The following is a 57671-nucleotide window of genomic DNA, read 5'->3' as shown; positions in this document are numbered from 1 at the left end:
GATGGTTTTGCGAATGCAAGCCCATGCTCCTTTTCCTTCATTTTGTATAACGATGCCGCTAATGAACATCGTGTAAGTGGCATGAACCTGTGAATCGGTTCCAACCATTAATTTATAATTTCCACTGGGTTTTAATCTCATGAATTTGAGGATGCGATGGAAGACTTCTTGGAATGTCATGGACTGGGTTTGAAGGTTTTGAAAGGTTATTTGCTTGTGATCGTACACGTAATCACCTCTCGAAAGTATCCATTTATTAATATGATATGGAGAAACGGAATACAAGTGATTGAAAGTCAAATGGACAGCTGATTCACTAACAGTTTATTCGAGAAAAAGATCAGTATGTTAAAAAGTTTTAGTTAAAATGAACCGAGTCCGTTCTGATCCAGAAAATGCTTTCTTTGTCCCAAAGGAATTCAGTTTTCTCCAGTTTGTTGCACTTGAGTTTTTTTGTGGAAATCTCCCTAAATGAACAAAGTTCGATGCATTCCGCTTCAGGAAGTGGATAACCACGGGGAGGAAGTCAATTAACTTCAGCTACACTGTGATATGATTTTGAAACGATAATAAAATTCATGCAGTTTTGGTGATTTTCACTTTTATGAAGACCACTTTTTTTCAAAGAATTGAGGGGGAATTGGAAGGCGAGTCCGAAGAGGGGTTGATTTCGGACAGGGAATTCGGAAAAAGAGGATGGCGAGTCCGAAGTGTGATAGATTTCGGACAGGGAATTCGGAAAAAGAGGATGGCGAGTCCGAAGAGGGCTAGATATCGGACAGGGAAAGCGAAAAAAGAGGATGGCGAGTCCGAAGTGTGATAGATTTCGGACAGGGAATTCGGAAAAAGAGGATGGCGAGTCCGAAGAGGGCTAGATATCGGACTGGAAAAGCGGAAAAAGAGGATGGCGAGTCCGAAGAGGGCTAGATATCGGACAGGGAAAGCGGAAAAAGAGGATGGCGAGTCCGAAGTGTGATAGATTTCGGACAGGGAATTCGGAAAAAGAGGATGGCGAGTCCGAAGTGTGATAGATTTCGGACTGGAAAAGCGAAAAAAGAGGATGGCGAGTCCGAAGAGGGCTAGATATCGGACAGGGAAAGCGAAAAAAGAGGATGGCGAGTCCGAAGTGTGATAGATTTCGGACAGGGAAAGCGAAAAAAGAGGATGGCGAGTCCGAAGTGTGATAGATTTCGGACAGGGAAAGCGGAAAAATTGGTTAGCGAGTCCGAAGAGGGGTTGATTTCGGACAGGGAAAGCGGAAAAAGAGGATGGCGAGTCCGAAGTAGGGTTGCCTTCGCAATGAAAGTTAAATTCAATGGACAGATCATTGGTACTTTTCTTTTACTAAAGATTAGTAGATAATACGAAAAAAGGGGGAGAAGTTCATGACAGTTTCTGAAGGAATGATTGATGTTACAGGGGGAAAGGTGTGGTATCAGCTACATGATGAGGGTATCGTCAATACACCTGTTCTCATTCTTCATGGGGGACCTGGTTCTTCATGCTATTCTATGCAAGGGTTAAAGGAGTTAGCAAAGGAGAGACCTGTTATTTTTTATGATCAATTGGGCTGTGGAAGATCGGAGCGCCCTCAGAATCCGTCTCTTTGGCATATCGATCGATTTGTAGAAGAATTGGCGCAAGTACGAGAAGCATTATCACTAGACGAGGTTCACATTCTTGGTCATTCATGGGGAACGACGCTTGCTGCAGCTTACTTATTAACGAAGCCTGTAAGTGTAAAAAGTGTCATATTCTCAAGTCCTTGTTTAAGTGCACCTATATGGGCGGAGGATCAGAAGCAAAATCGGGAGCTGTTACCGAAGGACGTTCAGCAAACGTTGCTGGAATGCGAACAAGCTGGTCGTACAGACTCTGAAGAATACAAACAGGCGACCATTGAATTTTATAAACGCTTTGTTTGCCGTTTAGATCCATACCCTGAATTTTTACAAAAAGGAGCAGCTTATCGTAATCCTGAGCTTTATAAAATCATGTGGGGCCCATCTGAATTTCATGTCACAGGCAATCTGAAAAGCTTTGATTGCACATCAAGACTTGGGGAGATTCATATTCCAGCTCTATATACTTGTGGTCGCTATGATGAAGCGACGCCTTCATCAACGGAGTACTTTCACTCCTTAACGAAGAATTCTCATTTTCATGTATTTGAAGAAAGTGCTCATATGCCATATGTTGAAGAGCCTGAAGCATACATAAAAGTGGTTCAAACATTTTTTCGAAACGTCGATTTAGGTAAGTAGTTACACTGTAATAGGTTCAGTTTAGGCGAGGGGAATTAAACACTTCTATTTTAGAAGGCATCGCGCAATGCGGTTTGGTCGTTCTTTTTTATTGTTCTTTCAACGTTTATGATCAATATGGAGTGATAAAAGTATTTCATTGAAGACTTCTGCTCACAAATTCAAAAGAGCTTGAATCATTTCCAAGCTCTTTCTTTACAATATATTGGTATCAATTTTTAACTGGTGAAATAATCCCTAAAATAAGGAGAATAAACAACACTAATCCTATTAAGAAAAAAATGATTGAAGAAGTAAATATAGGTCCTCTTCTAAATACGAATGTTTCCCTCTTTTGAATAAATCCAGTTTGAGCACTGACTTGTGAAGAACTATAATCGGAAACAATACCTCCACTGCTTGAAAAGTAAAAGCTAATAGCAGCAAAAGCTATTCCTGTAAAGAACATGACCTCAATAAATCTTACAGAGAATTCTTTTGCAATGAAAAATGTAAGTGCGACTTCAATACTAAAAGTCACAATAAATATGATTATGGCTTTCTTTTGGATGATTTTCTCCTCCTTAAAACGAATCGGACTTTTATCTATATATTAACATAATTTTACAAAAATTAAATACTCGCTTTCTCCAACCGTTTCGAATAAACAAACACTGTCTAGTCTTGAAAGAACACTAATGGCTGCTAGTAGATGAGATGAAGCATGGATGACTATAGTTCATAAAATAACTATATAAAAAGCTTGCATCATTTGATCCAAGCTTCAAAGAGTGTGTTTTTACTAGTTTTTTAGGAATTCGCAGGTTTTTTTCTTTTCCCCATTATTCTGAACTACCTAGATTACTTCCTGGTGCTTTTCCACACTTACCGCTAGTAGACAATGAACAATAAAATGGTTGTAATAATCCCCACCCAAATACCAATTAAGATACAATAGCCCATAATATGACGAATGTGTAAACCAACGACGCTTAGAATAGGCAATGCCCAGAAAGGTTGGATGAGATTCGTCCAAGCATCTCCCCAGCCGACTGCCATTGCCGTAATTGCTGGGTCTACACCTAATTGTAAGCCTGCAGGAACCTGGAGAGGTCCTTGTAATGCCCATTGCCCTCCGCCTGAGGGAGCTAGAATATTAACAATTCCAGCTGACCAATACGTAAATACAGCAAACGTATCTTGATTCGCAATCGACGCCATCCAATTAATAAGCGATTCAGCGAGCCCTGAGCTTCCTAAAACGGCAATGATCCCAGCATAGAATGGGAATTGAAGGATAATGGGGGATATGGCAGAGCCTGCTTGCTTAAATGCATGGGCATAGTTCCCTAATGAGCGATGAAGAACCAGTCCAAGGGAAAGAAAAGATATATTAATGATATTAAGATCAAGTGTTCTTCCATTGAGAAATTCATAAATAACATAAATGATTCCAATAAACCCAATCGCCATTCCTAGTATCGGTGTGTTTTCTAGCTTTGTTGCGGGTGTTTCATTTGTGTTCTTTGGTTCAACCTGTTGAATGGGAGATGTATCTTGATTTGTAAAAGAAATAATATTCTTTCTAGGTGCCATGAGAATGAGAAAAATAGGAATGGTAATTAAAAGGGTTAGAAAGATGATGATCGTCCCAGTATGAAAAATGGTTTGGGAGGTAGGGATCACACCCATCACTTTTTCAAGAAAATGTCCTTCTGTGGCAACCGTTAAACCAATCGAGCTTGACAAACCAGCTGTGTAGAGAACAGTTGGAGCATAAGCGGCAGCAACTAATAGAGGAAAATGGGCTTCCTTGTTGCGTTTTCCAACTTCTCGAGCAATTATGGCACCTACGACGACCGCCAATCCCCAGTTAATATAATATGCAGCTGAAGAAACAAGGAAAGTTAAAATATATGCTTGGTTGGCTGTCTTTGCAAAAGAAGAAAGCGTTTTCAAAAAATGTTGAATCATCGGTACGGATGCTAAAGCCATTCCAGTCATAAGTAATAGAACCATTTGCATAGTAAACGCTAAATAGACCCAAAATCCATCGCCAAATGACTTGAACAGCTCCAAAGGCTCTGTTGGCTTCATAAAAAAACCTAACACAAACACAAAAATGGTCATTAACACAGCAATAACAAATGCATCGGGAAGAAAACGTTCAACTAGCTTTGAGAAACGATTGGCTATTCTGTTAAGCATATTTCCACCTCCTATTTGTTACTTACATAATATGGCTGTATTAAACCGATTATGTTCATGCATAAAAAAGTTTCAAGAGAACTACTTGCATTTTAATAAGGATAGGAATAAATGGGTAAGCTAGGAAAAGATTATTGGAAAATTGATTGTGAAATAAGGGGGAATTCCTTTGTCATTAACACCAGAGGAACATATTGAACTACATGGATTTAATAATTTAACGAAAACACTAAGCTTTAATATGTATGATATTTGCTATACGAAGACGAAAGAAGAACGGGAAGCCTATATAGAATATATTGATGAACAATATAGTGCAGAAAGGCTTACGAAAATATTGAAAAACGTTACGGATATTATTGGTGCTCACATATTAAATGTTGCTCAGCAGGACTATGTTCCTCAAGGAGCGAGTGTGACAATGCTTGTTTCTGAAGGACCTGTTGTAGAAGTGCCAACAGAATCCACATATGATGAATCGCCTGGACCTTTGCCAGATAATGTCGTCATTCAATTGGATAAAAGTCATGTAACTGTTCATACATATCCGGAGTATCATCCGTATGAGGGAATAAGTACATTTCGAGCAGATATTGATGTGTCTACTTGTGGAGAAATATCCCCACTAAAGGCACTGAACTACTTAATTCATTCATTTGATACAGATATTATGACCATTGATTATCGTGTGCGTGGATTTACACGAGATATAAATGGGAATAAGCTGTTTATTGATCATGATATCAATTCCATTCAAAACTATATTCCGGATGATGTGAAAGAGCAGTTTAATATGTTTGACGTTAACATCTACCAAGAAAATATTTTTCACACCAAATGTAAAATCAGAGACTTCGATTTAAACAACTATTTGTTTGGATATACAAAGGAATCACTTAGCAAGGAAGAGCAGCAAGAAATAACGGAGAGTCTACAGCAAGAAATGGATGAAATCTTTTATGCGAAGAATATAATATAAATTAATTCCTCCTATCTGAAGATGTTCATCTGATCTATGTACCTTCTAAAAAAGTGCCATTTCTATAGATTTAAATTAGCATGAGCAGCTCCATTCGTACGTGAATAGGGCTGCTTTTATTTTTTCTATAATAGGCCAAGCAGTCTGTTGGTGAAAGACAACTAATCTTTCTTCGCTAGAACAGAACCAAAGAAATTGTCATTGGCATTTGGGAGGATCATACACTCAGTTGAGGACTAATCGAATAGGTAATACCTCTTGAAAAGCTTAATGGTGAGTGGTACATCCATATCAAATCATACAAAAAAAAGCTGCCCAATTGGACAGCGTATTTAACCTTATTTTCACTAGTTGTTATTTCTGAGAACCTTTAAAATCAATACAATTCCTCCAATGATGAATGATATAAGAAAGAATAAAATGAAACCGGGTACCCCTATATTTGACAACATCTCCTAGCACCACCCATCGACTGTACATTAGTTAAATTATCCCATTTTATTAAACTAGATGAGACGACATACTTGAATATTCTGTGACTGTGTAACGATGCAAACTTTTCGTTTTATACGATGAAGCGCTCTGCCAGATGCATTTTTTTGGAAGTGACTCTTAAAGAGTATGAACCTTCGTTTAGGAAAGACTATTGATAACCCAAATGTTTAGGTGATGGAAGATGAAGAAAATGCTATGTATTGATGGCGGAGGAATTCGCGGCGTTTTGCCGATTGCGATCCTACAAGCAATGGAAGAAGACCTTCAAGAGCCGGTAGGTAGGTTATTTGATTTGATAGCTGGAACTAGCACTGGATCCATTATTGCCGCCTCCGCTTCCCTTGATAAAGATATGAAAGGCCTGCTGAAGAACTATAAGCTATATGGGGAAAAAATATTTATTCGCCAAGCAAAAGTCGGACTGTTCAAAAGTGTCTACAACGATCGCTATTTGCGTAGGTTGTTGAAAAAAGCTTTTGGAGACTTATCGTTAATGAACATGGAAAAGCCGCTAATTATTCCGGCTGTTGATCTTACCCATGGAAATCCGTTCATCCATCGTTCGAATTATGGAAGCTTCAAGGATCAGGATTTATCGATTAGGTTATGGGATGCCGTTTTATCTTCTTGTTCGGCTCCTATATATTTTCCGCCAAATAATATCGAAAATCAGTACCTATCGATTGATGGAGGCCTATGGGCTAACAATCCTTCATTGGTATGTATTTCCGAAGCAGTGCATTATTTTAATGAATCTTTAAAGGATATCCAGATCTTGTCATTAGGTACGGGGAAGCAAAAGATTGATTTTGATATGAAGTCTGATAAGCAATGGGGTCTTAAACAATGGATGCCATTTCAATTGCCGTCCTTAAAGGTAACTCCTAAGCTTCTAGATCTGGCACTAAATTTATCATCAGAGAGTGTCACCTATCACTGTGAATTGTTATTACAAGAAAATTATTTACGGATAAATGAAGAGTTAGGAGAAGAAATCCCCTTTGACGATGTGACATATATGGAGGAGCTCATTCAATTAGGATATCAGGTATACTACGACCGTCGCGACGAAATTTTATCTTTTATCCATAAATAAAGGGTATGCCGATAATCTAGCTGAATAGGTGGTGAATGTCAATGAATGAACACAACAGCAGTTTAGGAGAATGCGCTGCATCTGGAAAAGGGAGTGAGCAAGAGGAAGGAAGCTTAAAGTGGTGGCAGCTTTCTCTTATAGGTGTTGGCTGTACCATTGGAACTGGGTATTTTCTTGGATCTAGTATCGGTATTAAAGTTACCGGTCCATCGATTGTTTTATCATTTATCTTAGCTGCTATTGGTACATATATTGTCTTCAGGTTACTTGCCAAAATGACCGCAGAGGATCCACAAGATGGGTCATTTTGCTATTATGCAAAGCAGGCGTATGGCCGCTGGGCGGGGTTTAGCTGTGGCTGGAACTACTGGAGCTCGAACATTCTTATAATGGGGAGTCAATTAACGGCATTGTCGATTCTCTCCCAGTTTTGGTTTGAGAATATTCCGCTGTGGGTGTTTGCGTCTGGATATGGCTTATTATCTATCTGTGTAGTCCTATTAGGTACAAAAGGATTTGATAAGGCAGAGGATTTGTTTGCCATTATCAAAACAGCTGCAATCATTATGTTTATCATTATTGCAGCCGCCGCTGTATTTGGCTGGATCGAAGGAGATATGAAGCATCCAGGTATACCAAAGTCCATGGGCGCGTTTTTTCCAGAGGGGTTTAGAGGGTTTTGGGCATCCCTTATTTATGCTTTCTATGCCTATGGAGGGATTGAGGTCATTGGGTTAATGGCGGTACGATTGAAAAACAAAGAAGATGCACCAAAATCCGGGAGCATTATGCTCATCCTGCTTATGATCGTGTATGTCCTTTCATTAGGCTTCGCAGTTACGATGGTTGGATATGAAGTATTTAGTGAACAAGAAAGTCCCTTTGTCACCGCATTAGCCAAGTATGATCTCGCATTTTTTCCACATGTTTTTAATGGGGCAATCATTATTGCTGGCTTTTCGGCGATGACTGCTGCCTTATTTGGTGTGACCACTCTACTAGTGACAATTGCGGAAGAGGGGGATGCGCCAAAGCTATTTGCAAAAAAAATCAAAAAGCATCGAGATCTGCCTCTTGCATCTTTAGGCTTAGCTACAGTTGGTTTAATTGCTTCGATTATAACGGCTTTACTGCTTCCAGGAAAAATATACGAATATGTTACAACCGCAGCAGGAATTTTATTATTGTGTAACTGGCTATTTATAATTCTTTCAGCATTAAAGATCCTTGAGACGAGCTTTCTCGAAAAGCTTTCCTCTGCACTTGGGCTTATCCTAATAGTGGCTGCAGTCAGTGGAACGTTAGTTGAGAAAAGCATTCGAAACGGATTTTTCGTCAGTCTTTCTTTTATTGCGGTCATTGCGGTGGTCTGCTTATGGATGAAAAAGAGGTGGCGAAAGGAAGAGAGTCAAGGAGGCTAGTGGAAGAAATTCCACCAGCCTGAAAGAAGAGGAAGTGGAATTCCCCTACACTAGAGCCATTTTTTCTCAATAATTACCTTTAAACCTAAGTAGATTAGGAATAAAGCAAATACAATAATGGCTATAACCCCGATTACTGATAAGAAAGTGGTTACACCTGCTGTAATAAATGACACAGCCGGTAAATTAGCAAGTGCAAATCCAGCTAATATACAAGCTAGAAATAACGCAGCAATTTGAAACATATACACCCCTCCTTTACTACTAGAGTATGTAAGGAGCGACTGCCTGGAATAGTCAACTACACAGGGAGAGAAAAAAATCATTCAATTGTTCTAGAGAGGAGATATATAGAAGGAATAGAGAACTAGTGCAATTCGAAGAACGAAAATCATTTAACTCCTACTAGTTTTCAAGTAAACTCGTATTATCGAACTCGTTAAAGGATGTTATCCATGTTAAGTCTACAAAACTATCTCATTCAGCTTTTTTCTACATATGAATCCTTTGCTTTTTTATTAAGTATTTTCCTCAATATCATCCTAAGTATTATTGGGTTTTTACCCAGTGTGTTCTTGACTGCTGCTAATATAGCCGTGTTCGGATTTGAACAAGGTCTCATCCTATCCTTTTTTGGAGAAGCATGTGGAGCGATTGTCTCCTTTCTCTTATACAGAAAGGGGTTGCGGAAGCTGGGAGCTGCTAAACTTATGCAGCACGGGACACTTAAGAAGCTGTTCCATGCACAAGGCTATGAAGCGTTTCTATTAATTTTAGCGTTACGGCTGCTGCCGTTTATGCCTTCAGCGGCTGTAACAGTCATAGCTGCATTAGGGAAGACATCTCTCCTCATTTTTGTTATGGCAAGTACGTTAGGCAAAATTCCTGCCATCGTGATTGAAGCCTACTCCGTTCACCAAATGATGAATTGGACAACACAAGGGAGGTTTCTGATTACTTCCATAGCCGTCTTCTTGCTCTGGATCGGCTGGAAAAAAATAAAAGCGAATTGAGTTGGAGGATCGCTTCTAATTCTATATAATGGAATTTGCTACTATTTGAATTTGGTAAGGGGCAAAATGATGAAACAAACAACAACGATCTATGAAAAAGGTAAGCTACTTCTCGTTATGCTTTTCCCAATCTTAATTACTCAACTGGGAATGTTTTCGATGATGTTTTTTAATACAATTATGTCGGGAAAATATCATTCTACTGATCTTGCCGGTGTTGCAATTGGGTCCTCCATCTGGGGTCCAATTTTCACGGGAATTAGCAGTATTCTTCTTGCTGTTTCTCCAATTGCGGCTCAGCGTTTAGGGCAAAAACAAGAGAAAGAGGTTTCTTCTGTTTTAACACATGGAATCTACTTAGCTCTGATTATATCTGTATTTGTCATTCTATTTGGTGTCTTTTTTCTTCAGGCGATTTTAGATTTGATGAATCTACATCCGAACGTTGAGAAAACAGCCTATCATTATTTAGTTGGACTTAGCCTAGGGATTATTCCTTTATTTCTCTACAATGTTCTCCGTTCATTCATTTATGCATTAGGCAAAACAAGAATCGTAATGGTTATTTTACTCACTGTTTTGCCAATTAACCTTGTGTTGAACTATGCACTTATCTTTGGTAAGTGGGGTTTACCAGAGCTTGGTGGTGCTGGTGGTGGATATGCGACAAGCTTTACCTATTGGATCATCCTAATGCTTACCTTTCTTGTGATAAAAACGCAGCATCCATTTACTAGATATGTTTCATTAGCTAGGTTCTCGCTTCAAGAATGCAAGGAAATCTTAAAGATTGGTGTTCCCATGGGGCTTTCTACTTTTTTTGAAACGAGTATGTTTGCCGTTGTCACAATCTTAATAAGCAAATTTACTGTATCAACGATTGCGGCGTACCAGGCTGCACTAAATATTGTTTCTTTCTTGTATATGATTCCAATGAGTATTTCTATTGCCTTAACGGTAGTCGTTGGTTTTGAAGTAGGGGCTAAGCGTTACCGTGATGCAAAAGTATACAGCTGGCTCGGGGTTGGATTATCGATCTTCATTGCAACCATTACAGGTTTGTTGGTAGTGATATTCCGGTATGAAGTAGCAGGATTTTATTCAAATGAAGCAGATGTAATCCACTTGACCGCTACGTTCTTAATATATGCATTGTTCTTTCAAGTATCTGATGCGATTCAAGCAACGGCTCAAGCTGCCCTCCGTGGGTATAAAGATGTAAATGTTTCCTTTGTCTTAACATTAATTGCCTATTGGCTTATTTGCCTTCCTGTAGGCTATAGCTTAGCTCATTTTACTAACCTAGGAGTGAAGGGCTATTGGATTGGGTTAACCATTGGGCTTCTCATTGCAGGAATTGGATTATCCTATCGTTTATGGAGAATTCAATCAACAAAATATGTTCACATAGAAGAAACGAACGAATTATCTGAAACTTTTTAATCTTTTCCTTCGTATAGTATTCAAAGGTGTTTGAATACATGATGATGGGGAGTGTCCTTTATGACATCTGAGCCAAAATGTATTGTTTGTGGTTGTAGCCATTTTGTTCAAGGGAAGATTGGATATATAGAGGATGGCTATGCGAATGTCATTCATACGGAGAACATGCTCGTGAGCTGTCCGCTTATACTCACCTTCTGCGGGGAGTGCGGAGAGGTTGTATCAATGAAAGTGACTGCTCCGAAAAAGTTCACCTAATATATGGTTAAAAGACTATCTTCGGGTAGTCTTTTTTCAATTGATTTACTAACAACAGTTGCTATTTTAGAGACATTCCGTCAATATGAATACGGGAAGGAAACAACTATTCCGTTTTAGTAAGTTATGAAGCCACTCTCTTTTCGAAAAAGAAGAATATAAGTAGGATCTAAAACGACAATTAATAGAAACAAGCATATAGAAAGTAGGGATGATTTTGCCTAATTTTACAGCTTTAGGTGTTTCAAATCACATGGTAGAAAAATTGCGGGAGAATGGAATTTCGGTTGCTACCCCAATTCAGGAACAAGCGATACCAAAAATAGTAGAAGGCAAGGATTTAATCGGACAAGCTCAGACGGGTACAGGGAAAACACTAGCGTTTGTCTTACCGATTCTAGCAAAGCTGAACCCAAACGAAGAACATATTCAAGCACTAATCGTTACCCCGACAAGAGAACTTGCCATTCAAATTACTGCCGAAATTAACACGTTATTATCAGCCGATAGGGGGATAGATGTATTAGCAGTGTACGGCGGGCAAGATGTAGAAAAACAGCTAAAGGGACTTAAGAAAAAAAAGCAAATCGTAGTAGGGACTCCTGGAAGGCTATTAGATCATCTAAGGAGAAAAACGATTAATTTAAGTAAACTGTCACATCTCGTTTTAGATGAAGCGGATCAAATGCTTCATATCGGTTTTTTAAGCGAAGTAGAGGACATTATTCATAAGACCCCAAAGAGTAGACAAACTCTACTATTTTCAGCTACCATGCCGGCAGAGATTCGTCAGTTAGCAACTAAGCATATGAAGCATCCTGAATACCTTCAAGTAGAAAAAGTGCAAGGCCCAGCAGATACGGTCCAGCAAATGGCTATCCATACAACTGATCGCGGAAAGCAGGGAACGTTGGTTCAATTAGTAGAAATGCATCGTCCATTTTTATCGGTTATTTTTTGCCGAACGAAACGAAGAGTTACTAAGTTGCATGGTGTCTTAAAGAATCATGGCTTCACATGTGATGAACTCCATGGGGACCTCTCACAAGCAAAAAGGGAACAAGTTATGAAGCGATTCCGCGACGCAGATATCCAACTGTTAATTGCTACGGATGTTGCCGCAAGAGGTCTGGACGTAGAAGGGGTTACACATGTATATAATTACGATATCCCACTAGACGGTGAAAGCTATATCCACCGTATCGGTCGAACAGGAAGAGCTGGGACAAAAGGAATGGCGATTACATTATATACTTCTGAGGACCGTGCAACCCTTGATTTAATTGAAAAGGAAATAAATATTCGGATCGATAAGAAAAACATCGGAAATATGAATACATCAGAGGGACAAAAATCAGCACCTGTAGCTTCAACCGAAAAGAATAAGAAACCTAGAAAAAAGCCTGTTGCAGGTGAAAAGAAAAAGAAAGCACCACGCCGTGAAGAAGGCAGAGGTCAAGTGAAAAAAGAAAAGAGCTTTACTAAAGATAAAGGCTCAACTTCCAAACCATCGCAAAAGAAACGAACTTCTTCCTCAAGAAGCGTACCGAAATCCGCTTCGGGAGCTAGAGGAAAGCGTAAATAATCGGTATTAGCAATAAAGGGGTAAGGGGAAACTGATTAACAATGAAATGTATTTCTTGGAATGTAAATGGACTACGAGCGTGTGTAAAAAAAGGGTTTTTAGATTATTTCCAACAAATGGATGCGGACTTTTTCTGTATTCAAGAAACAAAGCTGCAGGCTGGTCAAATCGAATTAGATTTGCCTGGCTATTATCAATACTGGAATTACGCTGAGAAAAAAGGGTACTCGGGAACGGCTATTTTTACAAAAAGGAAGCCACTAACAGTTAGCTACGGACTTGGTGACCAGGATAGCCAATATGAAGGACGAATCATTACGTTAGAATATGAAAGGTTTTACATGGTAAATGTGTATACACCGAATGCCAAAAGGGACCTCTCCCGCTTAGACTACAGGTTAGATTGGGAGGATGAGCTTCGAGCATATTTAGTAAACCTAAATAAGGATAAACAGGTAATCTTTTGTGGCGATTTAAACGTAGCACACGAAGAAATTGACTTGAAAAATGCAAAGACCAATAGAGGAAATTCTGGGTTTACCGAACAAGAACGAGGAAAGATGACAGAATTACTCCATCATGGATTTGTTGACTCCTTCCGTTACCTTTATCCTGACAAGAAGGATGTGTACTCATGGTGGTCATATATGAGTAAGGTTCGCGAGCGAAATATCGGGTGGCGTATAGATTATTTTATCGTTTCAAATGAGCTTTCCCACCGAATTACAGAAGCTGGTATACATATGGAGGTTCTTGGAAGTGACCATTGCCCCGTTATGCTAAGCTTGGATGAATCTGATTTATAAGGAGGATAATCGATGTTACATGATCGAATGAAGAAGTTAGTAGAAAAAGTAGCTGCTGATGAGTCAGCTGAACTTTTTCATGAAGAAGTTACCTATGCCAAGAAGCATGAATTGTTAAAAGAAGATCACACAATCCTAGTAAAGGATTCGAAAGAGCGTTTCCGAGATGCATATGTAGAAAAAGGTCTAAAAGAGACAGAGGAATCTTTTGAAGCGGATGTGTCATTGCTAGAACAACCTCTTTCCTACTTACTTACTCATAAAGATACATTTCTATACGTAGAATCGAAATGGTTTGAGGTAATAGGTGTAGATGCGATTTCCATCGAAGTAGATGATGTATTCGGCACGTATGACCTAATGCTAGGATTAAAGCTTCAAAAAAAATTCCAATCCTCCTTAAAAGCCAAATTAGAGAAAAACCTGTCAGGCGATGAGACAAAGTTTGACCTTATGTTTGATGCGCAGGAAGGGCTATGGAATATAAATATCGCGCTAAATGGAATCCCTGGATATAACGAAGGGATGAAAATAAGCGAAGCATACGATATTACCTATGCCTTCCTCTTTCATTTAGTTGAAACACTAGAAGACAATCAATAAATAAGCCAGCGAACTCCGCTGGTTCAGGCTGTAGCTAAACTCAAAGGAAGATGAGATTAGCTATAGCTGTTTTTTTGGAATAGACCTCATTTTCATTGTTCAATTTCGGTAAATAAAGGATATAGAAAAATGGACGCTTTACACAAAACAAAAGGACCGAGATATGATATCTCGATCCATTTTCAACCACCTAAATTCACAGGCTACATCCGCATTATTTATTCTTCAAATCGTTTTTCGTAATTTCACTTCTGATGTTCACTTCTTTTGAAAACTCTGCATCCTGCTTATTTTTGGGATACTTGTTTTTGGTTTCTCGATTGTCATTACGGTTTGTCAAGTGGACCACTCCTTTCCTATGTAATCCACTTTATTTTTCCCAATTTAATAAAGAATATGTTAGCTGTTCATCTTCTTCATTTCTTCCGTAACAACAAATGCCAAGTCTTCATTTCCAAAGAGAGAGAGGACACCTAACACTGTTTCATTTGGTACATCTCCTGCTTCTTCCTTTGGTACGGTTAGCTGTATGGCATCTGTTAAAGCCTGATTATTGATCTGGTCTGGATAGGCTTTGGTATATAGCTCCACAGGGTTTAGATCATGGTTTACACACCACTGTGCAAAGACGAGAATCATCATCCTCTCATCCTTCTGAAAGTTCTCAATGATTTGTTCTTCGAGTTGTTTTTTCATGCATTATTCTCCTTACCCATTAGTGGTTACATTATATCGAAGGTTTTAATCTTTTCCTATTTTTAAAACGAATTTTCTCATGTTCCTCCATATTATGGAGACAATAAGTCGTGAAAAGTACGAAAGAGAAGGCTTTTACCGCAACGATTATAGCATATTTTTCCACCTTATATGACATTTATCATGTTATGCTCTATGACACCTATGACTACTCCTAATAGTTAGTATCAGTTATGATGAATTCAATACATTGTAGAAGGGACCAATGCAATGAACCAAGATCAAACGAAATTACTCAGAAAACAAATGAACCCCTTTGAAAAGGCGAATACAAAAAGTAGTGTCATCCAAATACTGAATACGATTGTTCCATTTTTTCTTATATGGTATTTAGCTTATGAAAGCTTATCGATTTCCTATTTATTAACACTTGCCCTTTGCGTAGTAAATGCTGGATTATTGGTGCGAATTTTCATCATCTTTCATGATTGCTGTCACTATTCTTTTTTCAAAAACAGAACAGCAAACAAAATTCTCGGAACCATTACAGGAGTTCTAACGATTTTCCCATTTGGTAAATGGGGACATGAACACTCCGTTCATCACGCAACAAGTAGCAATCTAGACAAACGTGGAACTGGTGACATTTGGATGCTTACCGTTGAGGAATACAAAGCTGCATCTCCAGCAATGAAGCTTGGATATCGTCTGTACCGTAATCCATTCGTCATGTTCGTCCTAGGACCTATTTATGTGTTCTTATTTAAGAATCGGTTTAACCGTAAAGGTGCACGTAGAAACGAACGCATCAATACGTATATTACAAACCTTTTAATTGTTGGATTATACAGCTTTATGTGTTGGTTAATTGGCTGGGAAGCCTTCCTAATGATTCAGGGACCGATCTTCTTCCTTTCTGGTGCAGCAGGTGTATGGTTGTTTTATGTTCAACATACATTTGAAGATTCTTATTTTGAAGAAGATAAAGAGTGGGAGTATGTAAAAGCAGCTGTTGAAGGAAGTTCCTTTTATAAGCTTCCAAAGCTATTACAATGGATCACAGGCAACATAGGTTATCACCATGTACACCATTTAAGCCCAAGAGTACCAAACTATTTGCTTGAAGAAGCACATAATCAAACAGAATCGTTACAAAATGTACCTACCATTACCCTATCAACAAGCATAGAATCCCTTAAATTTAGATTATGGGATGAAGAAAATGACAAATTTGTAGGGTACAAAGAAGCAAAGCAGATCCTACGAACGAGAGAAAAAAATCAAGTGAAGGTGCCTGTTCAAGTCAAACCATAAGCGGTTGGAGGAAGCATGGTTACGTATTCGAACATCATCGTGTTCATACGTAATCATGCTTTTTTGTTTATAAATGTTCTTCGTTTGAATTGAAGCTTATGATAAAATTAGGAAAAAACTAGAGGTTATCTAATGAGATTAAAGCAATGGATTGCACAAAAAGGCTCGGGGATTGCTCCCTATATATGGGTATTATTTAGCATCTTACCTTTCTATTTTATTTTCCAATCTTCTTCTACCGTTGAAATTATCGTTGGTATTGTGCTAACAGGATTGTTCTTCTTAAATCTCAGGTTTGCTTTTATTTCACAAGGCTGGCCTGTTTATTTATGGACGATAATTTTAATCGCAATTTCAACGACGATGACTATCTTATTTCAGTTTATTTACTTCGCTTTTTACATTGCTTATTATAACGGCAACATAAAGAATAAAATTGCATTTTTAACCGTATATATCGTACATCTCATCGCTGTTACTTTTTCTATTAATTATAATGTGATACTAGGGGATGAGCTTTTTCTAACGCAGATTCCTTTTATCGTTATTATCTTCATAAGTGCGATCCTTCTTCCTTTTAATATCTATAATAAAAAAAAGCAAGGATTATTAGAAGCGGAGCTTGAATATGCCAATAAGCGAATTGCGGAACTTGTAAAGCAAGAAGAACGGCAACGAATTGCTAGAGACCTCCATGATACGCTCGGTCAAAAGCTCTCACTGATCGGGTTAAAATCAGACTTAGCAAGAAAGCTGATTTATTCAGATCCCGAAAAGGCGCGGGAAGAACTTAAGGATGTCCAGCAAACCGCAAGAACCGCCCTTAATGAAGTAAGGAAAATGGTATCCCAAATGCGAGGAATTCGTTTAAAAGAAGAGATGATTCGCGTTAAGCAAATTCTTAAAGCCGCTGAGATTACGTATATTGGTGAAGAAGAATTGAATGTTAAGAATCTATCGCTTTTCATTGAAAATATTTTGAGTATGTGTTTAAAGGAAGCAGTCACAAATGTAGTGAAGCACAGTCAAGCAACCGCTTGCCAAATATCGTTTGAGCAGACGCCAACAGAGATTAGAATCATGATCCATGACAATGGGGTGGGAATCGACCAGGATAAGGACGTTGGCAAAGGAAGCGGCCTCTTAGGAATAAAAGAGCGACTTGAATTTGTAAACGGAAGATTAGAGATTGAAAATAGGAATGGGACAATGATTAGGTTAAGAATTCCGAAAGTAGAAAAACCGGTGACGAAGGAGGAAAGAAGATGATTCGAATTGTAATAGCTGAAGACCAACGGATGTTATTAGGTGCTTTAGGTTCTCTACTGAATTTGGAAGAGGATATGGAGGTCGTTGGGAAGGCAGCGAATGGGCAAGAAGCAATTGCATTAGTTCAAGAGCTGCAGCCAGATGTTTGTATTATGGATATTGAAATGCCAGAAAAGACCGGTCTCGAGGCAGCAGAAGAGTTAAAAAACATAGATTCCAAAGTCATCATACTAACAACCTTCGCCAGAACCGGTTATTTTCAACGTGCTTTACGAGCAGGTGTCAATGGCTACTTGTTAAAAGATAGCCCAAGTGAGGAATTAGCAAGTTCCATTCGGTTAATTATGGACGGGCGAAGAATATATGCTCCCGAATTAATGGATGATCTATACAGTGAAGAAAACCCTCTGACTGAACGAGAACGAGAAGTGCTAGAACTTGTAGCAGATGGAAAAAACACCAAAGAAATCGCCCAAGAGCTAAGCATCAAAACAGGAACGGTCCGAAACTATATCTCAACGATCCTCGATAAATTACAAGTAACCAACCGGATAGAAGCAATCACCCATTCAAAAGAAAAAGGGTGGTTTAAATAACTGAAGGACAATAATTCGCGGTCAACTTTAAGAAATCTGTTTTTTTACCTCTATTTATCCATACCTTTAGTAGTTGTTGGTATCGAATAGTAAAATAAATGGAATAATATACTAGAGACGAACATCGAGGTGATAAAAGGTGACTGTAGAAGCTGGAATGAAGTTCGAAATTTCAAATGCTGTAAAAGGGTATTTTAACTCTGCTGAAACGATGGTCATTATTAGAGAGAAGGGTTCGATTGTCCAATTTTCGTTAGCGGACGGAAAAGGACACGGATCCATGCCGGTTCAGCATTTTCAATACTTATTAAGAAAAGAAAATCTAATCCCGATTAAAAATAATCGGATGATGCTCACACGTGAAACAGAAGAAAACATTGGATAAATAGACGTCACTTTATTAAGAGGCCACTGAAATACTACCGATTATGTAGGATCTCTCAAAAGTCCAAACGAAAAGAACCGATTTTTTGGAAAAGAATCGGTTCTTTTCCTGTTTATTTCTTTTTGTTACAAATATTTTATATGATCAAAATATAACTCAGATTGTAGACAAATTCGAGATTTTTGAGCCTGCTTACAGTCTTTTTCAATTTTAACGTACTTCCGAAAGAAGTCTCCCTCTTCAAGCGTGTGAAGGGCGTAGTCCAACGGTAAGGGGGAGATGAATTTCGGTTGGGCGATAGCCCAAAGGTTCTTTCTTTTGTCATTTTCCTCCATATGTTATAATCAGTATTATAAAGCGTAAGTATTGATATAATAATGAAATTAGACAGTAATAACCATTCAGTAATCTTGATGTCTTACCACCTCTTACTAGTTGTGAAGTTTCGAAGGAAAGTGATAGATGATACGATTTCCGACTATGCCAAAGATAAATTTGTGTCTTTGAGTCAAAAATATAATATTACATTAGTCGAATGGAACCACGATATTGACCACGTTCATATCTTGTTCAAAGCACAGCCTAACAGTGAAATATCAAAATTCATCAATGCCTATAAAAGTGCCAGTTCAAGACTAATCAAGAAGCTTCTGTTTGTTGACCACTGGTGGTTCACCTATGGAAGTGGTGAAAAAATATATAGAAAATCAAGGGGTAAAGTGAGGTGATTTGATATGACTAAACAAAATAAAGCGTACAAGTTCAGGTTGTATCCAACAGATGAACAAGCTTTTATTATACGAAAAACCTTTGGGTGTGTTCGCTTCGTCTACAATAAAATGTTAGCTGAACGAATAGAAACGTATGAAAGCCTAAAAGAAGATAAAGAAGCATTGAAAAAGATAAAGCACCCAACTCCTGCTAAGTATAAAAAAGAGTATGAATGGCTAAAAGAAGTAGACTCTTTAGCATTAGCGAACGCACAACTAAACTTAGATAAGGCATATAAAGCCTTCTTCAAAGGGAATGTCAAGTTTCCAACGTTCAAAAGGAAACGACACAAACAAAGCTACACAACAAATGTTGTCAATGGAAATATTCAGTTGTTGGATGGTCATATCAAATTACCTAAGTTGAAATTGGTCAAAATTAAACAACATCGAAAGATACCTTCAGAATACAAAATCAAATCCTGCACATTATCTATGACCGCATCAGGAAAATATTATATTTCTATTTTGGCAGAGTACGAGGTGGAAATTGAAAGGAAGGAAGTTAAAAAAGTCGTTGGGTTAGATTTTGCGATGGATGGATTGTTTGTGGATAGCGAGGGTGAGAAAGCCAATTACCCTAAGTTTTATCGACAAAAACTTGAAAAATTAGCAAAAGAACAACGTAAACTGTCTCGTAAGAAGAAAGGTTCTTCCAATTGGAATAAACAACGTATTCGAGTAGCTAACATTCAAGAGAAAGTCGCCAATCAACGGAAGAACTTTCTTCACCATCAATCAAAAAAATTAGTAGCGAACTATGATGCTGTTGTGATTGAAGATTTAGATATGAAAGGAATGTCACAAGCACTTAAATTCGGTAAAAGTGTAGCTGATAATGGATGGGGAATGTTCACTTCTTTCTTACAGTACAAACTAAAAGAACAAGGGAAACAACTGATCAAAATAGACAAATGGTTCCCCTCTACCCAAACCTGTTCGCATTGTGGAAATACCCAACTAATGCCAATGAACATCAGAATATATGTTTGTTCGTGCGGACTAAACCTCGATAGAGATTACAATTCAGCACTCAATATCAAAAAAGAAGGCATTCGCTTATTAGCAAGTGCCTAAAGAAATAAGAGATATAAACTCTTGGAACAAGAGGGTTAGCTTGGTCAATTTCGTCAGCTACCAAAAGTGGCGATTACCCAAGAAGCCCCCACTTCAAGCAACCCGCAAGGGTGGTAAGTGGTGGGAGTAGTTCACAGAATTATATTCTAGGAAACCGTTGATGTGCGCTACTGCGTACGCATTTCGCGGGCAGGCCGAGCCTCCTTTCCAGCAGGAGTCTTCCTTCTACGAGAAGTCGTGTTTTTTTTAGGTATTTTCACATCTTATGGGTGAAGAGCATTCACCTTCATTAGGTATTAAGTTATAATTAATAGGACATAGAATCTGATTTGGGGAAGAGATACATGCGCTTAATTACCATTGACCGTTGTGAGGCTGGACTAGAATTAGGTAAATCGATATACAATGATAAAGGACATATTCTCTTATCAAAAGGGACAAAGCTTACCGATCCATTGATTAAAAGCTTAAAAAAACATCAGGTGTTTACTATCTATATAGAAGATAAAGACTCGGAAGGGATCGATATTATTGAATCGATCCCAGAAGAGCTTCGAATGGAGTCTCTACATATCGTAACAGAGGGTCTAATAAAGATTAGTGAACTATCTCCAAATGCAAGGAAAATCGATGGAATGTTTAAAACAGGAAGAGCCATTCGGAGTTTTCAGAAAGTCTTCAGAGACCTATTGGGTTGTTTAAAAGAAAATCCCACCGCACTAAATTTACTTGCGACAACAAAGGTTCACGATCATTATATTTATAATCACAGCTTAAACGTTGCCATCTATGCATGTCAGCTAGCACTTGAAAACGGACTTCCATTAAACAAAATTGAAGAGATTGGGCTAGGAGCTATTTTACATGATGTTGGTTTTGCATTTATTTCACAAGAAACGCTAAATCAACCAAGAAAATTAACAGTTGAAGAATATAATTATGTAAAGACACATACCGAGCTAGGATTTGATTTGTTAAGAAAAATTCATGAAATTCCATTGCCAGTAGCTCATTGTGCACTTCAGCATCATGAAAGGATCGATGGCACTGGCTATCCAAGAGGGTTAAAAGAACAGGAAATCCATCCATACGCTAAAATATTAAGTGTAGCTGATGTTTTCGATGCGGTTACAAATCATCGCGTATATCGTGAAGGGATTCTCCCCCATAAAGGGATTCAGATTTTAATAGAAGGAAGCGGAACGCAATTTGATCCAAAGCAGGTCAATCACTTTAAAAAATGTGTGGCCATTTATCCAGAGGGCTTGTCTGTAACATTAAATAACGGGCTGTCTGGAATTGTATCAACATACAATTTTGATTCAGCAGGTCGTCCTACAATCAGAATTTTGAAGGACGAAGAGGGGCATAGGGTGACTCCATATGAAATAGATTTATCACTTTCAATGCATGAGGATGTTGAAATTGTGGAAGCAGAAGGATTGTTAACGTAATTTCTAGTGGATGTCGAATAATTTTACATATTCTTTGTTATTTTGCTATAGAAATTCACCCCCATGTTATGGGAAGATAGACTTGTAGGAATCTAGATGCCGATTTGTAGCCTTATTCCTCGCATGAAATTTCGAGATGTTGGGAAAATAATCAAGTACTTTCAATTTAAAGGGCTGTTTATTGTATGTGCATAAAAGGAAAGTTATGCTACAATCATTCAATCACAGCCTTTAGAAAAGAGGAGACGGAGCTATGGAAAAAATCGAAGTAGGCGAAATCTTTACTATCACAGATGAAAATGATCAAGAACTAGAGGTAGAAGTATTAGCTGCACTCACAATTGAAGGAACTGATTACGTAGCTGTAGGTTTTGTAGAAGATCTTGAAGAAGATATTGAAGAGGACTTAGATATTTTCTTCCTTAAGGTAGATGCAGAAGGAGATTTGTCTTCTATTGAAACAGATGAAGAATTCGATAAGGTTTCAGCAGCCTTTGATGAAATAATGGACGAAGAAGAATAATAGTCATAAAAAGACTGTAAACTGATGATAAGTTTACAGTCTTTTTACATTCATAATTTTTTAATAATATCCAAATCCGGGGCGGCCATAACCGTACCCAAAGCCTGGTCTGCCATAACCGAAGCCAGGTCTCCCGTATCCGTACCCAAATCCAGGACGTCCATAGCCATACCCAGGTCTACCGTACCAATATCCGTACCCATATCGGGGGCGAGCAAATGCTGCACCTGTAGCTCCTAATAATAAAAATGGTAGAAAACGTTCATCATTTTGTTGTGGAATTGCATTATACATTGACATATCCTCCTTTTTCTTTAGTCTTCCTATTGTATGGGTGACACGCCTCATTTGCCTTTGTAAAAACCTCTAAAAACATAAAATAGGCTTTCGTCACAACTAGAAGTGATATGAGCAACTAAAGCACGAAAAAACATGACCTCTATTCTTAACATTAGAAAGAAGTCATGCCTATAAAGTTGCTATTGGCAAAAATAATTCGGCTTCACTACCTCATTTTCATAGGAAAGATGAAAAATATGCGTAGCGGCAGGAGACACAGGGGGAATAAGCCAATCCCAATCACCTGTAAGTTTACGGTTTGCAGCTTTTTCTCGACCTTCAAAAAGCTTAAATTGCTCTGCAGCTGTATGATGGTCAACGATGCTAACTCCTGCTTTTTTATAGGAATATAGAACAGCAGCGTTTAACTCAATTAATGCACGGTCCTTCCAAAGGGTGTGGTTCCTTGATGCATCAAGCTTCATACAAGAAGCAACCTTTGGAAGCATATTATATCGAAACTCATCTGCCAGGTTTCTTGCACCAATTTCTGTCCCCATGTACCAGCCATTAAAGGGAGCAGCCGTATAGTGAATTCCACCGATTTCCAGTCTCATATCTGAAATAAGTGGAACTGCATACCATTTTAGATGTAGGTCTTCAAACCATGGGAACTCAGGATGGTGAATAGGGACTTCTAGAATTTTTTCGCTTGGAATGTTAAAGATTCGGGGTGTTTTCCCATCAAGCTGAATCATGATGGGCAGAACATCAAAATGAGTCCCTTGTCCACTCCAACCTAGTTCTTGACATTTTCTTGTAAAATCAATTGAATGGGGATCTCCCATTATTCCATTTTCCAGCTCGTATCCAGCATAACGGATTAATTGATGATTCAAAATGCGAGCATGGCCACCATTTGCGCTTTTTGGTTTGAATATGGAAATGGTTGGTCTGATTCTTCCACCATTGGTAGCGAAGTCTAAATGGTGAAGCAACGCTTCCATTATCGCTTCCTCTGAATCTAAGTGCCGTTGGTCAAAAACCGTTAAACGATCCCAAAAAAGCCGTCCAATACAACGATTGCTGTTCCTCCAAGCCATCTTCGCACCATGGGCAAGCTCTTCATAAGTATGTTCATATTCTCCAGTATCCTGAATTTGCTGTTCAATCTCACGCAAACGGCTTATTATCTCTGCCTCTGACTTTCCTAGCTCTTGAAAACATCTATAAATAAACTCTCTCGCTTCTGTTAATAAATGTTCGTTCAATGTAAACTCTTCCTTTTCGTATAAATTCAAATGAGCATTACCTTCAGCCTATTATAACAATAAAAGGATAGGGAAAGGCAAAAACAAACTGTTTAAATCCAAGATAGATGATTTGTGGTAAATTATAGAAAGAAGCGAATGAAAGGGGCAAATGGTTTCGATGAAAATTCGAATGTTAACTGAAAAGGAAACTGCACCAATGGAATTACTATTATTAGCTGATCCAAATAAGAAACTGGTCAAAGAATATATCATGCGAGGTGAGTGCTACATCTTAGAAGAGGATGAGAATCCAATTGGTGTCTTTGTTTTACTCCCAACGCGACCAGATACAATCGAATTAGTCAATGTGGCTGTTGCGAAGCCTTATCAAGGAAGAGGACTAGGAAAGTCACTTATTATACATGCCGTTCAAGTGTCTAGGGAGAAGGGATATAAAACGATTGAAGTAGGAACAGGCAATTCAAGTATAAACCAGCTAGTACTATATCAAAAATGTGGTTTTCGAATGACAGGAGTTGATGTCAACTATTTCAAAAGACACTATAAGGAAGCGATCTTTGAAAATGGAATTCAATGTATAGATATGATTCGGCTATCGCAGGATTTTTAATAGTATGAAAGTTTGAATCATAAAAGATGCGATCTGTAAAGATTATTCGCTTTGGAGGAAGTGATTGTGTGACTATGAATAAATTTTCATCCATACCAACAGATTTAAATGCTGACTGCGAAAAATGCTTTGCTCTATGTTGTGTTGCCTTGCCATTTGCAAAGTCAGCTGATTTTAATATCAATAAAGATGGAGGCATACCTTGTAAAAACTTACAAGTCAATTTCCGTTGTGAAATTCATTCATCACTTCGATCTGATGGATTTAAAGGCTGCACGGTGTTTGAATGCTTTGGGGCAGGGCAAAAGGTTTCACAAATTACTTATGAAGGAAGAGATTGGCGAAATCATGCGAACATGGCTGAAGAGATGTTTGCTGTATTTCCAATCATGCAACAGCTCCATGAAATGCTGTTTTACTTACATGAAGCGTACCATCACCTAGAATGCCAAAAAGAGAAAGAGCATCTTCAAAATGTGATAGATGAAACGACTAGGCTTACAAATTTACGTGCTGAAGACATCATGCGATTAAACCTTTCAGTACATAGAATGAAAGTTAATAGCTTCCTGCTAAAAGCAAGTGAATATGTACGAGAAAGATATGTGAAGAAGCGGACAGGGAAAGCAAATATCATGAATAAAGGTACAGACTTAATGGAGGCAAAGTTAAGAGGGTTAGATTTAAGAGGATCGAACATGAGAGGAGCTTTTTTGATTGCTGCTGATTTACGTGATTCAGATCTAAGGGGCTCAGATTTTATTGGGGCAGACCTACGTGATGCGGACGTTCGTTCGGCTAATCTCTCCGATAGTATCTTCTTAACACAGCTACAAATTAACTCTGCAAAAGGAGACGCCCAAACCGTTCTCCCCAAATATCTTCGAAGACCTGTGCACTGGATATGACGATATGTGTGAGGATTCCAATTTAAAGGTGATACATGCCCTCGCAAACTCTTGTTCCTTTCATACAATATACTAAGGCATCTGTTGGATAAGAAAGGGTGGTGTAGGGATGAGAGGAAGAGGCATCTGTTTAAGAGGGTATCGCTGGTGTGGGCCAGGCTGTAGCGGTCCTGGTGCTCCAACCAATGGAGTCGATTCATGTTGTAAACTTCATGATGAATGTTATCGGAAATATGGGAGAGCCAATCCTTATTGTGATACGTTATTTATTAATTGTCTCAAACCGAAAATGAATAGACACTCAAAGCAGGGCAGAGATGCTGCTTTATTTGCAAATCTGATTCAACTTCGCAGAAATTTAAGATTATATTAATCGAAATAGCCTCTCAAGAGAAGGAAGAGAGGCTTATTGGTATTTAGTTACGTGTGGATGACGGAAAAACAAGAACAATGGAAGCGCTAAAGACAAACCAACGACACACAGAGATAATAAGCATATCCATTTTTCTTTTATTTGATATTTATTGGATTCAGAAAATAAGAAGAAAATAAATACGATACAAGAAAGTATAAAATCAACAGCAAAAAATGTTGAAATCGAGTTTGTAAAGAGTAGGTCCAGCAACAATGGAACATCAAGCCCATGCTTACTAACAAATGGAATGAAAAAATAATAAGGAAATACAGTACCAATGATACTAAGAAAGACATATACCATTCTCATTGATTAACCCTCCCATGTACATAGTAATCCATCGCATTGCACTTAATCCTTATCTAAGTCATCATCCAAAAATGTTTTTTTCTTATTTTCAGATCGGTACGGTTCCCCTAAAACCGAACTATTAATTCCTCTACGCACAGCCGTTTCAATTACGATGTAAAGCAAAAATAAAAACACTAAAGCAAATAGGATGATCGTAATAGGTTCCAAGCAGGTCTCCTCCTTAATGAATCTTTACTTAAATTTACCACAAACTGAAAAGATAGGTGAAAGAGAATGTTTTTCGGTGGAATGCCTATACTGTGCATATAAAGGCAGGAGGGATTTTAGATGAAGGAAGAGCATGATTTTGACCATGGTGAAGATCAATTGGCGGGAAGTGACCTAAAGGATCATCTTCAGGAAACATTACGCTTGGAAAACCAACTGTTGCAGACATATGCCATTACTGCTCAAAGTGTAGCTGACGAAGAGCTACAAACAAGATTGCATAATATGGCTGAAGGAAATGCTAAGCGTGTTAAACAGCTTGAGTATGAACTTTCAAAACTAAAATAAACGGCTTAGCATTATCTTGCTAAGCCGTTTATTTTAGCTGTGACTTGTAAAAAGCTCACTTAAGTTCATGATTTCCTTTTTCTCATTTACAGTGGAATCTTGCATTAAGCTTTCTAAGGCACTTTTAATCAGAAATTGTCTCGGTTGTTTTGATTGAATCATTTCTTCTTGGATGAAATTCAATAACTCCATGTACTTGTCTCGGTTCGAATGGGAATTGAACAGTTCCTTTACATGTGCAATTTGTTTTTGTAGCTCCTGAATAAACAATCGCTTCTGCTTGTTTCCACAAGGCAAGAGGGCTTCTAGAAGCTCGGGCTCAATTAATTGCTCTCCCGAATTGGATACTTCTTCAATGATGTGAACGATTCGCTCAACACTATAGCGAACGACGCGGTGAGCACTTAAGGTAGGTCCGTAAGCCGTTGTATAGTACTTCATATTATGATGTAAGATTCCTAAAAACATAATGGAGCAGTCTAGTAGATATGGCCTCTTGGACTCCCCAAATATTTCTGTAAATCGCTCGAACACCCAATGTATCATCCGTAGCTGACCTTGCTTTAGAAAATTCTTAAGATCCTCGTCGTTAGAAAAAATGACTTCTTCATATAAATCAATTAGATTATTCTTCTTATTGCTCTCCATTTGTAATTCGATTTGCTTTATAAATAGGGCAATATCTGTGGGATCTTGTCCGATAAGAATTTCATTTCGGGCTTGCTCCATTTGATGATAAAGAGCTTTAAATATCGCAACTAACAATTCATTTTTTGAAGAAAAGTAATTATAAAAAGTCCCTTTTGAAATTCCACTATAATCTAATATGTCTTGAATAGATGTAGCTTGAAAGCCGCGATCAATAAATAGTTGATGGGCTTTCTCAATTACATGCTGTCTTCTATCATTCATCAAATCACCTTTAATTTTATTCGTGTTTATGTGTAATTGTACTAATGGTACAACAATAGTTTACACTAAAAACCTCTATATAACAAACTTGGTTTGATGGGTAGTGAAAAATCATTGCACAAATTGAACTCATGGTATATGATATAGTCTATGTGAAACAAGAGTACAAATTTATATACCAGTGGTATACAGGGGGAACATAGAATGGAACAAACCAACAAACCGGTAGAGGGCCCGAATTATGGGATTTTAGCTGTCTTGATGATCGGTGCGTTTATTGCATTTTTAAATAATACACTGTTGAACATCGCATTGCCTTCCATTATGTTAGATTTAGATATTGAAGCCGCAACTGTCCAATGGCTTACAACAGGTTTTATGCTAGTGAATGGAATTTTGATTCCAACTACCGCTTTTTTAATAGAAAAGTATTCTGTTAGACGACTATTTTTAGTTGCAATGGGGTTATTTACGATTGGAACGTTAATATCAGGAGTCGCTCATGTTTTTCCCGTCTTATTAACGGGCCGTATGTTACAGGCTTCTGGATCAGCGATCATGATGCCTTTATTAATGAATGTTATGTTAATTAGCTTTCCAATTGAAAAAAGAGGAGCAGCGATGGGGATATTTGGGTTAATTTTAATGGCAGCACCCGCCATTGGACCCACTTTATCTGGATGGATTATTGAACATTATGACTGGAGAATGCTCTTCCATTTCGTCACGCCAATAGCTATTCTTGTCCTACTGTTAGGATTTTTCTTACTTAGAGACAAAAAAGAAAAGGTCAACATTCAATTAGATTTCCTGTCTCTCATTCTATCAAGTATTGGATTCGGAGGAATTCTATACGGATTTAGTTCAGCTGGAAATAAAGGGTGGGAGAGCCCACATGTTTATTTAACCATTATCATCGGTGTGGTCTCGTTAATTACGTTCATCATAAGACAAGCAAAGTTAGACCGTCCGATGTTGAATTTTGGTGTCTTCCGGTACCCGATGTTTGCCTTATCCTCTTCGATTTCAATGGTAGTAAATATGGCCATGTTCTCTGGGATGCTTTTACTCCCAATTTATGTTCAAACGATACGGGGAATTTCTCCGTTTGACGCTGGGCTAATGCTCCTTCCAGGTGCCATTGTCATGGCGTTTATGTCACCGATTACTGGAAAGCTTTTTGACCGTTTTGGAGGACGGATTTTAGCCATCATTGGTCTAACGATTATGACGGTTACAACGTATATGTTGAGTACATTAACACTTGAAACTACCTATACGTTTTTGATGGTTCTTCACGCAGTGCGAATGTTTGGGATGTCAATGGTCATGATGCCAGTATCAACGAATGGTTTAAATCAATTGCCGACTAGATACTATCCACATGGAACAGCAATGAATAACACATTAAACCAGGTGTCAGGTGCAATTGGTACAGCGCTTTTAGTGACGGTGATGTCAAACCGTACCGAATCTCAAGCGGTCATTTTAGGTGAAGAAGCTCAGAAGAATTTCACTGGACAACCTACTGAAACAGCATTACTTGAGATGAAGCAACAAGTAATGATGAAAGCGATGCTAGATGGAATTAATTTTTCATTCTTTATTGCTTCCTTAATTGCTATCGTTGCTCTCGTATTAGCATTCTTTATTAAACGTGCAACACAAGCGGAAGATTCATTTGAAGAAAAAAATAGAGATGAAAAAGTAATAGTAAAATTAGCAGAGAACTCATAGAATTAGTTTCCAAGACGCTTTCACTTGAAAGAGGGCGTCTTTTTGCTGTGAGAAAATGTTCAATAAAAGGTTATAGATTTGGTGAATTGTTTGTATGTCAAATGATTGGAGGAAAATAAGAGAAATCGCACTCCAAATGATCACGCCAGCAAACAAAATGCAATGCCGTTCTTACTTTTAATGGAAAGGTCATTTCTCAATGTTCCTAACTCCATATTGAAACCTTCAAAAATTTTTAGAATATAAAAATTAATTTATCATAGTATCCTACTTATGATATAAAAAAAGACAAAAAATCGAAAAATCATTTGTTTGTCATTTAGAAGATTATTTCGGAACAGCAATTGGGAAGGTTATGGAAAATTTGGTTCCTTTACCTAGTTCACTTTCTGTTGAAAAACTTCCTTTCATTCCCTTAACTATGCTTAACACCACCATCATCCCAAGCCCTGTTCCTTTTTCCTTGGTTGAGAAATACGGCTCACCTAGTCGATTCATTTGTTCCTTTGTCATACCAATACCCGTGTCAGAAATTTCGACTAGAACGTGCTTATCGAAAATCGAAGTATAAATAGTAAGGATGCCGCCCCCAGGCATTGCCTCAATACAATTTTTAGTAATGTTTAAAAAACACTGCTGAAATTGTTGTTTATTCCCTTGTATAATACAAGATACAAGCTCCGTTCTTATTTCAACCGAACTCATTTGAGCATAAGAGTAGATAATATCTTCAATCCGGTTTAACTGTTTGCCGATGTCCATCAATTCCCAGTATGCAGGAGCTGGTTTTGCGTAGGTGAGGTAATCATTAATGATGTTTGAAGCGGTGTCAAGCTCTTCAATGGCAAGGCGCATATATTCGTTTCGTTTCTCCACAGGTAATTGTTCACTTTCTAAAACAAGCTGAAGGAAGCCTCTTGTGACAGTAAGAGGGTTTCTAACCTCATGAGAAACACTTGCAGCTAATTGACTGACCACTTCGGATTTTTCCGACTTAATCACTTGTTGTCTCAGTATCGTGATCTCACTAATAGCATCCATAATATAACCGGTAACGAAAGTGGCTAAGGCAGGTGTAAATAGGAGAATGTGGGTATTATTCTTCCCTATTTCATTTTCACACAATAGAAAGAGGAGTACCGTCCAGAAAAAGGAGATCGTCGTCATCATAGATAGTTTTTTTGATTGGTTAGAATTTTGGAATTTAGTTGAAAGAAGTCCGCATATCATTCCAAGGCTTCCATATACTCCGATAAATAAAGGATAAAATTCAGTAATGCCATAAAAAAGTAAATAAAACGCAACCATGACAGAAAATAAAAATAGGGATACCAATATCCCTCCATAAAAGGATCCGATGATGTATGGGACCATCTTTAAATCGCTTAGAAAGGCACCTTCAAAAGAAAAAGGGACGCAAAGAGCTATTGTAGTAGCAAAAACGATACTAATGACCATTTTATTGAAGTATACACCTGTCTTTTCCGACCAAAAATGATGAAAGAAAACGCCTACTAGAATAAACAAGATATTTAATAATATTTCATTAAGCATGTATGTACCTTCCTATAATTTGTTCTTAAGCGACTTACAAATAGAGTATTGAAGTCTCCTAATTGCTTTCCATATCATCGTTATCTTTCCCTTCAAGTTAACAATTTCTTAATATTTTTTACAAAAGAACAAGATACTTGTATGGCGAAGGGGCTTGTTTCAAAAGGATATTTTCTAAAAGGTTGTTGACGATACCAGTTTAGTTTCCCTTCTTCATACAAAGGCTAGCAGTATGGAGCGGAAGGATGATAGAGCAGTGATACAGGCTCACCTTCCACCACGAGTATGCTAGTCCGGAAAACTACCTATAATTCAAACGCAACAATCTATATGGAAAGAGTATTTCAAAAAAAAGATTGACTGTGTTGTGCACCACATTGTTTATGATATGTCTAAGAGGTGAAACATGTATAAGGTAAGTGAGTTTTCTAGAATGACTGGGCTCAGCAAAGAAACACTACGCTACTATGCAGAAGTAAAGCTTCTCGAACCCATTTATATTGATCCGCATAATAAGTATCGCTATTATGATAATGGTTCCTATTTAATCGCTAGGCTGTTAGTATATTTACGGAAGTTTAATTTTACCATCCAAGAGATGCTTGAAGTCGTTCGGGACGAATCATTTGATAATCTAGAATTATTAATTGAAGAAAAAAGGGAAAAATTAGTATTAGAAAAGATGCGTATACAAGCGATTATCGATGAAATGGACGAGTTTTTTGAAATAGAAAGAGGAGATGAGGAAAATGATTAAATGGTACGAGGAACGAATAATACCTGTTCATATCGAAACGATTTGGAAGCTATTTGAAATCGATCAATTACAAAGAATCATGCCTAATGTAATAGAAACGAAGGTTATTGAACAAAAAGAAGGAATCGTCGGGACAAAATATCAGCAAAAATACAAAGAAGGGAAACGGGTCGAAACGTATATCGTTGAAGATCTTGAATATGAAAATACGCCTGAAAAGAAGCATAATACGATTGGGTTTACTTTAGCAAAAGCATTTGAAATTCAAGCTTCGTTTACTTTAATTAAAATAAGTGAAACGGAAACAAACTTCATCTATCAAGGTCAAAATAAAGGATTGAACTTCTTAGGTAAAACGTTACTAAAGCTTGGTGGACAGAAAAACAATCAAAAAGTAGTCACAGACTTTATGGACCGTGTGGAATCCGAGGCATTAACGGAAGCTTCTAATGAAGGTAAGGATCATAAGTAATGGCAAGGAAGAAATTGTACGAAAGGGTCGCATTTTTGCGGTCTTTTTTCATTTTTATGGTAAAATGGTTATCGGAATATTCTGAGTCGTAAGGGAGTTAGGAGTGATCGTTAAATGGAACAGTATCTATATCAATTAAAGCTGAAACCGGAATTAATAGCACCAGAAAATTGGACAGAAAAAGAAAACGGGATTGTCGCCGAGCATTTTCAACGTTTACAGATGTTCACGGAAGAAGGAAAGGTCATCTTAGCAGGTCGAACAACGAATGATGATGAAACACAATTTGGAATTGTTATCTTTGAAGCAGAGACAAAGGAAGATGCCGAGCGCTTTATGCTGGAAGACCCTGCCATTTCAGAAAAAATCATGGAGGGAACTTTGTTTCCATATCGCGTGGCCTTGATTAGGAAGGAGACATTCCTTGAGAAAAACTGATATTCAACCATGGTCAATCGAGTGGCAGTACAAATATTAAACGGAAGAGAAGAAACTAAGACCATTATTCGGGTCAAATTTAGTGGATATGTACCATATCGGTAGTACGTCTGTTCCCTCCGTTGAATTTGCTAAACCAATCATTGATATCCTTGTCGTCGTAAAAGATATCCAATTAGTGGATTCCTATTCTCCTAGAATGGACGAGGTAGGATATGAAGGGAAAGGAGAAAATGGAATATCTGGTAGGCGATATTTTCAAAAGGGTGGAAACACTCGAACACATCATGTTCATGTGTTCGAGACAAGGAGTTCCGAGATACAAGCTCATCTAAATTTTAAAAACTTTTTACTTGCCCATCCGTCAGAGGCTCAAGCCTACGGCCGATTAAAGCAAGCTCTGGCGAATACATATCCACATGAACATGAAAAGTATCAAGAAGGAAAACAACCATTTGTCTGTGAACTAGCAAAAAAGGCAAATGAATGGGCTACACATGAACGAAGATAAGTGGATCCAATAAATAGGAAAAAGGAGTAATGTATGTACTGTGAAGTTCAAAAAGGGAGAATCCATTACGAAATAGAAGGGAGTGGATTTCCTATACTCATTCTTCATGCAATGGGTACTGACTACCGTTCTATGACTGCTTGGATTGAGCCAGTGTTTCAGCAAACAAAAGGCTTTCAAAGAATATACATAGACCTTCCTGCACACGGTGAAAGCGACATAACTACTGATGTGAAATCGTCAGATGATATCCTCTCGAATATTGTTGACTTTATCGAGCAAGTGATTCCAAACCAGTCATTTTCGTTAATTGGGGCTTCTTATGGTGGGTATCTTGCTCAAGGAATACTTTGCAAAAAAAAGAATCTAGTAAAAAGCATCTGTTTACTGGCACCTGCTCTCCATATTAAGAAAAGAACCGTTCCTCCAAAAGTCGTCCTTTATAAGGATGAAGAGGCTCTCAAAGACCTGCCTACTCAGATCCAAGTTGCTATTGACACTTTACTGGTTAATCAAACTCGAGAAAATCTAGAATTGTTCATAAAGGAAGTTCAGCCTGGTCGGTTAGTAGCGAATCAGGAATTTTTAAGTTCTAACTGGCGAGATACAGGGTACTTTTTTACAACAGATCCATTTGAGCAAATAGAGACTCTATCGATTCCTGCCCTTATTCTTGCAGGTCAGCAGGATTCAATTTGCGGCTTTGAAGATCAACAGATATTGCTCAATAAATTGACGAACGTCACGTTTTCAATAATAGATGAAGCTGGTCATTTGCTGGCTATTGAGAAAAGAAGAGTAGTACAAGATCTAATGACCGATTGGATCGAAAGAAAAACCAAGGGAGCACAACATGAACATACAAGCTATTCCAATAGAATATAAAGAGATGCCATACATGATTCGTTCAGCAGAAATTCAGGATGCTCTTGAGTTGTCCCAAGTACGCCTTCTTATCGACGGAGAAACGGAATATCTTGATCGAGAAAGCGGTGAGGCCTATTTGGACGAAGGGGCATTCGTTCGGTTAATACAAGATGACTCCGCAAATCCAACAAACCTATTTTTAGTGGTAGAGGTGAACAAGAGGATTGTTGGATTTTCAAGGTGTGAAGGAAACCGTTTAAAGCGAACATCACACCGTGTTACTTTTGGCGTATGTGTTTTAAAGGAATTCTGGGGATATGGCATGGGGAAAAACTTGTTAAAAGCATCCTTACAATGGGCTGATGATAATCAGATTAGAAAAGTCTCTCTAGAAGTCCTTGAAACAAATACGAAAGCAATCAAACTTTATCAAGATTTTGGATTTGAAATAGAGGGAACATTGAAAAACGACAAGCTCCTCTCAGATGGAAAATTCTATCATACCGTAGTAATGGGTCGCATTCGATAAGATTGAAATCGAAACTTATATCTGATTGTGATGGAAAAATAGAAAGATTCCTATAACTATATGAAGTTATAAGGAGATGCTCTCATTTTGGATTTAAAATCCAATCTTAGGCGAGCGTACCCGCTGATTGGACCTGAGGGTGCTTGACTCCAGGAGGATTCGTGATAGAGAAAAGACATTCCATTCGAAATGCCGTCGCCACTAAAAGTTGGTTTTAGTCTCTTTTCGTATGTAGTTTTAGTAGCACTAGGTTGATTGGAACGGAAGGTGCGTAGACTCCTGCGGGACAGGGAAGATTCCTGAAGCGCTTTAGTCGCTAGGAGGATCACCGCCCGCCCCGCGGAAATCAACCTTTTCCACCAATTACAAAAAAAGTATATAATTGGAATTGGACAGAGAGAAATTTCACATTATCTATAACTATATTCAATCCCATATTTCTTTAACTTTTGATACAGATTGGATCTGCTTATCCCAAGTGACTTCGCTGCCTCAGATTTATTGCCATTCATGGATGACAAGGCATCAATAATCGTATTTCTTTCTACTTGATCTAGCTTATGCTTTTGATCCATACTTGGCGTGTGAATAGGTGCCATCGTTTGATGATCCAATTGAATGTAATAGTCTTCCATCCAATTCTCTTGGCAAAATTGATAGGCACGCTCGAGAACATTCTCTAACTCACGCACATTGCCTGGCCAATGATAAGCTTGTAGCTTTTCCATTGCTCGTTGTGTTAGCCCATTAATTCCCTTGGGGTTATATCGGTGAAACTTTTGGATGAAATGTTTACAAAGAACAGGTATATCTTCCGGTCGATTTTTAAGTGGTGGGATTTCAAGTTGGATGACATTTAATCGATAATATAAATCTTCTCTAAATTTCCCATCTTGTACAAGCCTCATTAAATTCTTATTTGTAGCAGCTAATATACGAGCATTCGTTTGAAATGTTTTGATGCCGCCAACCTTTTCATATTCCTTCTCTTGGAGAACTCGCAATAGCTTAACTTGTAGAGAAAGGGGCATTTCCGCAATTTCATCTAGAAATAGGGTACCGTCTTTTGCAAGCTCAAATTTCCCTGGTTTTCCTCCCCTTTTCGCTCCTGTAAAAGCTCCATCTTCATACCCAAAAAACTCCGATTCCATAAGGGATTCCGGGATTGCTCCACAATTTACTTTAATGAAAGCCCCTTTTCGATTAGAGGCTAAATGAATTCCATTTGCTAAAAGCTCTTTCCCCGTACCACTTTGTCCAGTAATTAGTATAGAAGAAAATCCCTTTGCCGCGATATAGGCATCTTCTTTTAATCGCTGCATCAAAGGGCTAATGGAAGCGATATGTGAAAAGGATTCATTTGTATTATTGATGCGTACAGATTCAATATCCTTCGAAATTTTTTCAACCTTTCCCACATCTTCAAGAACAATCATCGCGCCTATCATTTTCTTCCAATCCTTAATTGGGATAATCGAACATAATATGTTTCGATTGGCCCATTCCAATTTCTTCATTTCCATCACTTCTTGATTGTTAATCGCTTCACGTAGATCATTTTCTAGCTTTGGGAAAATTTTATGAATATCCTCTCTTAGCAATTCGGTCACGTCGTCTTGCCCTAAAAACGAATAGGCAGCCCGGTTGATTCCCGTAATCTTATAATCTAGGTCAACAGAAATGATCCCAGAGCTTAAATGGTTCATTAATAATGTTAGTTTTTTCGTTAAGTGATCTGCTTCAGAGACAAGTCCATTAACAATATCGGCTCTCGATAAAATCCCGATAATTTTCCGTTCATCATTCACTACAACTGAATGGGCAACATGATTTTCGACTAAAATTTCCTTTGCTTTGAATACGTTTTCATTTTCGTGAATACAAATGGAGTTTTCTATGATGGCAGGCTGAATAGGATGGTAGGTGTGTCCTGTTGAGAGGAGAAGGCGATAGATTGAACTTTTCGTGACAATTCCAAGAAATGAGTCATGTTCAAAAACACAAGCAATATCCTGTCTAAAACTTAAGAATTGCTGTAAAGCATATTCGATTGTAATTTCTGGAGTGAGCTTAATAAACTGATGTGACATGATTTGCCGAACGTGCAATTTCATCACCTCTAACAAAATTTACGTTGCGAAAACATAAAGTAGCAGCTACGAATGTTCAGGAATTTCAGTTATGCGAAAAAGTAACAGTAAATTCTAAATATTGTAACATTTATATTGTACACAAAAATACACAAATGTCCAAATTTATTACATGTGTACACATATTGAAGTCGATTTTGTTTGTTACTCCATAAGTGTTTCCAAGTTTAGTCCAGAATTCATTGAAAAATCTACTTTGATTTCTATGAGACCTCAGAGTAAGGGACCATCATTACTGATCGTGATATAAAGCATTTAGCGGACGAGTCTCATTAGGTAGATCTTCCGCCTTCTTCATTCTTTTGGCATGGTTCTTGCATCTAATAAACATGTAGAGCAAAGGGAGGGAATTAATTTGAATTACGAATGTATTCTTTATGAAGAACGGGAATTTGTGGCAACCATTACGTTAAACCTTCCAGAGTTACGAAACCCGTTAACAAAACAACTTTGTGAGGAAATTGTTCATGCGGTCAGATTTGCGGATGAAAGGGAAGAAGTTCGAGCAATTGTCCTCACAGGGAATGGCCCTGCTTTTTCTGCTGGTGGAAACATGAATGAATTTAAACAGAATTTCGAAAAGTCCGTACCAGAACTTTATGATGAAGGCATGGCGAGCAATGATCTCTTTAAGCTTGGTGCAACCGTAAGGACTCCAATCATTGCATCTGTCAACGGACCAGCTCTAGGGGGCGGTACTGGCTTGGTGGCAATGAGTCATATCGCCATTAGTTCTGATCGAGCGAAGCTAGGCTTAACAGAGCTTAGGCTTGGAATGGTCCCATATGTCATTATGCCCCTTGTACGCCGTGCTGTAGGGGATCGGAAATTCCTTGATATGATGCTTACAGCCAAAGTGTATACGGCTGAGGAAGCGAAGGATTTGAATTTAGTTCACTATGTAGTTCCAAATCATCAATTAGAAGAAGAAACATGGAAGCTAGCAAAAACGGTCGCATCCTATAGTCCTTTGGCTGTACGATTAAGCCTTGATTCATTCTACTTAACCGATCGAGTCGATTTGCTGAAGAGCTTTGATTTGTTATCTACGATGCGAATTGTCTCCTTTCGAAGTGAGGATTTAAAAGAAGGAGCTTCCGCGTTTTTAGAAAAGAGAACACCAGCTTGGAGAGGAAAATAAAGGAGGAAATCCGTATGAAAATAGTCGCACCAATGGGTGGAACTGTATGGAAAGTTATAGCTGAGGAAGGTAGCCAAGTAGTTGTAGAGGATGTAATCGTCATCTTAGAATCGATGAAAATGGAGATTCCAGTAGTTGCGGGTGAAAAAGGAACCTTAGCGAGCATCCTTGTGAATGAGGGAGATTTTGTTCAAGAAAATGATGTGATTGCGGAATTAACTTAGAACGAAAGGGGAACTCGAGGTGAAGAAAGTACGAATCGGAGCCGCTCAAGGCTTTTATGGAGATTCTCTAGATGGAGCGATTGCAAATGTGAAATATGGAGATATCCAGTATTTATCTTTTGATTGCTTAGCCGAACTAACCATGGCTATTTTAGCAAAGGATCGTCAAAAGGATTCGGAGCTAGGGTTTACACGTGACCTCGGACCAGCCATGAAGGTTCTATTGCCAATGGTAAAAGAAAAAGGCATTAAAATTATGACAAATGCTGGTGGAATCAATCCTGAAGCTGCTCAGAAAGTCGTTTTAGAGCTAGCTACTAGCTTAGGATTACACGATTTAAAAGTAGCTGTCATTACAGGGGATAACATTCTTCCTAATCTTGATGAATGGCGGGATCTGGGAACAAATCTTGAAGACTTAGAAACTGGCGAAGCATTCACAAAGGAAATTCAAGATAAATTATTATTTGCAAATGCTTATATTGGCTCTCAGCCCCTAGTTGATGCATTAAAGCAAGGAGCAGACATAGTCATTTCAGGGCGAACAACGGATACAGCCCAGTTTCTTGCTCCATTAATCTATGAATTTGGCTGGAATGAAGAACAGCTCGATCAGTTAGCAAGCGGAATTTTTATGGGACATCTATTAGAGTGCTCCGCTCAATCAACAGGCGGGAACTTTAGCGGGGAATGGGATCAAATAATTGGGTTTGAACAAATGGGCTATCCGATTGCTGAAGTGTATGAAAATGGGGAGTTCGTTGTTTCGAAAGCAGAGGAATGTGGTGGATTAGTCACACCAGCTACGATTAAAGAACAAATGCTCTATGAAATTCATGACCCTTCTGCTTATATTACTCCAGATGTAACGGTTGATCTGACGAAAGTTCAGTTAACACAATTGGGGCCGAACGAAGTGAAAGTTACAGGGGTAAAAGGCAAGGAGCGACCAGAAAAGCTAAAGGTTGTCATGGGCTATGAAAATGGCTATCTAGGTCAAGTACTAGTTGGCTATTCATGGCCAGATGCGCTGAAAAAAGCGAGAGCAGCCGATTCGATTATTCGCAAAATCATGGCGAATAAGGGGATTCAATACGAAGAAGTAAGAACTGATTATGTTGGCTATAACTCCCTTCATGGTCCTCTTTCTGAGCTCCCCGAGGAACACATCAATGAAATCTATTTGCGCATGTCAGTCAGGGCTAAAGATAAAAGAGGGGCAGAAGCATTTCGAAGGTTCTTTCCACCACTAGCATTAAACGGACCACCCAGTATGGCATATATAGGAAATATCCCCTCAAGACAACTGCTTGGGATGTGGTCGACACTCATTAACCGAGAATGGGTTGAATCCCAAATTCAAGTTTCAGTAAAGGAGGTCCATTCGCTTGTTAACAGTGATGCTTAAAGATATTGCCCATGCTCGTTCAGGGGATAAAGGAAATTCCGTTAACGTTGGTGTCTTTGCCAATACAGAAGCTATTTACCCTTATTTACTCGAGCAAATGACAGCTGATAAGCTAAAAGCATTTTTTGATGACCTCGTATTAGGGGAAGTGGTTCGTTATGAAATGCCGAATATCCATGCCTTGAACTTTGTTTGCCGTGAAGCGCTAGATGGAGGCGGGTCCTCTTCGATGAGAGTAGATAATCTTGGTAAATGCTACGGCTCCAATATTTTACGGTTTCCTATTGAGATTCCTAAGGAGCTTGTTTCAAATGTTTCGAAATAAGAAGAAGTGTGAGGTGAAATCATGAAGTATGCACCCTATTTTTCAGAAGAACATGAAGTGCTCCGCAAAACAATCCGTAAATTTATTCAAAAAGAAGTAGCCCCATTTATCGGAGAATGGGAAGAGGCAGGGGCCTATCCAGTTGAAATGATGAAGAGACTTGGGGAACTTGGATACTTAGGGTTGCGTTATCCCGAAGAAGTAGGCGGCCAAGGCGGAGACTATTTTACTGGACTAGTATTTGCTGAAGAAATGGCTCGTTGCGGTTGTGGTGGATTTCCAATGGCTGTTGCCGTTCAAACAGATATGGCGACACCCCCAATCCTTGAATTTGGTACCACAGAACAGCATGAACAATTTTTCAAGCCGGCCATTCTAGGTGAGAAGATAGCAGCTATTGGTATTTCTGAACCGAATCATGGCTCTGATGTTGCTTCCATACAGACCCGGGCAAAGTTAGATGGGGATGAGTGGGTAATCAATGGTTCGAAAATGTACATTACAAATGGGGTTTGTGCTGATTTTATTACGTTGGTTGTTAGAACCTCTGATGCACCAAGTCATAAGGGTATCAGTATGATTCTAGTAGAGCTAGACCGTCCGGGTGTAACAATTAGTAGAAAGCTAGATAAAGTGGGAATGAGATCGTCTGACACGGCTGAAATCGTGTTTGAAGATGTACGGGTTCCAGCAAGCAATCTGTTGGGAAAAGAAGGAAGAGGCTTTGCTCAAATTATGTGGGAGCTACAAGGAGAGCGCTTAATCTCAGCTGCTGGATCGATTGGGATTGCCGAGTATGCGTATGAAGAAGCACTAACGTATGCACAAGGACGTCGTCAGTTCGACCAACCAATCGCCAATTTTCAAGTGATTAGCCATCTGCTCGCTGAAATGAAAACGGAAATTGAAATCTGTAAGGAAATGACCTATGCCACTGCCTATCGGTTCGCAAATGGAGAGGTCCCAAGTAAGGAAATTTCGATGACAAAGCTAGCATGCGCACAGATGGCCCATTGGGTTGCAGATCGAGCGCTTCAGATATTTGGTGGAAGCGGTTACATGGCAGAAACCCCTATTCAGCGAATTTGGCGTGACACAAGACTGTATCGTATTGGTGCAGGTACAGATGAAATCATGAAAGAAATTATTGCTAAACAAATTGGGTTAGAAATGGCTTAGGAGGTGGAAGAATGACACATTGGATATTCACAGAAGAGCATGAGCTTTTTCGAAAAACAATCAAGCGTTTTCTCGATAAAGAGGTCATTCCGTTTATTAATGAATGGGAAGAAAATGGTGAAACACCGAGAAGCTTATTTGAAAGATTAGGAGAGTTAGGATATTTAGGGATAAAGTTTCCCGAAAAGTATGGTGGTCAAGCGCTCGACTATATGATGGAAGCCGTCTTTATTGAAGAGCTCTCCAAGGCTGGTTCTGGTGGTGTAGGAGGGGCAATTGGTGCTCATATGGGTATTGCCCTAACACCCATTTGGCGATTTGGGAACGAAATGCAAAAAGAAACCTACTTAACAGCTGGAATTAAAGGGGAAAAGATTGCTGCTTTAGGTATAACGGAGCCGAATACAGGCAGTGATGTATCAGCTATAAAGACGCGTGCAGAAAAGCAGGGGGACCATTATCTTCTGAACGGTGCAAAAACCTTTATTACGAACGGAGTTCATGCTGATTTCATTGTGGTAGCTGCGAAAACAAGCGAAGGTCCTAAGCATGAAAATCTGAGCTTATTGATTGTCGATACCGACGCAGAAGGATTTTCTGTTGGGAAGAAGCTTGATAAATTGGGCTGGCGGGCTTCTGATACGGGGGAAATATACTTTGACAACTTGAAAATACCTGCCGAAAATTTAATCGGTGTTGAAGGGGAAGGGTTCCGCTATATGATGGAAAACTTCCAATGGGAGCGGTTATCGCTCGCTTTAAACAGTATCGCACTTGCGGAGAAAGCCCTCGAGTCCGCTATTCAATATAGCAAAGAACGTACACAATTCGGCCAACCATTACAAGGCTTTCAGGTGCTTCGTCATAAAATGGTCGACATGGCGGTTGATATTGAAAAAGCTAGGAATCTAACCTACCGAGCTGTTTATCAATACAACACTGGTAGTGATATAACGACTGAAGCTACGATGGCAAAAGCCTACGCAGGTGAAATGGTAAGTCGTGTATGTGATCAAGCTGTACAAATTCATGGGGGAAGCGGCTATATGATGGAATTTCCTGTTCAGCGCTATTGGCGAGATGCTCGAATCCAATCCATTGGCGGTGGAACCACACAAATTATGAATGAAATTTTAACAAAACGCTTAGGTATTACGGTGAAAAAATAGTTCGTATACAAGGGAGTTGAAGGATAGTGAATATTGGTACATGGATATCCAAAAACGCACATCGATTTGGGGATAAAACAGCTTTAGTCTATAGAGATGTTCGATTAACTTACAGCCAGCTTAATGACCGGGTCAATCGATTGTCACATGCTTTACTTCACCTAGGGGTGCGTAAAGGGGATCGAGTGAATGGGCTTTTATTAAATACAAATGAATTGCTTGAATCACTGTTTGCTTGTGCAAAAATAGGTGCGTTATTTGTCCCAATGAATACGAGGCTAAGTGCGGAAGAAATTGAATACATCGTAACTGACGCGAGTGCCAGTGTCTTTATTTATGACTATCGCTTAGCCCCTGTTGTCTCCCAATTAAAAGATCGGCTACCAGCTATCAATGCGTGGATTGAAGCGGGGGCAACTAGCTCTGAAAATCTCGTATACGAACAACTTCTTTCGCTGTCATCAATGGAGGAGGCTTCAATTGACGTAAAGGAAGATGATCTTCATATGCTGATGTATACCTCAGGAACTACAGGGAAACCAAAGGGGGCAATGCTTTCGCATGGAAATACCCTATGGAATGCCGTGAATTGTATCAATTTTATCCCTTTTCATGCAGAAGATACAACCCTAACGGTTGCACCCCTTTTTCATATTGGCGGCATGAACGTATTTACAACTCCAACGTTTTATCTTGGAGGTACTGTAGTTGTAGCCGATAAATTTGATCCGAAGGAAGTACTAGAACTGATTGAAAAAGAGAAGATTTCGACATTGTTTTTAGTGCCAGCCATGTGGTTAGCTCTCATGCAATATCCAGATTTTCATCAATACGATTTGACCTCACTAAAAGTATGCATTTCTGGTGGTGCTCCTTGCCCATTAACGGTTATTGAATTTTTCCAGCAGCGAAATGTCCCATTTTTTGAAGGGTTTGGCTTAACAGAAACAGCCCCATTTGTCTGTTTACTAGATAAAGGAGAAACGATTCGCAAAAAAGGATCTGTCGGTAAACCTCCGATTCATACGGAAGTAAAAGTGGTCGCCCCAAATGATCAAGAAGTTCCAACAGGCGAAGTAGGCGAATTGGTTGTGAAAGGTCCAAATATTTTTGCTGGTTATTGGAATAAACCCGTGCAAACGAAAGAGGCAATCAAAGCCGGTTGGTTTTACACAGGGGACCTGGCACGGATGGATGAAGAAGGATTTATTTATATTGTCGACCGGAAGAAGGACATGATTATTTCTGGAGGAGAAAACATTTATCCAATTGAAGTAGAGCAAGTGTTGTTCCGAATGCCAGGGGTTAAGGAGGTTGCCGTTGTCGGCGTACCTGACGAAAAATGGGGCGAAACCGTGAAGGCATACATGGTTATAGAAGAGAACAAAAGATTAACCCTTGAAGAGGTGCAGAAATTCTGTGATGGGAAGCTAGCTCGCTTCAAAATGCCTAGAATCATAGAAACCATTGAGGCACTCCCGCGAAATGCGACAGGAAAAGTATTAAAAACGGCTTTAAGAAATTAATGATGGAAAAGAGGGAGCGAGATGTTTACAAAATACTTTGATGAATACGAGGTAGGGGAAAAATGGTCTTCACAAGGTCGTACCATCACAGAAACAGACATTGTTAACTTTGCTGGAATTAGCGGTGACTTTTATTCTCTTCATACCGATAAGGAGTATGCCGCAACAACTCCATTTGGAGAACGTATCGCTCATGGCATGCTGATTCTCTCAATTGGTACAGGGCTGATGGAGTTTTCAAAAGGAAAATTAGCTGCATTTTACGGAATCGAGCGCCTTCGATTTGTAAAACCAACATTTATCGGAGATACGATTCATGTAGAAATGATCGTAGATGACCTAGAAGACAAAGGAAATGGTACCGGTGTTTTAACGATAAAAGAACAGATTAAAAAGCAAAATGGGGATCAAGTAGCTGTTGCCATTGTTAAAATTTTGATGAATAAAAGAGGCGAATAAACGATGAATCAAGTTATTTCTTGGACGAAAGAAGATGGTGTGGCAACGCTGACAATTGATCATCCACCTGTAAATAGCATCAGCGAAGGGGTTGTTACAGGATTAAACCAGGCAATAGATGAGTTGTCAGCTGATCGAGATGTTCGAGTGGTCATTGTGACAGGAAGTGGAGACCACTATTTTGTAGCAGGTGGACATATTAAGGATTTTCCGAAATGGATAGGAAAAGGCGTTGAATCAGGGAAGGAAAGAGCTCATTGGATACAAGCCCCTTTTAATAAGCTTGCAAGCCTGGCGAAACCAACGATTGCAGCAATAAACGGGGTGGCCCTAGGCGGAGGCTGCGAACTAGCGCTTTGCTGTGATATGCGGATAGCGGAAGAGCATGCCATCCTTGGCTTGCCAGAAATTAAGCTAGGGCTATTTCCAGGGGCAGGTGGAACGCAGCGTTTACCTAGATTAATAGGCGATGGCAAAGCAAAGGAACTCATTTTTACTGGAAAGACATTATCTGCAGCTGAAGCAGAAATAATCGGGCTAGTAAACGAGGTCGTACCGAAAGGGAATTCTTTGGAAAAAGCAAAAGCTCTTGCATTCGAAATTGCCAATCACTCATTCCCATCTATTACTCGGATCAAGAAAGCGATGCAGGAGGGCTTAGAAACAACGCTTGAAGAAGGGTTGCAGATTGAAGCTAGCTATTTCAGTGAGGTTTTTCAAACAAACGATGTGAAAATAGGCGTAGAAGCATTTTTATTAAAAAAGAAACCAACCTTTCAGCATCATTAATAAGGAGGAGAGCGTATGTCTCGTGAGGAAAAGGTTTTACTAGAAGCAGATCGTATGTCTCGTGAGGAAAGGGTTTTACAAGAGGCAAATCGTATTAAGCAAGGAGGACCACAAGCCAACCATGAAAAGATCGAACAGATGGGAAAGCTGTTTGTTCGCGATCGATTAAAACTATACTTCGATCAAGAAAATCCAGCGTATGAAACAGGGTTATTTGCCAATGCATTAGATGAACGTCTTCCAGCAGATGGGGTAGTTGCTGGAGCGGGGAAAATCAATGATCGGCTTGTCTACTTTACGGCGAGTGATTTTACCGTTAAAGCAGGCTCAATTGGGAAAAAGCATGGGGAGAAAATTCTACGCTCCCAGCAAGCTGCCATTAAGGGAAAACGACCTATTTTATACTTAATTGATTCTTCAGGTGGAAGAATTGACGAATCTGGAGGCTACCACGTCGAAAAATATTCAGGCGGGAAGATTTTTTACAATCATAGCATCATGTCAGGGCGAATCCCACAAATCGGCGTCTTATATGGGCCATGCTTTGCAGGGACAGCGTATATGCCTGTATTCTGTGACTTTGTTATTATGATGAATGAGAAAGCCGGTATGGCCATTGCTTCTCCAAGAATGGTGGCGATGGCAACAGGTCAGAAAGTCGATATTGAAGAGCTTGGCGGAGCAAAAATGCATGCGCAAAAGAGTGGATCCGTAGATTTTGTTGTCGATAGTGAGGAAGAAGCAGCAGAACTCGTGAAAAAGCTCCTCACCTATCTACCTGATCACTTCGAAACCACACCAAAGAAAATGGAAGGGCGTCTTCCTGCTGGGAACTCTGATGATGTGGATAAAATTATTCCGCAGGAGCCGAATCAACCTTACGATGTACGAAAGCTGATTAATTGCGTCGTCGATGCTGATAGCTTCTTAGAGGTACAAAAGGACTACGCTAAAGAATTAGTCGTAGGCTTTGCCCGCTTAGATGGGCGGGTTGTCGGTATCGTGGCAAACCAGCCATGTGTAAAAGGTGGAGCGATTTTCCCAGAGTCAGCAGATAAAGGCGCCAATTTTGTTTGGACGTGTGATTCCTATAATATTCCGCTGTTATTCCTATGTGACACACCAGGGTTTATGGTGGGAACGAAGGTAGAACAGGAAGGGATTTTGAGAAGAGGGCGTAATTTTATTTATGCGAGCTCGGTAGCCAATGTACCGAAAATGTGTGTCGTCGTAAGAAAAGCCTATGGAGCAGGAATTTATGCCATGGCGGGACCAGCCTATGAACCGGACACAACCATTGCTTTACCATCCGCTGAAATTGCAATTATGGGTCCTGAAGCAGCAATTAATGCGGTCTATTATAACAAGATTCAAAGTGTGAAAGATCCAAAGGAAAAGGTAGAGCTCATTAAGCAGCTGCGCGATGAATACAAAGCTGGCTATGACATTTATAAACTAGCAGGTGATTTGGTTATTGATGACCTTATTGTTCCAAAAGACTTACGAAATGAATTAATTCAGCGCTATGAGGCTTTTGAAAATAAAGACTTTCCACTACCAAGCAAAAAGCATGGAACGATATTAAGTTAAAGGTGGTGATTGATATACGGAAATCGAATAATTTTGAAATCGATTACATCCGGTGATTATGAAAAAAATCGTATAGGGGGTAATGAGATGACAGATGTGACCATGTTAAACCGAGTAGCAGTAGGGGACATTTTACGAAGGTCTGCTAGTAAGAACCCACAAAAGACGGCGATCATTATTGGGGAAAAGAAAATTAGCTATGAGCAGCTAAATGAAGATAGCAATCGTTTCGCTAACTATTTAATCGAGTCCGGCCTTCAAAAAGGAGATACGGTTGCTACCATTTGCGGCAACTCATGGCAAATGATCGTCGCGATTTTTGGTATTGCTAAAGCAGGACTTGTATGGGTCCCAATCAATCCTGGTGTTTCATTTAATGAAAAGTGTTACATTCTCTCGGAAGTAAAAGCGAAAATACTCCTGTGTGATGAAGTGTTTTTACAAGGGAAAAAGGAAGAATATGAGAGCATGTGTCAAGAGCTTCTTTTAATTGGAGATGGAGTGGCACCTGCTGAGAAGTTCGAACATACGCTTGCACATCCTCATGCAAATGAACCAGAAGTGGAGCTCCATGATCGTGATATTGTACAAATCATGTTTACAAGCGGGACGACTGGAACTCCTAAAGGGGTAGTAATTAATCACCAAGCCGTCTTCATTGCAAGCCTTGCCAATGTAATAGAAGCAGGCATGAACAAAAACGATGTTGCCACCTTAATGATGCCAGTCTTTCACTGTGCTCAGCATACTTTAGTCACTTCATTCATCCACCTCGGTGCAACAATTGTCATTATACCTGGATTTGAACCAGAAGCGTTTATGAAAACGGTAGAAAAAGAGAAAATCACTTGGATGTTTGGTCTTCCCCTTATGTATCGAGCTTTTCTGTACCATCCATCCTTTCATAACTACAACTTAACTAGCCTTCGCTACTGCCTCTATGCCATGGCACCGATGGATAAGAACACGTTAGAAAAAGGAATCAACGAACTAACATGCGATTTTGCTTTAGGAACGGGTCAAACTGAAATGTATCCAGCAACAGCGGTATTTAAACCAGAAGATCAGCTGCGGAAGTCGGGTTCTTACTGGGGAACGCCGTCTCTCATAACAGATACATCCATCATGGGTGAAAACGGCAAGCTTCTAGGGAAAATGGAAGTAGGGGAAATCGTACATCGAGGTCCCAATGTAATGGTTGGCTATTTAAATAACGATGAAGAAACGGAAAGAATGAGAGAATATGGCTGGCACCATACTGGTGATCTCGGTTATTTTGACGAAGAGGGAATGCTTGTATTTGTGGATAGAAAAAAAGATATGATTAAAACAGGTGGAGAAAATGTTTCTTCTATTCATGTAGAGCAAGCTCTCGTCTCTCATCCGAAAGTATTAAATGCTGTCGTTATTGGACTTCCCCATGAGCGCTGGATTGAAGCAGTTACAGCATTTGTCTTATTAAAGCCAGGTGAATCGGCTACAAAAGAAGAAATCATTGCACATTGTAAAGAGAACCTAGGTTCATTCCAGGTTCCAAAAGAAGTCTTAATCGTTTCCGAGCTTCCAACCACCACTACTGGAAAAATTCAAAAGCACATTCTACGTAAAAATTATCAAGGGTTATATAGCAACCAACAAGTATAGAGAGAGAAAAAAGGACTGTGTTCGTTTGAACAGTTCTTTTTTTGCGTATTTGACCATTTCCCCTTGAAGCTAACGTAACGTGACGCTGTATATTTTGATTAACTTGATCCATATTCTAAAGGGGAAAACAGGATGATCATACCACATCAAATGATTCAAAAAGAAGGATCAATGCTCATTAAGCTAGCTATGGGATTGGAATTGTAGCTGAGAAAGGAATACAAATGGAGGAAAACATTTCTGTTGAATTGTGAAGAAATGGGGAATCACGTCTTTGAGATCGGGTCTACTACAAAAACATTGCGAATCATTTCTTTAAGAGCCAATTGAATAAGTGATTCATATAGTTATATTTATACACCCAAAAGAGCTAATTACTTACTTTAGCTCTTTTATTATTGTATTTACACCCCATATATTTAGGGTGTCAAAAGAAATAATTTCTCTAAAAATGAATAGCAATAATGAAACCGTTTTCTTTATATATTCTATTAAAATTCAACTGAAATATTATTTCAACAAAAGAAAAATCTAAATATAGTATAATTTTGTATTGCTATTACCAATGTACTGGTAGTATAATCATCTTTAAATTATCGAATATTCATAATTTGAAAAACAATTAAACTATTCATGGAGGTGTATTTTTAAAAACGAATTACTCGTTTCACATCATTTGAATTGGGGGGAGAATATTGAGTCAGCCAAATTTAGAACAAGGAAGCCAAAAACAAGTAAACCGGAAAAAAGGGTTTTTTAATCGATTTTTAGATTGGATCGAAGTAAACGGAAATAAATTACCTGATGTTCTGACATTATTCTTAATTTTTACGATTGTGATTCTCGCTGCTTCTTTTGTAGCTGGAAAGCTTGGCTGGAGTGCCATTAATCCCGCAACAAATGAAAAAATTGTAGCAGTCAATCTATTGAATAAAGAAGGAATTGTTCAAATCCTTACCGAAATGGTAAAGAACTTCATGAACTTCCCTCCTCTAGGACTTGTACTTGTAGTTATGCTAGGAGTGGGATTAGCTGAATCAACGGGTTTAGTATCTGCTTTTATGAGAAAGGTCGTCTTAGCATCTCCGCAAAAATTTATTCTTCCGATTATCATCTTTATTGGGATGGTTGGAAATGCGGCTGCCGATGCCGCACTAATTGTCTTACCTCCGATTGCAGCCTTAATCTTCCTTTCTGTGAAAAGGCATCCGATTGCAGGGTTAGTAGCAGCATATGCAGCTGTAGCAGGTGGGTTTAGTGCAAATATTATTCTAAACATGCTTGATGCATTAGTTGCAGGCTTTACCGAAACAAGCGCACAGATTGTTGATCCATCCTATAAAGCGAACCCAGCAATGAACTACTACTTCATGGTTGCTTCTACTTTTGTTTTGGTTCCTGTCGCTGTGTTTGTAACAACTAAGATTGTAGAACCTCGATTAGGAACTTATTCGCCATTAGCAGGAGCAATTGAACAAGCTGATAACAAGCTGTCAGATCTAGAAAAGCGCGGTCTTCGTTTTGCTGGAATTGCATTAGCTGCCTTTGTAGCGATTCTATTATTTATGACTATACCTGAAAATGCCATTCTTCGTCATCCTGAAACAGGTTCATTGATTGTTTCTCCATTTATGAATTCTCTTGTCCCGATTATGTTTCTGGCATTCTTTATCCCGGCACTTGCATTTGGGATTGGGGCAAAGGTCATTAAATCGGATAAGGATGTTGCCGAGCATTTAACAAAGGCGATGTCCGGTATGGGATACTATATTGTATTAGCATTTATCGCTGCGCAAATGATTACATATTTTACATGGAGTAATCTTGGTTCATTAATAGCGATTAAAGGAGCTGACCTTTTACAGGATTTAGGCTTCACAGGATTACCTCTATTAATCTCTTTTATCCTATTTTCTGCCTTAGTAAATCTATTGATTGCAAGCTCATCAGCGAAATGGGCGATTTTAGGACCTGTTTTCGTTCCGATGTTTATGTTATTAGGCTATAGCCCGGCTTTTACACAAATGGCTTATCGCATTGGAGATTCCATTACAAATACCATTACTCCAATGCTTGCGTATTTTGCCATCGTATTAACATTTGCGAAAAAATACGACCCAAAAATGGGAGTAGGAACCTTAATTTCTGCGCTTCTACCATATACAATTGCCTTCTCCATTATGTGGATTCTGTTATTCTCAGCTTGGTACTTCCTAGGTCTACCATTAGGTCCTGGTGAATATATTCATTTAGAAAAGTAAGGATGATTACGATTAAGAGCAACTTGATCACAATAGAGATTGTGTGAACGAGTTGCAATAAACGATAATCAATATAAGAGCTAAATTGATTTCAACTATAGGGAGTGGGAAGCATGAATCAACTATACAAGTTATTAGAAGAACATTATGAAGAAATGGTCGAAATTCGACGTCACTTACATGAAAATCCAGAACTATCATTTGAAGAGGTAGAAACACCCAAATATATCGCAGCATACCATGAAAAGCTAGGCCATGAGGTTCGAACTGAAGTGGGTGGACGAGGTGTTGTGGCAACATTAAAGGGGGGAAAACCAGGTAAGACGGTTGCATTACGAGCTGATTTCGATGCCCTTCCCATTCATGAGGAAGCAAATGTACCTTTTAAATCAAAAGTGGATGGTGTAATGCATGCATGTGGACACGATGGACACACAGCAACATTACTTGTTCTTGCCAAAGTATTGAATATGATGAAGGACGACCTTGAAGGATCTGTCGTCTTTATCCATCAACATGCTGAAGAATATGCCCCTGGAGGAGCAATTGCGATGGTGGAGGACGGTTGCTTAGATGGGGTAGACGTCATCTTTGGCACCCATTTGTGGGCAACCGAGCCTGTTGGGAAAATTGGTTACCGATCAGGTCCAGTGATGGCTGCGGCTGATCGTTTTGAGATTAAGATTCAAGGAAAAGGTGGCCATGGGGCAATGCCTCATCTAACAAAGGATGCGGTGGTCATTGGGGCACAGCTTGTCTCCAACTTACAACAAATTGTAAGCCGTAGGGTGGATCCATTAGAGTCAGCTGTATTATCCATCGGTTCCTTCGAAGCTAAGAATGCATTCAATGTCATTTCAGATACGGCAAAACTAATAGGAACCGTCCGAACATTTAATGAAGATATTCGAGACCTCGTGGAAAAAGAAATGGAACGAGTAATAAAAGGTACGTGCCTAACTTCAGATGCCTCATATGAATATGCGTTCCATCGCGGCTATCCAGCTGTCGTGAACCACGAGAAAGAAACGGAATTTGTCGTCAATTTGGCTAAGGATGTTCCTGGAGTGGAAGAGGTATATGAATCAGCACCGGTAATGGGCGGAGAAGATTTTGCCTACTACCTTCAGCATGTAAAAGGAACATTCTTCTTCACAGGTGCAGGTGATCCGAGCTGGGAGGTCACATATCCTCACCACCATCCTAAATTTATGATTGATGAACGTAGTCTTTTAGTAGCAGCTAATACATTAGGAGCAGCTACACTTCAATATTTATCACAAGAAGTTTCAGAGGCGAAAGCCACAATATAATCAAAAAAGCGGACGATTCTCAATCGTTCGCTTTTTTGCCATTCATTTCGAAGATTGTGGTATAATTTTACATATGATAGGATCACTAAAGCAAGATTTATATGGTATATAAAGGAGGTCTAACATGATTAAATCATTGAAATGGCCATTCATCGTTTCTATACTTGTCGCTATTGGCTTCATCAATCACTCATTTTCTTATATTGAATTTACCGGAAGCGAACAATTTTTGTTTAATCGCATGCTATTCTACTTTATTATGATCTTTTCCATCTTTAACGCGGGTATGCTGACCCAAAAGTACGTTGATTCAAGGAAGAAGAGGGAATAAAAAATATATTTCTTACGTTGGAAAAAGGGGTGCTCAAACAATGAAAAGTGTTATTCATTATACGACCGAAGGAGATCAATCAAATCATCCACTTATTTTTATCCATGGATTATGTTGGACAAATAAAATCTGGGATTCTATTATTGACGACTTAAAAGAAGCTTTTTATTTAGTATTAATAGACTTACCTGGTCATGGAAAAAGCGGGAAATTAACTGACTATTCTTTTAAGGAAGTTTCTGAAGAAATTAATCAATTACTCTTATCTTTGAATTTACCTGATAAAGTAAGTATAGTAGGGAGTTCAATAGGTGCCTCAATAGGACTTGTCTACTCTTCTATTTATAATAATGTTAAAAATTTATATTTAGTAGATGGGGGCTATTATCCATTAAGTGAAACAAAAAATCTATCTTGGTCAGATATTGAAAATGGAAGTTTACCCGCTTCCATTTTTGAAAGTCAATCAAATTTTATTGAATTTATGAAAGGTGATAACCCTTCTTTATGGAACGACTCTATTGAGCGAGCTGTATTAGACCAGATTACCTGGAATAATGATGAAAAAAAATATCAATTTTTAATAAGTGATGAAGAACAGATAAAATATATGAAATCAGAATGGGAATTGGTTCCAGAATTGACTTTGAACCAAATATCAAAATCAGTAAAAATTATTCTAATGGTTGCATTAAATGAAAGTACAGACACGGACTTATCTATGGAATATGCATCTCGAATGAAGAGAATTCACCCGAATACAAAGCTGGTTGTCTTTGAAGATACTGATCATTTGATCATGCTTGATGCAAAGAAGAGATTCACTGATGAAATTTTGAAGTTAGATTGTTAAGGTATTAATAATAAACTTATTTCACTAGCGTCGCATAAGTATTGATGGAATTTTCAGTTTTTATATATATTCATTTTTGCGTAAATAGAAAGATGACTAAGCAAAGGTAATAAACATCCATAATTTTACTATAATTTGTGGCGAGTGCGACAAAGACAGTGAAAGGCTTACGGGACGTTGTTTGTCCCTATTTTCCTCAACCAAATATGTGCTGGCTTCCATAAAGCTGCTTTCAAATAACGACTGATTTGTAAGTACGATCGCTTACTTTCCGTGTTTAGTTGAGCGAGTACATTCAAGCAATACACGATCATCGTTATATATACTTGGTTATGTACAGCTTGTTCACTTTTGCCAAATAATCTTTTGATATTCAAATGTTGTTTCATCCATTTGAAAAACAGTTCAATGGCCCACCTTGATTTGTAAAGTTCAGCGATTTCATCCGCACTTAAATCAAAACGATTGGTTATTAAGTGTAGCTCGTTTCCTTTAGAATCCAACACTTTTATCAAACGGAAAACATTCTCAGTTCGATTTCGTGTCGTTCCAATGACGACCATTTCATCCGATAGAAACTCAGAACCTTCAGGTAAAGAGAATGTTTCATGACTACGTACCACAGCATTTTTTTCACAAACGTGAAACAAAGAAATAGCCTTCGTCTGTCATGCGATTGAATCGTTCATAATCCAAGTATCGACGGTCAAACACATACATGTATTCTTTATCATTGACCAGTATCTCAAGCTTGCCTCGGTCATGTTCGTTCGCATTCGTAAGCACAGATTGATCTGGATAGGAATGACCTTTTTCCATAAACACTAGGCGTAGATGGAGCTTCACATCCGATTTTGTTTTGCGGAATTTGGACCACTTATGGTTGTTCAAGTTCAATGGTAATGTACTTGAATCAATGATTTTGAGAGGTGTTGTCATTTTTCTTCTCGCTTGGAAATCCGTCTTTGTGTGAATTTGCGTCACTAAATTAAGAAAAATGGTTTGGAAAAACTCCGTTGGAACCTGATTTAATCGTCTACCTAGTTGAGAGAAACGAATTGACTTGAGTTTGGTTGCGTCCTGTAATTCTTCTGAAAACACGTAATCACATAACGCAAGCAAGCTCTCCGTTTCATGGAGTTGTGCATACAGTAATAATTTCAAAAACGAAGTCATACGCAGCTTCTTCGTATAGTAATTTAGTTGATAGTTTTTCACTTGTTCCTCAAACAGTTTTAGATTTAAAAATTACTTCTCAATACATGCCGAAGTATACCGCAACGGTAGAAGGGCATATTTTAAATGTTTCTGGATATGATACCAGACAAGGTCCTACAAAAGTTAGATTAACAGATCCTTTTGATCAGGGGAATCGAGGAGTAACACTAGGAAATGTATGGCATCCTTACCAAGGAGTTTATAATGCTAATAATGCCCATTTTAGAAAAGCGATGATTTGGTAATAAATTTGACCCGTCTTGTTTTGTACAATTGAAAAATTCATAGTTGTGCAGCAGGTAATACAGTGAATTTCAACTTGACATGGAGCCCCTGTGGGCAAGACTAACAAGCCCAAAGTCAGCAGTATCAATGGCTATCTGTGCCCAACAAATCTATAATACCCACCTCTCCATGAAAAGTTGGACTACGCCAAATTCTCTGCAACATTGTTTACGTTTATTTTAGAAAAAAACCCGTCTATTTGAGCGATAGACGGGTTTTCCTAAAACGGAGATGATCGAATGAAACAACAAACAATTAAAACATCCTTTTACATACTCACTTGTATATTTTTAATTTCTATTTTAGTTTCCTGTAATGCTGTTCAAGGTGAAAAAAATGAAAAAACCACTAAAGTAATAGAAAACAAATCTCACTCTAATAAAAATGATAATAGTATTGAAAGTAAAAATAGTAAAACTAATAGTAATAATAATTATAAAATGGGCTTCGAATCAAATTTGAATTATGATATTAGTGAAGAAACCTATAAAATGAATCCTATAAAATGGACTCCTGAAACTTTAATTGCTCCTTATTATATAGATGATGATATTATAATTTTCATTGAAGATTTAAATGGAAAAGATAATATTATAGAGTTTTCTAGAGCAAGTAAGGAATGGAATGTATTATATGAAACTTTAGGAATTGGAAATTTAACGGGATCTAACGGAAAGATTTTTTGGACAGAATACGATACAAGAAACATTTCAGAAGTAAATTGGACAATAAAATCATACGATATTGTGAAGAAGGAATATAAAGAAATTCGTAAGGGTGGGAGTTTTAAAGGGACACCTACGCCGACACTTAGAATCTATAATGACTCCTTAAACTGGATAGAATATACTACCAACAATTCGAAAGTAACTTCCCAACTCATTGAATATAATATTGAAAAAAATGAAACGAACATAATTGCGAATGCAAGCTTAGATGAATCAAAAGAACGCAATGGAGAATATTTTTATTTACAAAATGGGGCTCAAAACGGAATTTTATTATATAAAACACTCTTTAATAACGGGACAAAATCCTTTGATATTAGCTTATATAACGAGGAATCAAAGCCTATAAGTTATATTAAATCAGATAGAATTTTAGATTTTACAATAAATGAGAACTTTTTTGTCTATACTGGAGAAGGATATTTAAAAGCAAATAATTTAATCTCTAAAGAGGAAATAACGTATAATGCTTCTAGTATGCGACTAACAGTAGATTCTCCTATTCTGTTTGATAACCACTATATTATCTTTCGTTTTGCAATGAACGAAATTTATATAGGGGATCTTATGGAAAAAAAATATGCTCCTATAACGAATAGCCCACTTATAGTATCGAAACCAATCTTAAGTAATGGATATATAGGATTTGCTACGATTGATAATCAAGATCTTACTACCTTTCATGTATTGAATATTAAAGACAAATAATACTAACAATAGGGGTATCGTAGAACCAGTCAGAAATGCAACCGTTTTGAGAAGCGACATGGTGCTGGACGAAATGGTTGTACTTTTGATCAAACTTTTTTATAAAATCCAAGTCTAAATCTGTTGAAAAATATCCATTTTGATCAATCTCTTTTTCAAAATGGATTCTTTTAATTTATCGTAAAATATGGGTTTACGAGGAATTTTAATCAAACTTTATTCCAAGGCAACAATTTTCTCCAATCTCATTATCGATTTAAACATGTCCTTATTTCGGAGGCTTATTCAATTAAGCCTCCGATTGTTGAATTACTTATCTCCCAGTGTTAATACATGCTATTACCAAAAACCAGTGTTTTTGCAATGTCCCCCCATCGCTATGTTGTCCTTTGATTTTATTAAGGTTAACAGTTACCAAAAATAATTACCAAAAGTATTACCAAATACCTTTACAATAATTGCACCTCTAGTAAAATAAAAATATACAAGTTTATTGGAGGTTACAAATGATAATCGGTTATGCTCGTGTGTCTACTCTTGACCAAAATTTAGATCGGCAAATTGGTATGCTTCATGAATATGGTTGTGAAAAAATAGTTAAGGAGAAATTTACTGGTACAGTTAAAGATCGAAAGGGACTTCATCAACTTTTTGATGTTATCCATAAAGGCGATACAGTTGTAGTGGAGAGCATTTCCCGTTTAGGACGTAAAACATTGGATATCATCAACATTATTCAACAGTTAGAAGAGATGGGGGTGCAATTCATTTCTTTAAAAGAAAATATGGATACAAGATCCTCTACAGGTAAAGCCATGTTTCAAATGATGTGTGTCATTGCTGAATTAGAGAGGAACCTTATTGCTGAAAGGGTAAAGGAAGGACTTGAAGCAAGTAAAAGACGTGGGAAAACATTAGGTAGACCCAAGTTGGATAAAGAAAAGCTTGCTGTTGCGTTACGGATGTATGATAGTGAAGAATATTCCATAAAGGAGATAGTCTCAGCAACTGGAATATCTCAAGGTTCTTTATATAGAGCAATCAATAGAAGAAAACTTGAAGAAATAAAATAATAGGGCGCGTTTTATTAATTCTCCAATATTACTTTGCGGTCTACAGCAGGAACCCTGTCACTAAGCCACTAAGTTGTTCAACTAACTGGAGCAACTGTACAGTGTTTCGACCAAGACGATCCATTCTAGTCACTACTAAGGTATCACCTGTAGTAATCTAGGAAAGGAGTTCTTCCAATTGTTGCTTCTGTTTAGAAATACCACAGATTTTTTCCTTTACAATTTCGTCTACTCCAAATTTTGTGAGTTGGTCAATTTGAGTATCAAGGTTTTGGTCTTGTGTACTTACACGGGCATATCCATAGATCATATTTTTGTCCTCTTTAACATGTATTTTTGATAGGTGTTATCGAGAGTCTATCAAGCTAATATTATCAAGGAGCTAAAATATTGTCCTTTATTTTAGATTTGGGTAGGTTACTACCACCAAACCATTATAAAGGCTATTTTTATGGAAAAGTTTATTAACTGAAAATTAAAATTAATTATTCATGTTGAATTATTTTAATGCGACACTAGTGAACTTTTTTATATCTATATTTGGAATCATCATAATTCAAATCGTCTTATTAATTGGGGAGATTTAATAGACGAAAGAACATAGTTCTAAAGAGAGTAGATAAAATAACAGAGCCAAAGTACGTAGTTGTCTCTAAGCAGTCTACTATTACAAAATAGTGACAACTATGACAGAATTTAAGAATTCTGGATAATCACGCTCATCCGGACCCCATTTAGGATGTACAGTAGTTCGATAAAGTAGGTGGGTAATGGTTTAGTATACAAAATCGATTAATCGTAATCTCTGGTCAAAGCAAGGTGGTTATATGCTGAGATAGTAACGCTTCTAGGAATTGAACATTGACGAAGTAATTTAATCGTAATCCCACTGTAACCATTCCTTTTTCGCAATTTTGTAAACTATTAGTAGCT

The 57671-nt window shown here is 38.3% G+C and carries 56 protein-coding genes and 4 pseudogenes (1 of these 60 only partly in view); 46 read left to right on the top strand and 14 right to left on the bottom strand.

Annotation, left to right across the window (positions count from 1 at the left end; genetic code table 11):
- A protein-coding gene (locus tag LS684_RS11050; RefSeq protein ID WP_233811621.1) for a ribonuclease H-like YkuK family protein crosses the window boundary here: on the bottom strand, positions 1–180 show its 5' portion. The gene continues 303 nt to the left of window position 1, outside the view; only the first 180 of its 483 coding nucleotides appear in the window; it begins with the start codon at positions 178–180; its stop codon lies off the left edge, out of view.
- Between the two features lie 1205 nt (positions 181–1385).
- Here LS684_RS11050 and LS684_RS11045 point away from each other — a divergent pair.
- Complete coding sequence (locus tag LS684_RS11045) at positions 1386–2264, top strand: proline iminopeptidase-family hydrolase (RefSeq protein ID WP_233806001.1); 879 nt, start codon at positions 1386–1388, stop codon at positions 2262–2264.
- An 870-nt stretch (positions 2265–3134) separates the two neighbouring features.
- Here the strand turns inward: LS684_RS11045 and LS684_RS11035 are convergent.
- Complete coding sequence (locus LS684_RS11035; RefSeq protein WP_233806000.1) at positions 3135–4451, bottom strand: short-chain fatty acid transporter; 1317 nt, start codon at positions 4449–4451, stop codon at positions 3135–3137.
- 169 nt (positions 4452–4620) lie between these two features.
- On the opposite strand from LS684_RS11035, the gene speD reads away from it, so the two are divergent.
- The 3 genes from speD (at position 4621) to LS684_RS11020 (ending at position 8442) form a co-directional block, all read left to right on the top strand.
- Positions 4621–5430 (top strand): adenosylmethionine decarboxylase, encoded by an 810-nt coding sequence (speD, locus tag LS684_RS11030; protein WP_233805999.1) that lies wholly within the window; start codon positions 4621–4623, stop codon positions 5428–5430.
- 676 nt (positions 5431–6106) lie between these two features.
- Positions 6107–7021 (top strand): CBASS cGAMP-activated phospholipase, encoded by a 915-nt coding sequence (locus tag LS684_RS11025; protein WP_233805998.1) that lies wholly within the window; start codon positions 6107–6109, stop codon positions 7019–7021.
- A 41-nt stretch (positions 7022–7062) separates the two neighbouring features.
- Complete coding sequence (locus LS684_RS11020) at positions 7063–8442, top strand: amino acid permease (protein WP_233805996.1); 1380 nt, start codon at positions 7063–7065, stop codon at positions 8440–8442.
- Between the two features lie 50 nt (positions 8443–8492).
- Here LS684_RS11020 and LS684_RS11015 read toward each other — a convergent pair whose 3' ends face one another.
- A complete protein-coding gene (locus LS684_RS11015) occupies positions 8493–8687 on the bottom strand; it encodes a hypothetical protein (RefSeq protein ID WP_233805993.1) in 195 nt (64 codons plus the stop codon).
- Between the two features lie 210 nt (positions 8688–8897).
- Between LS684_RS11015 and LS684_RS11010 the strand changes: the two genes are divergently transcribed.
- The 6 genes from LS684_RS11010 to LS684_RS10985 all read left to right on the top strand — a co-directional run bounded on the left by LS684_RS11010 (position 8898) and on the right by LS684_RS10985 (position 14150).
- A complete protein-coding gene (locus LS684_RS11010; RefSeq protein WP_233805991.1) occupies positions 8898–9455 on the top strand; it encodes a TVP38/TMEM64 family protein in 558 nt (185 codons plus the stop codon).
- 69 nt (positions 9456–9524) lie between these two features.
- On the top strand, positions 9525–10898 hold the full coding sequence (locus LS684_RS11005) for an MATE family efflux transporter (protein WP_233811619.1): 1374 nt from the start codon (positions 9525–9527) through the stop codon (positions 10896–10898).
- Between the two features lie 60 nt (positions 10899–10958).
- Entirely contained in the window at positions 10959–11156 is a 198-nt protein-coding gene (locus tag LS684_RS11000) for a hypothetical protein (RefSeq protein WP_233805989.1), read from the top strand.
- 253 nt (positions 11157–11409) lie between these two features.
- A complete protein-coding gene (locus LS684_RS10995; protein WP_349293044.1) occupies positions 11410–12741 on the top strand; it encodes a DEAD/DEAH box helicase in 1332 nt (443 codons plus the stop codon).
- Positions 12742–12782: 41 nt separating this feature from the next.
- Positions 12783–13547: an exodeoxyribonuclease III gene (locus LS684_RS10990; RefSeq protein WP_233805985.1), complete on the top strand. Its 765-nt coding sequence runs from the start codon at positions 12783–12785 to the stop codon at positions 13545–13547.
- Positions 13548–13559: 12 nt separating this feature from the next.
- Positions 13560–14150: a branched-chain amino acid aminotransferase gene (locus LS684_RS10985; protein WP_233805983.1), complete on the top strand. Its 591-nt coding sequence runs from the start codon at positions 13560–13562 to the stop codon at positions 14148–14150.
- 214 nt (positions 14151–14364) lie between these two features.
- Here LS684_RS10985 and LS684_RS24100 read toward each other — a convergent pair whose 3' ends face one another.
- Positions 14365–14490, bottom strand: a complete 126-nt coding sequence (locus LS684_RS24100; protein ID WP_267930190.1) for a hypothetical protein — start codon at positions 14488–14490, stop codon at positions 14365–14367.
- A 59-nt stretch (positions 14491–14549) separates the two neighbouring features.
- A complete protein-coding gene (locus tag LS684_RS10980) occupies positions 14550–14846 on the bottom strand; it encodes a protein YxiS (protein ID WP_233805981.1) in 297 nt (98 codons plus the stop codon).
- A 270-nt stretch (positions 14847–15116) separates the two neighbouring features.
- Here LS684_RS10980 and desA point away from each other — a divergent pair, with 270 nt between their 5' ends.
- The 8 genes and pseudogenes from desA (at position 15117) to LS684_RS10940 (ending at position 22234) form a co-directional block, all read left to right on the top strand.
- Entirely contained in the window at positions 15117–16160 is a 1044-nt protein-coding gene (desA, locus tag LS684_RS10975; RefSeq protein WP_233805979.1) for a Delta(5) desaturase DesA, read from the top strand.
- Between the two features lie 132 nt (positions 16161–16292).
- Positions 16293–17429 carry a sensor histidine kinase gene (locus LS684_RS10970; protein WP_233805977.1) on the top strand — a complete coding sequence of 379 codons (1137 nt, stop codon included), beginning with the start codon at positions 16293–16295 and terminating at the stop codon, positions 17427–17429.
- Positions 17426–18025 carry a response regulator transcription factor gene (locus tag LS684_RS10965; protein ID WP_233805975.1) on the top strand — a complete coding sequence of 200 codons (600 nt, stop codon included), beginning with the start codon at positions 17426–17428 and terminating at the stop codon, positions 18023–18025. Before LS684_RS10970 ends, LS684_RS10965 begins: the two co-directional genes overlap by 4 nt.
- A gap of 139 nt (positions 18026–18164) precedes the next feature.
- Complete coding sequence (locus LS684_RS10960; RefSeq protein WP_233805973.1) at positions 18165–18410, top strand: hypothetical protein; 246 nt, start codon at positions 18165–18167, stop codon at positions 18408–18410.
- A 377-nt stretch (positions 18411–18787) separates the two neighbouring features.
- A pseudogene (gene tnpA / locus LS684_RS10955) lies at positions 18788–19133 on the top strand (IS200/IS605 family transposase).
- 11 nt (positions 19134–19144) lie between these two features.
- Complete coding sequence (locus LS684_RS10950; RefSeq protein WP_233805971.1) at positions 19145–20257, top strand: transposase; 1113 nt, start codon at positions 19145–19147, stop codon at positions 20255–20257.
- A gap of 344 nt (positions 20258–20601) precedes the next feature.
- Complete coding sequence (locus LS684_RS10945; RefSeq protein WP_233805968.1) at positions 20602–21711, top strand: HD-GYP domain-containing protein; 1110 nt, start codon at positions 20602–20604, stop codon at positions 21709–21711.
- A 253-nt stretch (positions 21712–21964) separates the two neighbouring features.
- On the top strand, positions 21965–22234 hold the full coding sequence (locus tag LS684_RS10940) for a DUF1292 domain-containing protein (protein ID WP_233805966.1): 270 nt from the start codon (positions 21965–21967) through the stop codon (positions 22232–22234).
- A 60-nt stretch (positions 22235–22294) separates the two neighbouring features.
- Here LS684_RS10940 and LS684_RS10935 read toward each other — a convergent pair whose 3' ends face one another.
- Positions 22295–22528 carry a hypothetical protein gene (locus LS684_RS10935; protein ID WP_233805964.1) on the bottom strand — a complete coding sequence of 78 codons (234 nt, stop codon included), beginning with the start codon at positions 22526–22528 and terminating at the stop codon, positions 22295–22297.
- Between the two features lie 185 nt (positions 22529–22713).
- On the bottom strand, positions 22714–23784 hold the full coding sequence (locus LS684_RS10930; protein ID WP_233805961.1) for a nitric oxide synthase oxygenase: 1071 nt from the start codon (positions 23782–23784) through the stop codon (positions 22714–22716).
- A gap of 160 nt (positions 23785–23944) precedes the next feature.
- On the opposite strand from LS684_RS10930, the gene LS684_RS10925 reads away from it, so the two are divergent.
- The 3 genes from LS684_RS10925 (at position 23945) to LS684_RS10915 (ending at position 25678) form a co-directional block, all read left to right on the top strand.
- On the top strand, positions 23945–24397 hold the full coding sequence (locus LS684_RS10925; RefSeq protein ID WP_233805959.1) for a GNAT family N-acetyltransferase: 453 nt from the start codon (positions 23945–23947) through the stop codon (positions 24395–24397).
- 74 nt (positions 24398–24471) lie between these two features.
- Positions 24472–25305: a pentapeptide repeat-containing protein gene (locus tag LS684_RS10920; protein ID WP_233811618.1), complete on the top strand. Its 834-nt coding sequence runs from the start codon at positions 24472–24474 to the stop codon at positions 25303–25305.
- Between the two features lie 109 nt (positions 25306–25414).
- On the top strand, positions 25415–25678 hold the full coding sequence (locus LS684_RS10915) for a Parvovirus coat protein VP1-like protein (RefSeq protein ID WP_233805957.1): 264 nt from the start codon (positions 25415–25417) through the stop codon (positions 25676–25678).
- A 33-nt stretch (positions 25679–25711) separates the two neighbouring features.
- On the opposite strand, the gene LS684_RS10910 is transcribed toward LS684_RS10915, so the two are convergent.
- Both LS684_RS10910 and LS684_RS10905 read right to left on the bottom strand, forming a co-directional pair.
- Positions 25712–26029: a DUF2834 domain-containing protein gene (locus LS684_RS10910; protein WP_233805956.1), complete on the bottom strand. Its 318-nt coding sequence runs from the start codon at positions 26027–26029 to the stop codon at positions 25712–25714.
- Positions 26030–26071: 42 nt separating this feature from the next.
- A complete protein-coding gene (locus tag LS684_RS10905; protein ID WP_233805954.1) occupies positions 26072–26239 on the bottom strand; it encodes a hypothetical protein in 168 nt (55 codons plus the stop codon).
- Positions 26240–26359: 120 nt separating this feature from the next.
- Between LS684_RS10905 and LS684_RS10900 the strand changes: the two genes are divergently transcribed.
- Positions 26360–26587 carry a hypothetical protein gene (locus tag LS684_RS10900; protein WP_233805952.1) on the top strand — a complete coding sequence of 76 codons (228 nt, stop codon included), beginning with the start codon at positions 26360–26362 and terminating at the stop codon, positions 26585–26587.
- A 33-nt stretch (positions 26588–26620) separates the two neighbouring features.
- Here LS684_RS10900 and LS684_RS10895 read toward each other — a convergent pair whose 3' ends face one another.
- Positions 26621–27499, bottom strand: a complete 879-nt coding sequence (locus tag LS684_RS10895) for a TetR/AcrR family transcriptional regulator (protein ID WP_233805949.1) — start codon at positions 27497–27499, stop codon at positions 26621–26623.
- Positions 27500–27703: 204 nt separating this feature from the next.
- Between LS684_RS10895 and LS684_RS10890 the strand changes: the two genes are divergently transcribed.
- The gene (locus LS684_RS10890) at positions 27704–29236 is read left to right on the top strand and encodes a DHA2 family efflux MFS transporter permease subunit (RefSeq protein ID WP_233805947.1); all 1533 of its coding nucleotides are present in this window, start codon (positions 27704–27706) and stop codon (positions 29234–29236) included.
- Positions 29237–29563: 327 nt separating this feature from the next.
- Here the strand turns inward: LS684_RS10890 and LS684_RS10885 are convergent, their stop codons facing one another.
- Entirely contained in the window at positions 29564–30790 is a 1227-nt protein-coding gene (locus LS684_RS10885) for a sensor histidine kinase (protein WP_233805945.1), read from the bottom strand.
- 406 nt (positions 30791–31196) lie between these two features.
- Here LS684_RS10885 and LS684_RS10880 point away from each other — a divergent pair, with 406 nt between their 5' ends.
- From LS684_RS10880 to LS684_RS10855, 6 genes and pseudogenes are all read left to right on the top strand, one after another.
- Positions 31197–31547, top strand: coding sequence for a MerR family transcriptional regulator (locus LS684_RS10880; protein ID WP_233805943.1), 351 nt, complete (start codon positions 31197–31199; stop codon positions 31545–31547).
- On the top strand, positions 31540–32019 hold the full coding sequence (locus LS684_RS10875) for an SRPBCC family protein (RefSeq protein WP_233805941.1): 480 nt from the start codon (positions 31540–31542) through the stop codon (positions 32017–32019). Before LS684_RS10880 ends, LS684_RS10875 begins: the two co-directional genes overlap by 8 nt.
- 114 nt (positions 32020–32133) lie before the next feature.
- Complete coding sequence (locus tag LS684_RS10870; RefSeq protein WP_233805939.1) at positions 32134–32457, top strand: YciI family protein; 324 nt, start codon at positions 32134–32136, stop codon at positions 32455–32457.
- A gap of 55 nt (positions 32458–32512) precedes the next feature.
- A pseudogene (locus LS684_RS10865) lies at positions 32513–32968 on the top strand (GrpB family protein); the annotation flags it as partial.
- A gap of 33 nt (positions 32969–33001) precedes the next feature.
- Positions 33002–33853, top strand: a complete 852-nt coding sequence (locus tag LS684_RS10860) for an alpha/beta fold hydrolase (RefSeq protein WP_233805937.1) — start codon at positions 33002–33004, stop codon at positions 33851–33853.
- Positions 33822–34364, top strand: a complete 543-nt coding sequence (locus LS684_RS10855) for a GNAT family N-acetyltransferase (protein ID WP_233805935.1) — start codon at positions 33822–33824, stop codon at positions 34362–34364. Before LS684_RS10860 ends, LS684_RS10855 begins: the two co-directional genes overlap by 32 nt.
- A 410-nt stretch (positions 34365–34774) precedes the next feature.
- Here the strand turns inward: LS684_RS10855 and LS684_RS10850 are convergent, their stop codons facing one another.
- Complete coding sequence (locus LS684_RS10850; RefSeq protein ID WP_233805933.1) at positions 34775–36472, bottom strand: sigma-54-dependent Fis family transcriptional regulator; 1698 nt, start codon at positions 36470–36472, stop codon at positions 34775–34777.
- A 397-nt stretch (positions 36473–36869) separates the two neighbouring features.
- Here LS684_RS10850 and LS684_RS10845 point away from each other — a divergent pair, with 397 nt between their 5' ends.
- The 15 genes from LS684_RS10845 to LS684_RS10775 all read left to right on the top strand — a co-directional run bounded on the left by LS684_RS10845 (position 36870) and on the right by LS684_RS10775 (position 52726).
- Positions 36870–37655 (top strand): enoyl-CoA hydratase/isomerase family protein, encoded by a 786-nt coding sequence (locus LS684_RS10845; protein WP_233805932.1) that lies wholly within the window; start codon positions 36870–36872, stop codon positions 37653–37655.
- 8 nt (positions 37656–37663) lie between these two features.
- Positions 37664–37879 (top strand): biotin/lipoyl-binding carrier protein, encoded by a 216-nt coding sequence (locus LS684_RS10840; RefSeq protein ID WP_233811616.1) that lies wholly within the window; start codon positions 37664–37666, stop codon positions 37877–37879.
- Between the two features lie 19 nt (positions 37880–37898).
- Positions 37899–39287, top strand: coding sequence for an acyclic terpene utilization AtuA family protein (locus tag LS684_RS10835; protein WP_233805931.1), 1389 nt, complete (start codon positions 37899–37901; stop codon positions 39285–39287).
- The gene (locus LS684_RS10830; protein ID WP_233811615.1) at positions 39277–39612 is read left to right on the top strand and encodes an AtuA-related protein; all 336 of its coding nucleotides are present in this window, start codon (positions 39277–39279) and stop codon (positions 39610–39612) included. Before LS684_RS10835 ends, LS684_RS10830 begins: the two co-directional genes overlap by 11 nt.
- A gap of 21 nt (positions 39613–39633) precedes the next feature.
- Positions 39634–40791, top strand: a complete 1158-nt coding sequence (locus LS684_RS10825; RefSeq protein ID WP_233805930.1) for an acyl-CoA dehydrogenase family protein — start codon at positions 39634–39636, stop codon at positions 40789–40791.
- An 11-nt stretch (positions 40792–40802) separates the two neighbouring features.
- On the top strand, positions 40803–41960 hold the full coding sequence (locus LS684_RS10820; RefSeq protein ID WP_233805929.1) for an acyl-CoA dehydrogenase family protein: 1158 nt from the start codon (positions 40803–40805) through the stop codon (positions 41958–41960).
- Positions 41961–41986: 26 nt separating this feature from the next.
- Positions 41987–43486 (top strand): o-succinylbenzoate--CoA ligase, encoded by a 1500-nt coding sequence (gene menE / locus LS684_RS10815; RefSeq protein ID WP_233805928.1) that lies wholly within the window; start codon positions 41987–41989, stop codon positions 43484–43486.
- 21 nt (positions 43487–43507) lie between these two features.
- A complete protein-coding gene (locus tag LS684_RS10810; protein WP_233805927.1) occupies positions 43508–43945 on the top strand; it encodes a MaoC/PaaZ C-terminal domain-containing protein in 438 nt (145 codons plus the stop codon).
- A 3-nt stretch (positions 43946–43948) separates the two neighbouring features.
- A complete protein-coding gene (locus tag LS684_RS10805) occupies positions 43949–44734 on the top strand; it encodes an enoyl-CoA hydratase/isomerase family protein (protein WP_233805926.1) in 786 nt (261 codons plus the stop codon).
- Between the two features lie 15 nt (positions 44735–44749).
- Positions 44750–46324: an acyl-CoA carboxylase subunit beta gene (locus LS684_RS10800; protein ID WP_233805925.1), complete on the top strand. Its 1575-nt coding sequence runs from the start codon at positions 44750–44752 to the stop codon at positions 46322–46324.
- Between the two features lie 87 nt (positions 46325–46411).
- The gene (locus LS684_RS10795; RefSeq protein ID WP_233805924.1) at positions 46412–47968 is read left to right on the top strand and encodes an AMP-binding protein; all 1557 of its coding nucleotides are present in this window, start codon (positions 46412–46414) and stop codon (positions 47966–47968) included.
- Between the two features lie 695 nt (positions 47969–48663).
- On the top strand, positions 48664–50229 hold the full coding sequence (locus tag LS684_RS10790) for an AbgT family transporter (protein WP_233805923.1): 1566 nt from the start codon (positions 48664–48666) through the stop codon (positions 50227–50229).
- Between the two features lie 113 nt (positions 50230–50342).
- Positions 50343–51542 (top strand): M20 family metallopeptidase, encoded by a 1200-nt coding sequence (locus LS684_RS10785; protein WP_233805922.1) that lies wholly within the window; start codon positions 50343–50345, stop codon positions 51540–51542.
- Between the two features lie 124 nt (positions 51543–51666).
- Entirely contained in the window at positions 51667–51873 is a 207-nt protein-coding gene (locus tag LS684_RS10780) for a hypothetical protein (RefSeq protein ID WP_233805921.1), read from the top strand.
- 40 nt (positions 51874–51913) lie between these two features.
- A complete protein-coding gene (locus tag LS684_RS10775; protein ID WP_233805920.1) occupies positions 51914–52726 on the top strand; it encodes an alpha/beta fold hydrolase in 813 nt (270 codons plus the stop codon).
- Positions 52727–52893: 167 nt separating this feature from the next.
- On the opposite strand, the pseudogene LS684_RS10770 reads toward LS684_RS10775, so the two are convergent.
- Positions 52894–53959, bottom strand: a pseudogene (locus LS684_RS10770) (IS4 family transposase).
- A 509-nt stretch (positions 53960–54468) separates the two neighbouring features.
- Between LS684_RS10770 and LS684_RS10765 the strand changes: the two are divergent.
- Together LS684_RS10765 and LS684_RS10760 are read left to right on the top strand one after the other, a co-directional pair.
- Positions 54469–55665 (top strand): hypothetical protein, encoded by a 1197-nt coding sequence (locus tag LS684_RS10765; RefSeq protein WP_233805918.1) that lies wholly within the window; start codon positions 54469–54471, stop codon positions 55663–55665.
- 506 nt (positions 55666–56171) lie between these two features.
- On the top strand, positions 56172–56738 hold the full coding sequence (locus tag LS684_RS10760) for a recombinase family protein (RefSeq protein WP_233805916.1): 567 nt from the start codon (positions 56172–56174) through the stop codon (positions 56736–56738).
- 70 nt (positions 56739–56808) lie between these two features.
- Here LS684_RS10760 and LS684_RS10755 read toward each other — a convergent pair.
- Positions 56809–57048 (bottom strand): annotated as a pseudogene (locus LS684_RS10755) (recombinase family protein); the annotation flags it as partial.
- Positions 57049–57671: the final 623 nt, after the last annotated feature.

The organism is Cytobacillus spongiae, assembly GCF_021390075.1.
Note: the sequence above shows the minus strand (reverse complement) of the source record. Positions and strands in the feature narration are given on the sequence as shown.

What these genes read in the sequence shown, in the direction of transcription:
- LS684_RS11045 (WP_233806001.1), top strand. Translation starts at nt 1,386, where the DNA reads ATGACAGTTTCTGAAGGAATGATTGATGTTACAGGGGGAAAGGTGTGG.
- LS684_RS11035 (WP_233806000.1), bottom strand. Translation starts at nt 4,451, where the DNA reads ATGCTTAACAGAATAGCCAATCGTTTCTCAAAGCTAGTTGAACGTTTT.
- LS684_RS11025 (WP_233805998.1), top strand. Translation starts at nt 6,107, where the DNA reads ATGAAGAAAATGCTATGTATTGATGGCGGAGGAATTCGCGGCGTTTTG.
- LS684_RS11020 (WP_233805996.1), top strand. Translation starts at nt 7,063, where the DNA reads ATGAATGAACACAACAGCAGTTTAGGAGAATGCGCTGCATCTGGAAAA.
- LS684_RS11015 (WP_233805993.1), bottom strand. Translation starts at nt 8,687, where the DNA reads ATGTTTCAAATTGCTGCGTTATTTCTAGCTTGTATATTAGCTGGATTT.
- LS684_RS11010 (WP_233805991.1), top strand. Translation starts at nt 8,898, where the DNA reads ATGTTAAGTCTACAAAACTATCTCATTCAGCTTTTTTCTACATATGAA.
- LS684_RS11005 (WP_233811619.1), top strand. Translation starts at nt 9,525, where the DNA reads ATGAAACAAACAACAACGATCTATGAAAAAGGTAAGCTACTTCTCGTT.
- LS684_RS11000 (WP_233805989.1), top strand. Translation starts at nt 10,959, where the DNA reads ATGACATCTGAGCCAAAATGTATTGTTTGTGGTTGTAGCCATTTTGTT.
- LS684_RS10995 (WP_349293044.1), top strand. Translation starts at nt 11,410, where the DNA reads ATGGTAGAAAAATTGCGGGAGAATGGAATTTCGGTTGCTACCCCAATT.
- LS684_RS10990 (WP_233805985.1), top strand. Translation starts at nt 12,783, where the DNA reads ATGAAATGTATTTCTTGGAATGTAAATGGACTACGAGCGTGTGTAAAA.
- LS684_RS10985 (WP_233805983.1), top strand. Translation starts at nt 13,560, where the DNA reads ATGTTACATGATCGAATGAAGAAGTTAGTAGAAAAAGTAGCTGCTGAT.
- LS684_RS10980 (WP_233805981.1), bottom strand. Translation starts at nt 14,846, where the DNA reads ATGAAAAAACAACTCGAAGAACAAATCATTGAGAACTTTCAGAAGGAT.
- desA (WP_233805979.1), top strand. Translation starts at nt 15,117, where the DNA reads ATGAACCAAGATCAAACGAAATTACTCAGAAAACAAATGAACCCCTTT.
- LS684_RS10970 (WP_233805977.1), top strand. Translation starts at nt 16,293, where the DNA reads ATGAGATTAAAGCAATGGATTGCACAAAAAGGCTCGGGGATTGCTCCC.
- LS684_RS10965 (WP_233805975.1), top strand. Translation starts at nt 17,426, where the DNA reads ATGATTCGAATTGTAATAGCTGAAGACCAACGGATGTTATTAGGTGCT.
- LS684_RS10950 (WP_233805971.1), top strand. Translation starts at nt 19,145, where the DNA reads ATGACTAAACAAAATAAAGCGTACAAGTTCAGGTTGTATCCAACAGAT.
- LS684_RS10945 (WP_233805968.1), top strand. Translation starts at nt 20,602, where the DNA reads ATGCGCTTAATTACCATTGACCGTTGTGAGGCTGGACTAGAATTAGGT.
- LS684_RS10940 (WP_233805966.1), top strand. Translation starts at nt 21,965, where the DNA reads ATGGAAAAAATCGAAGTAGGCGAAATCTTTACTATCACAGATGAAAAT.
- LS684_RS10935 (WP_233805964.1), bottom strand. Translation starts at nt 22,528, where the DNA reads ATGTATAATGCAATTCCACAACAAAATGATGAACGTTTTCTACCATTT.
- LS684_RS10925 (WP_233805959.1), top strand. Translation starts at nt 23,945, where the DNA reads ATGAAAATTCGAATGTTAACTGAAAAGGAAACTGCACCAATGGAATTA.
- LS684_RS10920 (WP_233811618.1), top strand. Translation starts at nt 24,472, where the DNA reads ATGAATAAATTTTCATCCATACCAACAGATTTAAATGCTGACTGCGAA.
- LS684_RS10915 (WP_233805957.1), top strand. Translation starts at nt 25,415, where the DNA reads ATGAGAGGAAGAGGCATCTGTTTAAGAGGGTATCGCTGGTGTGGGCCA.
- LS684_RS10910 (WP_233805956.1), bottom strand. Translation starts at nt 26,029, where the DNA reads ATGAGAATGGTATATGTCTTTCTTAGTATCATTGGTACTGTATTTCCT.
- LS684_RS10900 (WP_233805952.1), top strand. Translation starts at nt 26,360, where the DNA reads ATGAAGGAAGAGCATGATTTTGACCATGGTGAAGATCAATTGGCGGGA.
- LS684_RS10895 (WP_233805949.1), bottom strand. Translation starts at nt 27,499, where the DNA reads ATGAATGATAGAAGACAGCATGTAATTGAGAAAGCCCATCAACTATTT.
- LS684_RS10890 (WP_233805947.1), top strand. Translation starts at nt 27,704, where the DNA reads ATGGAACAAACCAACAAACCGGTAGAGGGCCCGAATTATGGGATTTTA.
- LS684_RS10885 (WP_233805945.1), bottom strand. Translation starts at nt 30,790, where the DNA reads ATGCTTAATGAAATATTATTAAATATCTTGTTTATTCTAGTAGGCGTT.
- LS684_RS10880 (WP_233805943.1), top strand. Translation starts at nt 31,197, where the DNA reads ATGTATAAGGTAAGTGAGTTTTCTAGAATGACTGGGCTCAGCAAAGAA.
- LS684_RS10875 (WP_233805941.1), top strand. Translation starts at nt 31,540, where the DNA reads ATGATTAAATGGTACGAGGAACGAATAATACCTGTTCATATCGAAACG.
- LS684_RS10870 (WP_233805939.1), top strand. Translation starts at nt 32,134, where the DNA reads ATGGAACAGTATCTATATCAATTAAAGCTGAAACCGGAATTAATAGCA.
- LS684_RS10860 (WP_233805937.1), top strand. Translation starts at nt 33,002, where the DNA reads ATGTACTGTGAAGTTCAAAAAGGGAGAATCCATTACGAAATAGAAGGG.
- LS684_RS10855 (WP_233805935.1), top strand. Translation starts at nt 33,822, where the DNA reads ATGAACATACAAGCTATTCCAATAGAATATAAAGAGATGCCATACATG.
- LS684_RS10825 (WP_233805930.1), top strand. Translation starts at nt 39,634, where the DNA reads ATGAAGTATGCACCCTATTTTTCAGAAGAACATGAAGTGCTCCGCAAA.
- LS684_RS10820 (WP_233805929.1), top strand. Translation starts at nt 40,803, where the DNA reads ATGACACATTGGATATTCACAGAAGAGCATGAGCTTTTTCGAAAAACA.
- LS684_RS10810 (WP_233805927.1), top strand. Translation starts at nt 43,508, where the DNA reads ATGTTTACAAAATACTTTGATGAATACGAGGTAGGGGAAAAATGGTCT.
- LS684_RS10805 (WP_233805926.1), top strand. Translation starts at nt 43,949, where the DNA reads ATGAATCAAGTTATTTCTTGGACGAAAGAAGATGGTGTGGCAACGCTG.
- LS684_RS10800 (WP_233805925.1), top strand. Translation starts at nt 44,750, where the DNA reads ATGTCTCGTGAGGAAAAGGTTTTACTAGAAGCAGATCGTATGTCTCGT.
- LS684_RS10795 (WP_233805924.1), top strand. Translation starts at nt 46,412, where the DNA reads ATGACAGATGTGACCATGTTAAACCGAGTAGCAGTAGGGGACATTTTA.
- LS684_RS10785 (WP_233805922.1), top strand. Translation starts at nt 50,343, where the DNA reads ATGAATCAACTATACAAGTTATTAGAAGAACATTATGAAGAAATGGTC.
- LS684_RS10780 (WP_233805921.1), top strand. Translation starts at nt 51,667, where the DNA reads ATGATTAAATCATTGAAATGGCCATTCATCGTTTCTATACTTGTCGCT.
- LS684_RS10775 (WP_233805920.1), top strand. Translation starts at nt 51,914, where the DNA reads ATGAAAAGTGTTATTCATTATACGACCGAAGGAGATCAATCAAATCAT.
- LS684_RS10765 (WP_233805918.1), top strand. Translation starts at nt 54,469, where the DNA reads ATGAAACAACAAACAATTAAAACATCCTTTTACATACTCACTTGTATA.
- LS684_RS10760 (WP_233805916.1), top strand. Translation starts at nt 56,172, where the DNA reads ATGATAATCGGTTATGCTCGTGTGTCTACTCTTGACCAAAATTTAGAT.